The 57,671-nt window shown below is 61.0% G+C and carries 48 protein-coding genes, 1 tRNA gene, 1 pseudogene and 1 riboswitch (2 of these 51 only partly in view); of the genes and pseudogenes, 13 read left to right on the forward strand and 37 right to left on the reverse strand.

The genetic code is table 11. From position 1 onward, the window contains the following. Positions 1-1,129 carry the 5' portion of a bifunctional 23S rRNA (guanine(2069)-N(7))-methyltransferase RlmK/23S rRNA (guanine(2445)-N(2))-methyltransferase RlmL gene (rlmKL, locus tag BLU26_RS04065; protein ID WP_092284104.1) on the reverse strand. 1,061 nt of this gene lie to the left of the window's left edge, so 1,129 of the gene's 2,190 nt are visible here — the first part of the coding sequence; its start codon is at positions 1,127-1,129; its stop codon lies beyond the left edge, outside the window. Positions 1,130-1,393: 264 nt separating this feature from the next. Here rlmKL and rmf point away from each other — a divergent pair, with 264 nt between their 5' ends. Then, the gene (rmf, locus tag BLU26_RS04070) at positions 1,394-1,609 is read left to right on the forward strand and encodes a ribosome modulation factor (protein ID WP_092284106.1); all 216 of its coding nucleotides are present in this window, start codon (positions 1,394-1,396) and stop codon (positions 1,607-1,609) included. Between the two features lie 112 nt (positions 1,610-1,721). On the opposite strand, the gene BLU26_RS04075 is transcribed toward rmf, so the two are convergent. The 3 genes from BLU26_RS04075 to BLU26_RS04085 form a co-directional block, all read right to left on the reverse strand. After that, positions 1,722-2,750 carry a quinone-dependent dihydroorotate dehydrogenase gene (locus tag BLU26_RS04075; protein ID WP_092284108.1) on the reverse strand — a complete coding sequence of 343 codons (1,029 nt, stop codon included), beginning with the start codon at positions 2,748-2,750 and terminating at the stop codon, positions 1,722-1,724. A 90-nt stretch (positions 2,751-2,840) separates the two neighbouring features. Continuing rightward, entirely contained in the window at positions 2,841-3,059 is a 219-nt protein-coding gene (locus BLU26_RS04080; protein ID WP_092284110.1) for a DUF2835 domain-containing protein, read from the reverse strand. Beyond that, positions 3,047-7,918 carry an NAD-glutamate dehydrogenase gene (locus tag BLU26_RS04085; protein WP_092284112.1) on the reverse strand — a complete coding sequence of 1,624 codons (4,872 nt, stop codon included), beginning with the start codon at positions 7,916-7,918 and terminating at the stop codon, positions 3,047-3,049. The genes BLU26_RS04080 and BLU26_RS04085 overlap by 13 nt, the downstream gene beginning before the upstream one ends. 187 nt (positions 7,919-8,105) lie before the next feature. On the opposite strand from BLU26_RS04085, the gene BLU26_RS04090 reads away from it, so the two are divergent. The 6 genes from BLU26_RS04090 to BLU26_RS04115 are packed head-to-tail and all read left to right on the forward strand — an operon-like array spanning position 8,106 to position 14,933. Further along, a complete protein-coding gene (locus tag BLU26_RS04090; protein ID WP_092284114.1) occupies positions 8,106-9,065 on the forward strand; it encodes an AAA family ATPase in 960 nt (319 codons plus the stop codon). Between the two features lie 3 nt (positions 9,066-9,068). Continuing rightward, positions 9,069-10,019 carry a DUF58 domain-containing protein gene (locus tag BLU26_RS04095; RefSeq protein ID WP_092284116.1) on the forward strand — a complete coding sequence of 317 codons (951 nt, stop codon included), beginning with the start codon at positions 9,069-9,071 and terminating at the stop codon, positions 10,017-10,019. Continuing rightward, positions 10,016-10,477: a DUF4381 domain-containing protein gene (locus tag BLU26_RS04100; RefSeq protein WP_092284118.1), complete on the forward strand. Its 462-nt coding sequence runs from the start codon at positions 10,016-10,018 to the stop codon at positions 10,475-10,477. Before BLU26_RS04095 ends, BLU26_RS04100 begins: the two co-directional genes overlap by 4 nt. After that, entirely contained in the window at positions 10,470-11,465 is a 996-nt protein-coding gene (locus BLU26_RS04105) for a VWA domain-containing protein (protein WP_092284120.1), read from the forward strand. The genes BLU26_RS04100 and BLU26_RS04105 overlap by 8 nt, the downstream gene beginning before the upstream one ends. Further along, a complete protein-coding gene (locus tag BLU26_RS04110) occupies positions 11,455-13,269 on the forward strand; it encodes a VWA domain-containing protein (protein WP_092284122.1) in 1,815 nt (604 codons plus the stop codon). Before BLU26_RS04105 ends, BLU26_RS04110 begins: the two co-directional genes overlap by 11 nt. Beyond that, positions 13,266-14,933, forward strand: coding sequence for a BatD family protein (locus BLU26_RS04115; RefSeq protein WP_092284124.1), 1,668 nt, complete (start codon positions 13,266-13,268; stop codon positions 14,931-14,933). The genes BLU26_RS04110 and BLU26_RS04115 overlap by 4 nt, the downstream gene beginning before the upstream one ends. A gap of 355 nt (positions 14,934-15,288) precedes the next feature. Here the strand turns inward: BLU26_RS04115 and BLU26_RS04120 are convergent, their stop codons facing one another. The 10 genes from BLU26_RS04120 to BLU26_RS04165 form a co-directional block, all read right to left on the reverse strand. Continuing rightward, positions 15,289-17,640 carry an efflux RND transporter permease subunit gene (locus BLU26_RS04120; RefSeq protein ID WP_092284126.1) on the reverse strand — a complete coding sequence of 784 codons (2,352 nt, stop codon included), beginning with the start codon at positions 17,638-17,640 and terminating at the stop codon, positions 15,289-15,291. A 21-nt stretch (positions 17,641-17,661) separates the two neighbouring features. Then, a complete protein-coding gene (locus BLU26_RS04125) occupies positions 17,662-18,792 on the reverse strand; it encodes a WD40/YVTN/BNR-like repeat-containing protein (RefSeq protein ID WP_092284128.1) in 1,131 nt (376 codons plus the stop codon). A 230-nt stretch (positions 18,793-19,022) separates the two neighbouring features. Continuing rightward, complete coding sequence (locus BLU26_RS04130; protein WP_092284130.1) at positions 19,023-21,398, reverse strand: efflux RND transporter permease subunit; 2,376 nt, start codon at positions 21,396-21,398, stop codon at positions 19,023-19,025. A gap of 27 nt (positions 21,399-21,425) precedes the next feature. Then, on the reverse strand, positions 21,426-22,529 hold the full coding sequence (locus BLU26_RS04135; protein WP_407920337.1) for a YCF48-related protein: 1,104 nt from the start codon (positions 22,527-22,529) through the stop codon (positions 21,426-21,428). Between the two features lie 269 nt (positions 22,530-22,798). Beyond that, a complete protein-coding gene (gene pepN / locus BLU26_RS04140; protein WP_092284132.1) occupies positions 22,799-25,447 on the reverse strand; it encodes an aminopeptidase N in 2,649 nt (882 codons plus the stop codon). Between the two features lie 80 nt (positions 25,448-25,527). Further along, a complete protein-coding gene (locus BLU26_RS04145) occupies positions 25,528-26,370 on the reverse strand; it encodes a DUF2797 domain-containing protein (protein WP_092284134.1) in 843 nt (280 codons plus the stop codon). Beyond that, the gene (locus BLU26_RS04150; protein ID WP_092284137.1) at positions 26,370-26,636 is read right to left on the reverse strand and encodes a YeaC family protein; all 267 of its coding nucleotides are present in this window, start codon (positions 26,634-26,636) and stop codon (positions 26,370-26,372) included. The genes BLU26_RS04145 and BLU26_RS04150 overlap by 1 nt, the downstream gene beginning before the upstream one ends. Before the next feature lie 43 nt (positions 26,637-26,679). Next, positions 26,680-27,519: a rhomboid family intramembrane serine protease gene (locus BLU26_RS04155; RefSeq protein ID WP_092284139.1), complete on the reverse strand. Its 840-nt coding sequence runs from the start codon at positions 27,517-27,519 to the stop codon at positions 26,680-26,682. A 7-nt stretch (positions 27,520-27,526) separates the two neighbouring features. Next, positions 27,527-28,489, reverse strand: a complete 963-nt coding sequence (locus BLU26_RS04160) for a metallophosphoesterase (RefSeq protein WP_092288355.1) — start codon at positions 28,487-28,489, stop codon at positions 27,527-27,529. Positions 28,490-28,495: 6 nt separating this feature from the next. Further along, a complete protein-coding gene (locus tag BLU26_RS04165) occupies positions 28,496-29,380 on the reverse strand; it encodes an NAD(+) kinase (RefSeq protein ID WP_092284141.1) in 885 nt (294 codons plus the stop codon). Between the two features lie 126 nt (positions 29,381-29,506). On the opposite strand from BLU26_RS04165, the gene BLU26_RS04170 reads away from it, so the two are divergent. Next, the gene (locus tag BLU26_RS04170) at positions 29,507-30,418 is read left to right on the forward strand and encodes a DUF1853 family protein (protein WP_157719297.1); all 912 of its coding nucleotides are present in this window, start codon (positions 29,507-29,509) and stop codon (positions 30,416-30,418) included. Here the strand turns inward: BLU26_RS04170 and BLU26_RS04175 are convergent, their stop codons facing one another. Together BLU26_RS04175 and BLU26_RS04180 are read right to left on the reverse strand one after the other, a co-directional pair. Next, a complete protein-coding gene (locus BLU26_RS04175) occupies positions 30,419-31,273 on the reverse strand; it encodes a hypothetical protein (protein WP_157719298.1) in 855 nt (284 codons plus the stop codon). It lies immediately after the preceding gene. Positions 31,274-31,512: 239 nt separating this feature from the next. Next, positions 31,513-33,549, reverse strand: a complete 2,037-nt coding sequence (locus tag BLU26_RS04180) for an NADPH-dependent 2,4-dienoyl-CoA reductase (RefSeq protein ID WP_092284147.1) — start codon at positions 33,547-33,549, stop codon at positions 31,513-31,515. Between the two features lie 188 nt (positions 33,550-33,737). Between BLU26_RS04180 and BLU26_RS04185 the strand changes: the two genes are divergently transcribed. After that, positions 33,738-34,757, forward strand: a complete 1,020-nt coding sequence (locus BLU26_RS04185) for an AraC family transcriptional regulator (protein WP_092284149.1) — start codon at positions 33,738-33,740, stop codon at positions 34,755-34,757. Positions 34,758-35,005: 248 nt separating this feature from the next. Here BLU26_RS04185 and BLU26_RS04190 read toward each other — a convergent pair whose 3' ends face one another. From BLU26_RS04190 to BLU26_RS04255, 14 genes and pseudogenes are all read right to left on the reverse strand, one after another. Next, entirely contained in the window at positions 35,006-35,740 is a 735-nt protein-coding gene (locus tag BLU26_RS04190) for an adenosylcobinamide-GDP ribazoletransferase (protein WP_092284151.1), read from the reverse strand. Beyond that, entirely contained in the window at positions 35,737-36,315 is a 579-nt protein-coding gene (gene cobC / locus BLU26_RS04195) for an alpha-ribazole phosphatase family protein (protein WP_092284153.1), read from the reverse strand. The genes BLU26_RS04190 and cobC overlap by 4 nt, the downstream gene beginning before the upstream one ends. Then, entirely contained in the window at positions 36,312-37,367 is a 1,056-nt protein-coding gene (cobT, locus tag BLU26_RS04200) for a nicotinate-nucleotide--dimethylbenzimidazole phosphoribosyltransferase (protein WP_092284155.1), read from the reverse strand. The genes cobC and cobT overlap by 4 nt, the downstream gene beginning before the upstream one ends. Next, a complete protein-coding gene (gene cobU / locus BLU26_RS04205; protein ID WP_092284157.1) occupies positions 37,364-37,885 on the reverse strand; it encodes a bifunctional adenosylcobinamide kinase/adenosylcobinamide-phosphate guanylyltransferase in 522 nt (173 codons plus the stop codon). The genes cobT and cobU overlap by 4 nt, the downstream gene beginning before the upstream one ends. Further along, positions 37,878-39,338: a cobyric acid synthase gene (locus tag BLU26_RS04210; RefSeq protein ID WP_092284159.1), complete on the reverse strand. Its 1,461-nt coding sequence runs from the start codon at positions 39,336-39,338 to the stop codon at positions 37,878-37,880. Before BLU26_RS04210 ends, cobU begins: the two co-directional genes overlap by 8 nt. After that, positions 39,335-40,332, reverse strand: a pseudogene (cobD, locus tag BLU26_RS04215) (threonine-phosphate decarboxylase CobD). The gene BLU26_RS04210 and the pseudogene cobD overlap by 4 nt, the downstream one beginning before the upstream one ends. Next, positions 40,325-41,233 (reverse strand): adenosylcobinamide-phosphate synthase CbiB, encoded by a 909-nt coding sequence (cbiB, locus tag BLU26_RS04220; RefSeq protein ID WP_092284161.1) that lies wholly within the window; start codon positions 41,231-41,233, stop codon positions 40,325-40,327. The pseudogene cobD and the gene cbiB overlap by 8 nt, the downstream one beginning before the upstream one ends. Continuing rightward, positions 41,230-42,024: a cobalamin-binding protein gene (locus BLU26_RS04225; protein ID WP_092288356.1), complete on the reverse strand. Its 795-nt coding sequence runs from the start codon at positions 42,022-42,024 to the stop codon at positions 41,230-41,232. Before BLU26_RS04225 ends, cbiB begins: the two co-directional genes overlap by 4 nt. A gap of 11 nt (positions 42,025-42,035) precedes the next feature. Continuing rightward, positions 42,036-42,689 (reverse strand): 5,6-dimethylbenzimidazole synthase, encoded by a 654-nt coding sequence (gene bluB / locus BLU26_RS04230; RefSeq protein WP_092284163.1) that lies wholly within the window; start codon positions 42,687-42,689, stop codon positions 42,036-42,038. Beyond that, entirely contained in the window at positions 42,686-43,978 is a 1,293-nt protein-coding gene (locus BLU26_RS04235; protein WP_092284165.1) for a cobyrinate a,c-diamide synthase, read from the reverse strand. Before BLU26_RS04235 ends, bluB begins: the two co-directional genes overlap by 4 nt. Further along, positions 43,975-44,589, reverse strand: coding sequence for a cob(I)yrinic acid a,c-diamide adenosyltransferase (cobO, locus tag BLU26_RS04240; RefSeq protein WP_092284167.1), 615 nt, complete (start codon positions 44,587-44,589; stop codon positions 43,975-43,977). Before cobO ends, BLU26_RS04235 begins: the two co-directional genes overlap by 4 nt. Further along, complete coding sequence (locus BLU26_RS04245; protein WP_092284169.1) at positions 44,586-45,161, reverse strand: hypothetical protein; 576 nt, start codon at positions 45,159-45,161, stop codon at positions 44,586-44,588. Before BLU26_RS04245 ends, cobO begins: the two co-directional genes overlap by 4 nt. Positions 45,162-45,263: 102 nt before the next feature. Continuing rightward, positions 45,264-47,075: a TonB-dependent vitamin B12 receptor gene (btuB, locus tag BLU26_RS04250; RefSeq protein ID WP_092284171.1), complete on the reverse strand. Its 1,812-nt coding sequence runs from the start codon at positions 47,073-47,075 to the stop codon at positions 45,264-45,266. 121 nt (positions 47,076-47,196) lie between these two features. Beyond that, positions 47,197-47,423, reverse strand: a riboswitch (cobalamin riboswitch). Between the two features lie 88 nt (positions 47,424-47,511). Further along, entirely contained in the window at positions 47,512-48,801 is a 1,290-nt protein-coding gene (locus BLU26_RS04255) for a nitrate regulatory protein (protein ID WP_092284173.1), read from the reverse strand. Positions 48,802-48,959: 158 nt separating this feature from the next. Here BLU26_RS04255 and BLU26_RS04260 point away from each other — a divergent pair, with 158 nt between their 5' ends. Continuing rightward, complete coding sequence (locus tag BLU26_RS04260) at positions 48,960-49,307, forward strand: DUF5064 family protein (protein ID WP_092284175.1); 348 nt, start codon at positions 48,960-48,962, stop codon at positions 49,305-49,307. Between the two features lie 91 nt (positions 49,308-49,398). Here the strand turns inward: BLU26_RS04260 and BLU26_RS04265 are convergent. After that, positions 49,399-49,475, reverse strand: a tRNA-Asp gene (locus BLU26_RS04265). Positions 49,476-49,789: 314 nt separating this feature from the next. On the opposite strand from BLU26_RS04265, the gene BLU26_RS04270 reads away from it, so the two are divergent. Further along, positions 49,790-49,963, forward strand: a complete 174-nt coding sequence (locus tag BLU26_RS04270) for a DUF2897 family protein (RefSeq protein WP_092284176.1) — start codon at positions 49,790-49,792, stop codon at positions 49,961-49,963. Between the two features lie 87 nt (positions 49,964-50,050). Next, on the forward strand, positions 50,051-50,575 hold the full coding sequence (locus BLU26_RS04275) for a DUF2058 domain-containing protein (protein WP_092284178.1): 525 nt from the start codon (positions 50,051-50,053) through the stop codon (positions 50,573-50,575). 46 nt (positions 50,576-50,621) lie between these two features. Here the strand turns inward: BLU26_RS04275 and rloA3 are convergent, their stop codons facing one another. Beyond that, a complete protein-coding gene (rloA3, locus tag BLU26_RS04280; protein WP_197674530.1) occupies positions 50,622-51,287 on the reverse strand; it encodes a retropepsin-like aspartic peptidase RloA3 in 666 nt (221 codons plus the stop codon). 338 nt (positions 51,288-51,625) lie between these two features. On the opposite strand from rloA3, the gene BLU26_RS04285 reads away from it, so the two are divergent. Further along, positions 51,626-53,260 carry a methyl-accepting chemotaxis protein gene (locus tag BLU26_RS04285; protein ID WP_092284180.1) on the forward strand — a complete coding sequence of 545 codons (1,635 nt, stop codon included), beginning with the start codon at positions 51,626-51,628 and terminating at the stop codon, positions 53,258-53,260. A 73-nt stretch (positions 53,261-53,333) separates the two neighbouring features. Here the strand turns inward: BLU26_RS04285 and BLU26_RS04290 are convergent, their stop codons facing one another. The 5 genes from BLU26_RS04290 to BLU26_RS04310 all read right to left on the reverse strand — a co-directional run. Then, positions 53,334-54,653: a Na+/H+ antiporter family protein gene (locus BLU26_RS04290; RefSeq protein WP_092284182.1), complete on the reverse strand. Its 1,320-nt coding sequence runs from the start codon at positions 54,651-54,653 to the stop codon at positions 53,334-53,336. A 186-nt stretch (positions 54,654-54,839) separates the two neighbouring features. Then, positions 54,840-55,268 carry an ion channel gene (locus BLU26_RS04295; RefSeq protein WP_092284184.1) on the reverse strand — a complete coding sequence of 143 codons (429 nt, stop codon included), beginning with the start codon at positions 55,266-55,268 and terminating at the stop codon, positions 54,840-54,842. Beyond that, complete coding sequence (locus BLU26_RS04300; protein ID WP_092284186.1) at positions 55,268-56,302, reverse strand: DUF2955 domain-containing protein; 1,035 nt, start codon at positions 56,300-56,302, stop codon at positions 55,268-55,270. Before BLU26_RS04300 ends, BLU26_RS04295 begins: the two co-directional genes overlap by 1 nt. A gap of 17 nt (positions 56,303-56,319) precedes the next feature. Continuing rightward, on the reverse strand, positions 56,320-57,480 hold the full coding sequence (locus BLU26_RS04305) for an HlyD family secretion protein (protein ID WP_092284188.1): 1,161 nt from the start codon (positions 57,478-57,480) through the stop codon (positions 56,320-56,322). Next, positions 57,477-57,671 carry the final stretch of an efflux transporter outer membrane subunit gene (locus BLU26_RS04310; RefSeq protein WP_197674531.1) on the reverse strand. It continues 1,335 nt past the right edge of the window, so 195 of the gene's 1,530 nt are visible here — the last part of the coding sequence; its start codon lies off the right edge, out of view; the stop codon is at positions 57,477-57,479. The genes BLU26_RS04305 and BLU26_RS04310 overlap by 4 nt, the downstream gene beginning before the upstream one ends.

Below are 57,671 nucleotides of genomic sequence, written 5' to 3' on the forward strand. Positions count from 1 at the left end.
AGGCGCCATTGAACAGGTTGTACTGTTTGTGGCTGCGAATGCCCATGCGCTTGCCCAGGTCCTGGTTGCCGGTAAAAATCGCCGCCTGCCAACCAACGCACTGCTCGCGCAGCACCTCACCCAACTTCTGATACAGATAAACCAGGCTGGCGGTATCGCCGAGCCGTTCGCCGTAGGGCGGATTGCACACGATCAGCCCCTGCTGCCCGCGATCCGGGCTGGGCGCAAAGGTCGCCAGCTCGCCCTGATAGACCTTCACCCACTCGGTCACGCCAGCGCGTTGAATGTTGTTGCGCACTGGCTGCAGTAGACGCGGGTCAGCTTCATAGCCGCGAATCCAGGCTGGCGGTTTGGCCAGGCCTTTTTCCGCGCGATAGCGCGCCTCATTGAGCAAGCGCTCCCACATGCTGGGTATGTGTTGTAGCCAGCGACTGAAGCCCCAGCGCTCGCGCTGCAGATTGGGCGCGACATCGGCGGCCATCAGCGCCGCCTCCACCAGAAAGGTGCCGGAGCCGCACATGGGGTCGGCCAGCGCTGCGCCCTCTTCCGCCAGTTTCGGCCAGCCGCTGCGGATCAGAATGGCCGCTGCCAAATTTTCTTTCAGGGGCGCCGCGCCCTGCTGCAAACGGTAGCCGCGCTGATGCAGGCTGACACCGGACAGATCCAGCGCCACCTGCACCTCGCTGCGACGGCAATGCACGTTGATGCGCAGATCAGGCTGCACCTTCTCAACGCTGGGCCGCGTACCATCGGCCTGGCGTAGCTGATCAACAATCGCATCCTTGACCTTGAGTGCGCCAAAGTGGGTGTTGTCGATGCCCGGCAGGCTGCCGGTAAAGTCGATGGCAAGACTGCCATCGGCGCGCAGGTGCGCAGCCCAATCGATTTGCTGGATACCGTCATACATCTGCTGCGCGCTTTCCGCCGGAAAACGGCTGAGCACCATCAGCACCCGGTTGGCCAGCCGCGACCACAAACAGATACGGTAAGCCAGCTCCCTGTCGCCCTGCACTTCGATGCCGGTAACGGTTTCACGGGCAGAATCAGCGCCCAGCGCGAGCACTTCGTCACGCAGCAGACCCTCCACGCCTTTCGGACAGGTAACAAAAAATTCAAGGGTCTCGCGCATGTCGTTGATTTCCGGCAGATGATGACGTTTATATTTCAAGGGCGGCTAAATATAAGCCGCGGTATGCCAATTCGTTCTTTGGAGGAGGCACCTCCGGTAGGGTACAACAAGCTATGACTTGATCAGCAACACGGATTCGGCGGCCAGCCTTTTACTACATGTTAGCTGGCTTCCCTCTGGTGCAACCAGTCAGTTACTGGTTCGCACACCTTCCCGCACGGCATGTGCCGTCTGGTATGTCATACCCAACGAGGACTCAACCCTATGAGAAGACTCAAGCGTGATCCGATGGAACGAGCGTTTTTGCGCGGTTACCAAAATGGAGTACATGGCAAATCTCAAGACAGTTGCCCTTTCAACAGTGCCAGTGCCAGACAGAATTGGATCAATGGTTGGCGTGAAGGACGCGCGGATCATTGGGCCGGTTACACCGGCATCTCCGGTGTACACCGTTTAAACGAAATGCACGCGGTAGGTTAAGCTTTCTCTCTTTTTCAATTTTCCCCAAGGCGCTCACCCAGAGCGCCGGGCCTCGCGAAGGCCCACCCGGCCCCCGCTTGCGGGGGCTGCCTATTTCAGCCCCCCGACGACGTCACTCAACGCGTGGCAAGGTCGCAATCGCCTCGGCACATTCCCGAATCAAACCCGGGCCGCGATAGATAAAGCCACTATAGAGCTGTACCAGACTGGCGCCTGCCGCGATCTTGTCGGCAGCATCGGCGCCGCTGAAAATACCGCCTACGCCGATGATCGGCATACGCCCCTTGAGCTCCTGCGCCAGCAGACGTACCACCTGGGTGGAAACGTCGGTCAGCGGCGCGCCAGAAAGACCGCCGGCCTCTTCGGCAAAGGTTGAGTCCGCCACCGCGCTGCGATCCAGCGTGGTATTGGTCGCTATCACCGCGTCCATGCCCTGCTCCAGCAGGGTAACAGCCACCAGGCTCACCTCTTCCGCGGTCATGTCGGGGGCAATCTTGATCGCAATCGGCACATAGCGGCCGTGCCGCTCGCTCAACTGCAGCTGGCAGGTCTTGATCTGCGCCAGCAGCTGCTTCAGCGAATCACCGTATTGCAGGGTGCGCAGGCCGGGGGTATTGGGTGAGGACAGGTTGACCGTGACATAGCTGGCGCGGCTGTAGACCTTGCGCAGGCAGTAGAGGTAATCATCTACCGCGTTCTCGACCGGGGTAGCTGCATTCTTGCCAATGTTGATACCCAACACGCCCTGATATTTCACCGCCGCCAGACGTTCGAGCATGGCGTCTACGCCCTGGTTGTTGAAACCGAAGCGGTTGATGATGGCCTCGTGCTCGGCCAGGCGAAACAGGCGTGGCTTGGGGTTACCCGGTTGCGGCTTAGGTGTGACGGTACCTACCTCGATGGAGCCGAAGCCCATGGCCGCCAGGCCATCAACCGCCACGGCGTTCTTGTCCAGCCCGGCGGCCAGGCCGACCGGATTGTCGAAGGTCAGCCCCATAACTTCGACCGGCTGGGGCGGCACCGGGCGCACCAGTTTGTCGGCCAGCCGCAACCGCCCGGCAGCGCCAATCAGATCCAGAGCCAGATCGTGGGAGGTTTCAGCGGGCAGTTTGAACATCAGGGAGCGAAGCAGGTCGTACATGGGCGCGGGCCTGGGCAGTGAAATCAGGCTGCAGAGTATAAAGGGTTATGCCCGAGGATTCAGCAGCCAGCGGTAATCGGGCGAGCAGCGCTACAGGCGCTCCAGCTTGAGCAGCTTGCCCTCATCGGTGAAGCTCAGGCGGAAGCTGCCGTGTACCCCGGCATGGGTCAGGAAAGGCCGCAGATGATGCGCCGGCAAACTGACCCGGCGCCCATCCCGACTGTACATCAGCACCCGCTCGGCGCGTCCCTGGTACCAGGCCAGGTAGCGCTCGGCGGGCAATGCCAGATCGATGATCAACTGCTGCATGGCTCTCCCTGCACGTTCAAACGCGCCGCCTGAGCCAGATCCAGCAATTCTCGCATGGCCACCGCCACCATCGGATAGTCCCCTGCCCCGGCGTTTTTCAGCTCGGTGAGCATGGCTTGCCAACGCAGTACCATTTGCTGATTCTGCGCCATCCAGCGGTTAACCAGATCTGCTACCGGCATGGCTGCGTCTGCGCTTTGCAGGGCCGCAATGGTCATGGTTCGGGCCTGCCAGTCCAGATCGTCGCGGTAGCTTTCACGGGCCAGCGCCTGCCAGTGGTTGTCGACCACCAGGTTGGATACCTGCTGGTTGAACCAGGGCAACTGCAGCTGACTGCCAATGGCAAAGAATACCTGCGCCACCCGCTCCGGACTTTGGCCAGTGGTATCGGCCGCCTCGACAATACCCAGCAGCGTGTAGGCATGGCCGGTGCCGGCCACCACGCGGGCAATGCCCTCTGGCACGCTGGCATCGGCGTAGTGCTGATAGCGTTCGTCCCACAGGCGGCGAATATCGCCATCCAGCAGTTGATCAAAGCGCTCCGACAGCGCCTGCACGCAAGGCGCAAAATGCTCGACCTCGCGCTGTGGCAGCAACTCGGTGCGGCGGTTGCGGATAAACCAGCGTGTCGCCCGCCGGCCCAGCCGCATCAGCTCTTCCATCAACTCCAGCTGCACCTCGGCGGGAATCTGATAATCCAACTGCTCGATGCCGGCAAAGTGCTCCTGCAGATGGAATACGTCACGTGCCACGACATACGCGCGCGCGATGTCGCTGGCGGTTGCACCGGTGGATTGCTCAAGGCGGCGCAGGAAGGTAATCCCCATGTGGTTGACCAGGTTGTTGGCCAACTGCGTGGAGATGATTTCACGGCGCAAACGGTGACTGGCCAGTGCCGACTGGTACTTCTTCAACAGCACCTCGGGGAAGGCCGTTTCCAGCTCAGTCGCCAGATAGGCGTCTTCGGGTACGTCGGAGGCGGCCAGGGCTTCCTTCAAATCCGCCTTGGAATAGGAAATCAGCACCGACAGCTCGGCGCGCGTCAGCCCCTTACCGGCGGCCTTGCGCTCTGCCATCTGCTCGTCATCGGGGATGAACTCCAGCGCCCGGTTGAGTTTGCCGCTGCTTTCCATGGCACTGATAAAGCGCTGATATTCGCCCATGGTCTGCCCGGCAAGACGCTGCGCCAGACTGATTGCCTGGGTCTGCTTGTAGTTGTTGCCCAGCACCAGGCCGGCGACCGCATCGGTCATGCTGGCCAGCAGTTTGTTGCGCTGCTTGGCAGTCATGTCCTGGCTGGCGACCACTTCATTGAGCAGGATCTTGATATTGACCTCGTGGTCGGAGCAGTCGACGCCGCCAGCGTTATCAATAAAGTCGGTATTCACCGCCCCGCCGTTAAGGCAGAACTCGATACGCCCGAGCTGCGTCAGCCCCAGGTTGCCGCCCTCGCCTACCACGCGGCAACGCAGGTCGCGGCCGTTGACCCGCAACGCATCGTTGGCCTTGTCGCCCACATCAGCATGGGTTTCACCGCTGCCCTTGACGTAAGTGCCGATGCCGCCGTTCCAGATCAGGTCAACCGGCGCCTTGAGCAATTGGTGAATCAGCTCGGTGGGCGTGAGTTTATCGGCCTTGATATCGAACAGTTCGCGCATCTGCGGCGTCAGGGTGATCTGCTTCAGGCTGCGCTCGAAAATACCGCCGCCCTTGGAAATCAGGCTGGCGTCGTAATCCGCCCAGCTGGAGCGCGGCAGATCAAACAAGCGTTGGCGCTCGACGAAGCTGCTTTGCGGGTCAGGCGTTGGATCGATGAAGATGTGCTGATGGTTGAACGCCGCCACCAACTTCAGCTGGCGCGACAACAGCATGCCGTTGCCGAACACGTCGCCGGCCATGTCGCCAATGCCGATCACCGTGATCGGGTCGTTCTGCACGTCCAGCCCCAGCTCGCGGAAATGCCGCTGCACGGAGACCCAGGCGCCCTTCGCGGTGATGCCCATTTTCTTGTGGTCATATCCGGCCGAGCCGCCGGAAGCAAAGGCGTCACCCAGCCAGAAGCCGTACCCGGCAGCGATGCCGTTGGCGATGTCGGAGAAGGTCGCGGTGCCCTTGTCGGCCGCGACCACCAGATAAGGATCATCGGCGTCATGGCGCACCACATTGACCGGCGGCACCACCTGCCCTTCAACCAGATTATCGGTCAAATCCAGCAGCCCCTGGATGAACAGCTTGTAGCAGGCAATTGCCTCCTGCTGCACCTCATCACGGTTGCCGCCTACCGGCAGCCGCCGAGGTACGAACCCACCCTTGGCGCCCACCGGCACGATGACCGCGTTCTTCACCTGTTGCGCCTTGACCAGCCCCAATACCTCGGTGCGGTAATCTTCCTCGCGGTCGGACCAGCGCAGGCCACCACGCGCAACCTTTCCACCCCGCAGATGCACACCCTCGACCCGTGGCGAATAGACGAATATCTCGAACATCGGGCGCGGCAACGGCAGCTCGGGTATCCCCGAGGGATCGAATTTCAGGCTGAGGTAGTCCTTGGCCTCGCCCTCGGCATCCGGCTGATAGAAGTTGGTGCGCAGGGTCGCCTTGATCAGATCCAGGTAGCGTCGCAGGATGCGGTCTTCGTTAAGCACGGCCACGTTATCCAGCGCATTGAGGATCGCCTGCTCCAGCTTTTGCTGCATGTCTTCCAGATCGCCAGCCGACAGCTTGCGGGCCAGGTAGAAGCGCGTGCGGAACAGCCGCACCAGCTCGCGCGCAATATCCGCGTGGGCAATCAGCGTGTTGGCAATGTAGGGCAGTTCAAAGCCGAGGCGAATCTGCTTGAGGTAACGCGCATAGGCACGCAGCAGCGACACATCACGCCACGGCAAGCTGGCCAGCAGCACCAGGCGGTTGAACGCATCGTTCTCAGCCTGCCCGGCCCAGATCGCCGCGAAAGCTTCACGGAACAGGTCGTTGGCTTCCTGTATGTCGAGGCTGGCATTGGCGGCAAAGGTAAATTCAAAATCGTGAATCCAGAAACCAGTGCCGTCCTGCTGCGCGATATGGAACGGAAACTCACCGAGCACGCGCAGCCCCAGGTTCTCCAGAATCGGGATGACATCCGACAGCGGCAAGGGATCATTCAGGTGATATAGCTTGCAGTGCAGCACGCCCGGCTTCTGCTCCAGCGGCTGGTAAAAGCTCATCGCCAGCGGCTTGTCGGCCGTCAGTCCCAGCATGGTTTGCAGATCGACCACGCCAGTGGCCGGCGGGAAGCGGTCGCTGTAGCCGGCTGGGAAGCCTTCACCCAAGTGCGCCAGCACATCGGTGGCCCGCGCCTCGCCCATGCTCTCCAGCAGCCGGTCACGAAATTCATCCTTCCAGTCGCGGCAGGCGCGTATGACTTCCTGTTCTATTTTCACGGGGTCGATATCCAGCGTCTTGGTGGGGTCAACCCGCATAATGAACTGGGTGCGGGCCAGAATGGATTCGGAGAAGTAGGTCCAGAACTCGCTTTCGCTGGCCTGCAGCCGCTCCATCAATACCGACTGAATGGTCAGCCGAATATCGGTGGAGTACACATCGCGGGGCACGAAGGCCAGGCAGTAATAGAATCGCCCGTAGTTGCCAGAGCGCAAAAATACGCGGATCTGATTGCGCTCCTGCATCTGCACTATGCTGAGCGCCGTATCGGCCAACTCCTCTACCGACATCTGAAACAGGTCGTCGCGCGGCAACACCTGCAACACCTGCTCCAGCTCCTTGGCCAGATGGCTACGCGGAATAAAGCCCGACACCTCGCGCACGTGCGCTACCTTGCGCCTTACGTGCGGGATGTTGTCGACCAGATCGGAGTAAACCCGTGAGGTATAGAGCCCCATGAAACGGTGCTCCAGCACCACCTTACCGTCAGCATCCACCTCGCGGACCGAGACGTAATCAGGATAGGCCGGCCGGTGCACCCGGCTCAGGCGCGAGGCCTTGGCGAACGACAACAACAGCGGCGCCTGCAAGTACTCGATTACCTGCGCGGGCAAGCCAGCCAGACTCTCGTCACGCGGCTCCATGGCCAGGGCGCCGAGGCTCTTGTCGGCAAACAACCCCAGGCGCTGCTTGGGCAATCCCTCATTGACGGCAAAGCACTCGTACCCGAGAAAGGTGAAGTGATCTTCCAGCAGCCATTCAAGAAAGGCTACGGTTTCGCTGCGCTCGGAGGCAGAGAAATAGTGCTTGCCGCGCTTTTTCAGGTTGGCAATCAGCGTAGCGACCTGGCTGCACATGGCCGGAAAGTCGCGTACGGTCACTCGCACGTTGCTCAACGCCTCCTGCAGCCCCTCTTGCAGGGCCCGCAAATCGGCGCTGGTGGTGCAACGGTCGATTTCGATATACATCAGTGATTCAGCGCGCACCTGATCACCCGTGCTGCCGGCTTCCAGCAATGACAGCAGGTTGCCCTGCTCGTCGCGCTGCGTGGTCATGATGCTGTTTTGCAAGGTGTGGATGGCATAGCCGGAACGCGTCAGCTCCATGCGAACCGAGTCGACTAGGAACGGCAGGTCACGGTGCAGGACTTCGACCACGGTGTGCGTGCTCTGCCAACCGTGCTGCTGGGTGTCGGGGTTGAATACCCGCAGTTTGACCTCGCCCCCGTCGAACTGCTGCAGGAAGCGCCAGCTGGACAGTGTGCAGCCGAGCAAGTCGTTATCCTGGCGCAGACTTAGCTCGTCCAGCGTGGCGATACCATAGAAGTAGCGGCAGAACAGCCGAATGGCATCTTGATCCTTTGTCTGCACCAGCGCCTGAAGCCGCTCCTGCAGTGTCTCGATAAAGCCCTGCTTAGTGCTGGCCATGATCAATGCCATGCTGCCTACCTCCTGTTGCGTCTTGGGTGTGGACTGCGAACCTGCTTTGGTCTGGCTCTGCGCCCTTGTGGGGCATCCGGCCGGCGCCTGAATTATTCTTGTCTCAGGCATAGTCTAGACCAAAGGCATTTCGGTAAAGTGACGTACACTGACGCCGGCCCCAACGAACAGGACACGAAAAATTCCAATGACCCATCGGGACTCACTGCTGCAGCTCAAAGCCTTCCTCGGGCAACACATCTTTGGTCAGGAACATTTGATTGATCGCATGCTGATCAGCCTGCTGGCCGGCGGTCATGTATTGGTTGAAGGTGCGCCCGGTCTGGCCAAGACCAAGGCCATCAAGGCGCTGTCTGAAGGCATCGAAGCCGATTTCCATCGCATCCAGTTCACCCCCGATCTGCTGCCCGCCGACATTACCGGCACCGAAGTCTACCGGCCGGAAACCGCTACGTTCAGCTTCCAGCAGGGGCCGATCTTCCACCATCTGGTACTGGCTGACGAAATCAACCGCGCACCGGCCAAGGTGCAATCAGCCTTGCTCGAAGCCATGGCCGAGCGACAGGTCAGTATTGGCCGCGAGACCTATCCGCTGCCGGAGCTGTTCATGGTCATGGCGACCCAGAACCCGATTGAGCAGGAAGGCACCTACCCGCTGCCCGAGGCGCAACTCGACCGCTTCCTGATGCACGTACGCATCGGCTTCCCGGATGCCGCGCTGGAGCGCCAGATTCTGCAACTGGCGCGTGGCGAAGCGCGTGGCGAAGAGCCCGCCATCAGCCGCAAGATCAGCCAGGCCAGCATTCTGGGCGCGCGCCAGGAGGTGCTCGAAATGTTCATGGCCGAGGCGGTCGAGGAGTATCTCATCCAGTTGATCATGGCGACTCGCCGCGCCGAACAGTACAACCCGCAGCTGGCCGAGTGGTTGTCGATGGGCGCCAGCCCACGCGGCACCATCGCCCTGGACCGCTGCGCTCGTGCGCATGCCTGGCTGGCGGGCCGCGATTTTGTCAGCCCCGAGGATGTGCAGGCCATCGTTCACGATGTGCTGCGCCACCGCATCATGCTGAGCTTTGAAGCCGAAGCCGCTGGCATCGATACCGATCAGGCCATCAACCTGTTGATCGACTCGGTTCCGGTGGTCTGATCCGTGGCTGCCAGTCTGGACCCGGCTGTTTATACCAGTCTGGAAGCATTGCTCGGCGCGCGCCGCCACTGCCATGAGCTGCCGCTGTTCAGTCGGCCAGTGCGTAGCGGTCGGCAAAGCGGCCAGCAAAGCTCACGTTTGCGTGGTCGCGGGGTCGACTTTGATCAGGTACGTGCCTATCAGCCCGGCGACGACATCCGCAATATCGACTGGCGCGTGACCGCCCGCACCCAGAAGGTCCATACCAAGGTATTCAACGAGGAGCGTGAACGCCCGGTGTTCGTCATCGGCGAGCAAAGCCCGCGGCTGTTTTTCGGCAGCCAGCGCTGCTTCAAATCGGTGCTCGCCGCGGAAACCTGCGCCCTGATTGCCTGGACCGCGTTGTCGCACCACGACCGTGTGGGCGGCATGGTCTACAGCCCCGGCGTGTGCCACGAGGTACGCCCGCGGCGCGACCGCAAGGCGCTGTTGCAACTACTGCAACTGCTGCTCAAGGCCAACCACGCGCTGCAGGCCGGCCAGCAGGCCGAGCCCGAGGACGAGAGCGAAGCGCTGAATCTGGCCCTGCGGCACAGCCGCGAGATCATCCGCCCGGGCAGCATTCTGTATATCATCTGCGACCATGCCGCCATCGACGGTCTGAACCAGAGTCTGCTGGTACCCCTGGCCGGCCACAACGATCTGGTGCTGCTACCGGTATTCGATCCGCTGGATACCAGCCTACCGCTGTTTGGCCCGCTCGACTTTGTCCAGGGCGAGCAACGACTGACGATTGACACCCTGCAGAGCGGCGTACGCCAGACCTACGCCGCGCAGTTCGAGCAACAGCAACAGAACTGGCTGCGTCTGGCCCGCCGCCTGCGCTGCAGCCTGATCCCACTGGACACCCGCTTCGCCGCACATCAACAACTGCACGACACCCTTACCGGCCATCCGCGCGGAGGGCCACGATGAGCAGCCCGCTACAGGATGCCCTGCTGCAACCCGCCGCCCCGCCACCGGTAACCTGGTGGCCGCCGGCACCGGGCTGGATAGCGCTGGCCGTGGTCCTGACCCTGTTGCTATTGGCCGTCCCGGTGCTCTGGCTGACCCTGCGCCGACGCCAGCGACGGCGTATGCGGGCGCAGCGCATCATCTGGGAAATACCCGATCAGCTGTCCGATCAGGCCTGGCTCGCGGCGCTCAACACGCAATTGAAGCGCCAACTGAAAAGCCGTGGTGACGAGGACGCCACCCGGCTGTACGGTGCTGCCTGGGTCGATTACCTGTGCCAGCGCTATCCACAGCCGCGCGCGGATATTCTGCAGCCGCTGGGCGGGGGTCTGTATCAACCTGGGGTTGCCATGAGTTCTACCGACCGCCTGGCGCTGCAGCGCGAACTGCTGCGCTGGATAAGGTACAACCATGTTTGAGTTGCACTGGCCTGTAGCCTTCGCCCTGCTACCCCTGCCCTGGCTGCTGCGCTGGCTGCTGCCGAGCGCCGACCGGCCGGCAAGCGCCCTGCAGGTCAGTTTCCTGCGCCGGTTGCAGCACCTGGAGCAGAGCAGCTCGCGCCCCGTCAGTAACCGCAGGCACGCGCCGGCCATCTTGATCTGGTGCTTGCTTGTGTTCGCCTGCGCCCGGCCAGAGCTGCTCGGCGCGCCATTGGCGCCGAGTATCAGCGGCCGCGACATGATGATTGCCGTGGACCTGTCAGCCAGTATGGAAATACGCGACATGCAGCTGGAAGACCAGCCAGTGGACCGGCTGACACTGGTCAAACACTGGCTCGGCGCTTTTGTTGAGCGCCGGCATGGCGATCGTCTGGGGCTGATCCTGTTTGGCAGCAAAGCTTACGTGCAAGCGCCGCTGACCTACGACCTGGACAGCATCGCCCTGTGGCTGAATGAGGCCTTTGTCGGCCTGACCGGCCGCGACACCGCCATCGGTGACGCCATTGGCCTGAGCATCAAGCGGCTGATGCAGCAGCCCGCGTCGAGCCGCGTCATGCTGTTGATCACCGACGGGGCCAACACCGCCGGTGAAATTGCCCCCTTGCAGGCTGCCCAATTGGCCGCCGACCAGGGCATCCGCATCTTTACCATTGGCGTGGGTGCCGACAGTGCCCGTGAGGATGGCCTGCAGGGGCTCTTGAATGGCGATGTGGATCCATCCATTGACCTGGATGAAACCACCCTGCGCGAACTGGCCGAGCTGACCGGCGGCGAATACTTTCGGGCCCGCGACAGTGCCAGCCTGGAAGCCATCTATCAGCAGTTGGATACACTTGAACCCAGCCTGCGCGCCGGCCGCCCCAGCCGCGAGAGTATTCCGCTCTACCCCTGGCCGCTGGCCGCCGCCTGGCTGATCAGCCTGGGGATGGGCCTACAACAAGTGCGGAGGCAGCGCCGTGTGGTCTGACCTGCTGCCCTTCAGCTTTTTGCGTCCCTGGTGGCTGCTCGCGTTACCGCCAACGCTGCTGCTGTGCGGCTACCTGTACCGGCACATGAAGAAGTATTCTGGTTGGGAAGCCCTGTTACCGGTCAACCTGCGCGGGGCCCTGCTGCAGCAACAACAAGGCCGCCGCTACGCCGGGCGCTACCTGCTGCTGGCCCTGTGCTGGACACTCGCATTATTCGCCCTGGCCGGCCCCGCCTGGGAGTCGGATGAAGGCGTTGAGCGCAGCGACCAGGCGGCCCTGGTGCTGGTACTGCAGGTATCGCGTAGCATGCTCTCCACCGACCTTACGCCCAACCGTCTCGAGCAGGCACGCCACAAGGTCGAGGACATCCTGCGCGCCTTCCCGGAACGCCGCATCGGGCTGATTGCCTACGCGGGCAGCGCCCATCTGGTGGCACCACTGACTCGCGACCACGCCACGCTGAAGAACCTGCTCGGCGTGCTGCACCCCGACATCATGCCGGCCCGCGGACAACAGGCCGACCAGGCGCTGGTGCTGGCAGCACAACTCCTCAGCAGCTTGCCCCCCGACAGCGCCCAGGTGCTGCTGTTGACCAATGGCTTGAGCGAGGCAGAACAGTCAGTCGCTGACAATACCGCCGAGCAGCTCGGCGAGCGCCTGCGCGTACTGGGTATAGGCACCGCCGATGGCGCCCCGGTGCCGCTCGCAGAGGGCGGCTTCATGCGCGATGAGCAGGGTCGCATACTGTTGCCGCAACTGGATGAAAGTGTGCTCAGCCATTTTGCCCGCCGTCATGGCGGCGAGTATGCACGGCTGAGCGTCGACGACAGCGACATTCAATACCTGCTGGCCACGGCGTCAGGGAGCGATGAACTGTTGCAGACCGAGCAGCGACAATGGCTGGATCAGGGTCATTGGCTGCTGTTGCTACTGGTGCCGATAGCTGCTCTCGGCGCGCGCCGCGGCTGGCTCGGCTTGTTGCTGATCGCGCTTTGGCTGCCGCCGCCGGTGTCGGCGATGAGTTGGCAAGACCTCTGGCAGCGGCCTGACCAGCAGGGCGCCGAACTGCTCCAGCAGGGGCAGCCGGCGGCGGCGGCGTCACACTTTGAAGACCCGCAGTGGCGCGCCTGGGCACTATTGCAGGCCGGCGATTACGCCGCCGCCAGCCAGGCCTACGGCGCACTCGCCGATAGCGAACCCGAGAACGCGGAGTTCCACTTTGCCGAAGGTACCGCACTCGCCCTCAAGGGTGATTACCCCGACGCGCTGGACGCCTTCGAACAGACCCTGATTCGCGCCCCGGAGCACACCGCCGCGCGGCACAACCGGCAACGCGTGGAGGCGTATCTGGCAGAACTCGCCGAGCAGGAAAAGGAGCAGGACGCCGACAGCGAGACGGCAACCAAGGAGGCCGATAACGGCAGCGGCGCCACGGCCGATCAGGCGAGCGAAGGAGACACCGGCCATGACGACGAATCCGCAGCCAACAGCGAGGAAACGCCGACCAGCGGTGACCAGACCGCAAACGGCGCTGATAGTAACGCGCCCCAGACCAGCGACAGCAGCAGCGAAGCCACTGCCGGGCTGAACGAACAGCGTGCCAGCGACGAGCTGGAAGATGAGCTGCCGGGCACCAGCACGGCAGACAGCACTGGCGCTCCCCTCCCCGCCAGAGGCTACAATGTCGAGCAGCAACAGGCGTTGCAGCAATGGCTGCGCGACATCCCGGATAATCCCGCTGAACTGCTGCGCCGCAAGTTTCTTTATCAACACCTGCAACAACCTGATGGACGTCCCCGATGATGCGTTTGCTGTGCACCCTCGTTCTGTTGCTGTTGGCCGGCCTTAGCCAGGCCACCATGCAGGCCAGTGTGGATCGCACCCAACTGGTCGAGGGCGAGAGTCTTGAGCTGACACTGGAAAGCAACGCCGGCAGTAAATACGGCCCACCCGACCTGACCCCCCTGCAGGAGCACTTTACCGTTACGCAGAGCCACCAGTTGAGCCTGCTCAGCGAGCTGGAAGGCCGCAAACAGTGGGTCAATCGCTGGGTGGTAGGCCTGCAGCCCAAGCGCACCGGCTTTGTGGTGATCCCGCCGTTGTTTCTCGGGCCCGACAGCAGCGAGCCAATCACCCTGCGCGTACTGACCGAGGCCCAGGCCCGCGATGACGCCGCGGGCAAACTGGCGCCGATCTTTATCGACAGCGAAGTCGATACCGAAACGCCCTACGTCCAGGCGCAGGTATTGCTGACCTTGCGTATCTATCACTCGGTTTCGCTGTACGACGACTCCGACCTCAGCGGCCTGGATATCGCCAACGCCCGCATCGAGCGCCTCGGCGCGCCGCGAAACTATGAACGCACCATCAACGGCGTGTTGCACGGCGTGATCGAGGTGCGCTATGCCATCTATCCGCAGCAGAGCGGCACCCTGGATATTCCCTCGCAGCTGTTCAGTGCCACAGTGCAGTTGCCGCGCGACCCCGCCAACCCGGCCGGTGCACACAGTGCGCGTATGGTGCAGCTGCGCTCGCCCAGCCTGCAGCTGAAGGTACAACCCATCCCGGAAAGCTACCCTGCTGACACACTCTGGCTACCGGCCAAGCAGGTGCGTCTGAGCCAGAACTGGCAGCCGGACCCTGGTCAGGATCTGCTGCGCGGCGAACCGCTGACCCGCACCCTGTCGATTCAGGCCGATGGCTTGACCGCCAGCCAGTTACCCGAACTCGGGCACCTCAGCGAAGAGCAATCCGAAGACCTGCGCCAATACAACGATCAGCCGCAACTGGAGAACCAGTTGTCGGCCAACGGCATTCTCGGCTTGCGCCAGGAAAGCGCTGCCATCGTGGCGCGCAGCACCGGTGACCTGCAGATACCCGAAGTACGCGTAACCTGGTGGAATACCACTACCGACAGCCTCGAAGAAGCCAGCCTGGCCGCCGTCAACCTGCATATCTTGAGTAACCAGACCACCAGCACGCCACTCAACAACAACGAGCGTAACCGCAGCAACGCGCCACTCCCCCTGCTCTGGCCCTGGCAACTGGGCTGCGCCCTGTTATTGATGGCGTTGGCCGCTTGTCTGTACCGCTTGCGCCAATTGCGCCAACAGCTGCAGAGCCTGGACGAACTGCATGAGGACACCACTCACCTGGATGCCGATGTCGCCGGCAACCCTCTGGCCGACCTGCAGGTTGCCTGTCGCCAGAACCAGCCGGGGGATGCGCGCAAGGCGCTGGAGCACTGGGCCAAACAACAGACCAGCGACCTTATCGCACTCAGTCAGCAGTACCCGACGCTGGCTGATGCACTGGATGAACTGAACGCCTGTCTGTTCGGCCAGAACGACAGCGCCTGGCGTGGCAAGCCGCTGTGGCGCGCGGTACGGCAAGTTACCCAGTCACGGCAGCGGGAAGCCGCTGAGGCAAGTGATGGCGGTATGCAGCCGCTGTATCCGGATGTTTAGGTGCTGTTGAATCCAGCGAACTCGGATGACCAGCGTCAGCAATAGTATTCCGTGCGCTGCTCACTGGCGCCTTTCGCCTGGCTGACGAGCCAAGGGCACCCAGCTGAACTGCCCTTCGCGTTAGCTACATTGCTCGAGCGCTCGGGGCCCGTCTAGCCGGCCGCTCACAAACTCGCTTCGCTCAGACACCGCGAGAACCTTTTTCCCGGCCGCTCTGCGCTACTCGCCCACTCAGATGGAAAACCAGGTCCGTGCGGCGGCTTATATTTAGTCCCTACTTCAGCAATCAGCTTGCTGCTCAATCGCATAAAACAAAAAGGCGCCCGCAGGCGCCTTTTTGGTTCGGTGGTATTGCTTACTGACGCAGCTTGTCCGGCCGGATCAGGAAGCGTGCCAGGGCAGGCAGCAACCAGAGTGCACCAAACATGTTCCACAGGAACATGAAGGTCAGCAGAATGCCCATATCGGCCTGGAACTTGATGGCCGAGAAAATCCAGGTCGCTACGCCGATGGCCAGCGTGAAACCGGTGAACGTCACCGCCTTACCCGTGGTTTTCAACGTCTCGTAATAGGCTTCCTGCAGCGGCAGCCCCTGACGCAGGTAGGTTTCCAGACGACTATAGATATAGATGCCGTAGTCCACCCCGATCCCCACACCCAAGGCGATCACCGGCAGCGTAGCCACCTTGACGCCAATCCCCAGGAAGGCCATCAAGGCATTGGCCAGGACCGACGTCAGTGCCAGCGGAATGATGATGCACAGTACCGCGCGGATCGAGCGGAAGGTCACCAGACACATGAAGATAACCACCGCGTAAACAGTCAGTAGCATCTTGGTCTGCGACGCTTCGATCACCACGTTGGTGGCTGCCTCGATACCGGCATTGCCGGCCGCCAGCTTGAATTCCAGCGTATCGGTGTTGTACTCCTCGGCAAAGGCCTCAACCGCTGCAGTAGCCTTGCTCAGGGTCGCTGCCTTGTGGTCATCGAGGAAGATCATCACCGGTGCCAAAGAGCACGAGGAGTTGAACATGCCAGACGGCGCGCGGCTGATGGCGTTGTTCAGGTTGTCCTGGTTACGCGACAACCCCTGCCACTTCAGGTTGCCCTCGTTGTTGCCCATGATCACCTGCTTGGCCACGGTCACCAGCGAGACGGCCGACTGCACCCCGTCCAGGTTATTCATCTTCCATTCCAGCTGGTCGATGGCTTCCATGGTGCTGTGCGCCGAACACATCTCTGGCGGCGTCTTGACCATCACCACCAGAATGTCCGAGCTGGTCGAATAGTTGTCGATGATGAACTTGTTATCCAGGTTGTAGCGCGAATCGGCGCGTAGCTCCGGGGCGCCCGGATCTAGGTCACCAATGGCGACGTTCTGGCCGTGATAGATGCCAAAGGCAAAGGCCGCAATGGCCAGCAAAATGGAAATTGGCGCTACTGTCGGATGCGCAAAGCGCGCCACCGCCAGCCAGGTTTTCTGCGGCCGTGCGGCCCGCTCGCGGTTACGCTCGACGGCCCCTTTGCTGATGCCGATGTACGACATCAAAATCGGCAGCAACATCAGGTTGGTAAGAATGATGACACCCACACCGATGGAGGCGGCAATCCCCAGCTCGCGAATCACCTCGATCTCGATCAGCAGCAGGGTGACAAAACCTACCGCATCGGAGATCAGCGCCACGATGCCCGGAATATAGAGTGCACGGAACGCACGACGTGCAGCGTCGTAGCTGCCCTGTGAGGTGGGATACTCAATCGCCATGCCGTTGATGATCTGTACGCCATGGGAGATACCGATGGCAAATACCAGAAATGGCACCAGAATCGAGTAAGGATCCAGCCCGAAGCCCAGGGTACGCAGCAGGCCCAGCTGCCAGACCACCGCGATCACCGAACACACCAGGGTGGTCAGTGAGCTCTTCAAACAGCGGGTAAACATCAGCAGCAGTACAAAGGTAATCAGCAGCGCGGCGCCAAAGAACATGACGACCTTGATGATGCCCTCAATCAGGTCACCGACCTTCTTGGCAAAGCCCACGATGTGGACCTTGATGTTGGGATTGTCTGCCTCGAAGTGCTGGCGAATCTTCTCTTCCAGCTGCCGCGAGAAATCACCGTAATCCAGTTGAATCAACTCGCTCTGATTCTCCGGATTGGGATAGGCCTCCTGCAACGGCACATCAATGATGGTCGACTTGAAGTTATTGGCCACCAGGCGACCGATTTCACCCGACTTGAGCACGTTGGCACGTAGCTCTTCAAGGTCCTCTTCGCTGGTATAGGCCGGCCGATTGGCTACCGGACCACCATCAAACCCGTACTCGGTTACCTCGGTCCAGCGCACGTTGGGCGTCCACAGTGAACGCAGGTTTGAGCGGTCAACGCCCGGCAGGAAAAACACCTCGTCGTTGATGCGTTTCAACGTCTCCATGTATTCGGTGGAAAAGATGTCACCATCCTCGATCTCCACCGCAATACGAATCGAGTTGCCTAGGTTCGGCAGATCGTTTTCGTGCTCGATCATGTTGACGATATAGGGGTGCTTGAGCGGAATCATCTTCTCAAAGCTGGTATCAGGCTTCACCTGCGCGGCCTGATAGGCAAAAAACACCGTGAGTAACGCAAAGATCAGCAGTACTGCAATCCGATTATTGAAAATCAGCCGCTCCACAAAGGGTGCGGTCTCCTGATGGTGCTTGGACATCCAGTATCTCCCGGCAGAAACTTATTGTTGTGAGTCTTTAAGACCGTTGGCTGATGCCCTGACCACGCCGTGCTGACCTACCAGCAACAGGTGCCCATCCGGCAGTCGTTTGGCCGTCGCCAGCGCAACCCGATCAGCGCGGGTGTGCGCTTCGAAAGTTTTGCCGTAATCGTCGCTGGTCAGTACCACGCCACCAGCGCCGACAATGGCCAGCTTGCCATCAGCCGACAGGTTGCCGCCGAGCAGGGTCGCATGCGGCGCCTTGTTGCTGAACTCGACTGGCTCCCAAGTGAAACCGAAGTTTTCCGAACGGTACAGGTTACCGCGCAACCCCCAGACCACTACCTGCCCTGTTTTGCCGGTACCGGACACACCAAACCAGGTCCCGTCGTAGGGCGAGGTGTCGAGGGTCTCCCAGGTATCGCCGTAGTCGGAGGAGCGATACAGACTGCCCATTTCACCGACCATCATCAGACCCGCGTTGTGCACCGGGGCGATGGCGTTGTAATGCATGCCGTATTCGTTATCGATACTGTCGCTGCAATCTTCCCAGGTGGTGCCGCCATCGTCGGTGCGCAGAAAGAGCCCATAGGCCCCCACGGCAAAGCCGGTCTGGCCATCACGGAACCAGACGTCCATGAGCGGTCGTTCAAGCAGGCCTGGGCCGTCCGGGTCGGCTGGCTGGTCCAGTGCCGGGTCACGGTACTGCAGTGCCCAGTTCTGCCCGCCATCGCTGCTGTGCAGGATCATCGAGTCATGCCCCACCGCCCAGCCATTCTGCTCATCGACAAAATAGACCGCTGTCAGCACCTGGCGCGCGGGTACTTCAGCCTGCGTCCAGCTTTCGCCCTGGTCATCGGAATAGAGAATGTGGCCGCGGCTGCCAACCGCCACCAGGCGCTCCCCGGCGCTGACGGCATCAAGCAGCAACGTTTTGCTCGCCAGCTCAGACATGATGGCCGGCTCCGGCGCAGCGGCCAGCGGTTGTGCATCCTGGGCCAGGGCGGCGCCAGCCGGTGCCAGGAGTGCTGTGGTGATACCCAATGCACGCAGCACCGAGCGGCCGAGTAGTTGTTTGCGGTATTTCAGACCTGGATTCGGGCTAACTGCCTGGACTGTAGATTGAGTGCGCCCTTCGCTGCGCTCACGCATACGCCATTCCCCCTTATTGTTGTCAGAACCCGCCAGCTAGACGGAATCAACAATACTAACGAGGACGCACCCACCCCGCCAACCGCTCGCGGTTATCTTTGGTTAATCAGCATATTGATAACAGTTCGCGTATTTTAGCCGCAATATCAGGTAACAACTTTTGCGCAGGCATTTATCGCGCGCATAAAAAAACCCGCCTATCAAGACGGGTTTTTTAACTACTCAGGCGATCAGTGAGTCATCTTGCTCGCCTTGGAACGACGCACCTTCTCAGGATTGATCAGGAAGCGCGCCAGTGCCGGCAGCAGCAGCATGGCACCGATCATGTTAACCAGGAACATGAAGGTCAGCATCAGACCCATATCCGCCTGGAACTTGATGGCGGAGAAGATCCAGGTAGCCACACCAATGGCCAGACACAGACCGGTAAAGAGTACCGCCTTACCAGTCGAGCGCAGCGTCTCGTAGTAGGCTTCCTGCAGCGGCATGCCGGCACGCAGGAAACTTTCCAGTCGGCTGTAGATGTAGATACCGTAGTCCACTCCCACGCCCACGCCCAGTGCGATTACCGGCAGTGTCGCGACCTTCATGCCAATGCCCAGGAAGGCCATCAGCGCGTTACCCATGACCGAGGTCAGTACCAGCGGCAGTACGATACAGATGGTTGCTGGCAAGGAACGGAAGGTCATCAGGCACATCAGGCCAACCCAGACGTATACCAGCGCCAGAATCAGCAGCTCGGAGCTGGAGATAACGTCGTTGGTAGCCGCTTCAATACCGGCGTTACCCGCAGCCAGTTTGAACTCGAGGGTGTCGGTGTTGTACTCGGCAGCAAATTCCTTCACCGCATCGGTAGCCCGGGTCAGGGTATCGGCCTTGTGGTCATCCAGGAAGATCATCACCGGAGCCAGCGAACAGGCTGCGTTGAACATGCCGGACGGCGCACGGCTGATCGCGTTGTTCAGGTTGTCCTGGTTACGCGACAGACCCTGCCACTTGAGGTTGCCCTCGTTGTTACCCATCAGCACCTGTTTGGCCACGGTTACCAGCGAGACTGCCGACTGCACACCTTCGAGGTTGTTCATCTTCCACTGCAGCTGGTCGATGGCTTCCATGGTTTCGTAGGCAGAGCACTTCTCTGGCGGCGTCTTGACCATCACCACCAGAATGTCCGAGCTGGTGGAATAGTTCTGGATGATGAAGTCGTTATCCAGGTTGTAACGCGAGTCCGGGCGCAGTTCAGGGGCACCGGCATCCAGGTCACCGACCTTGATGTTGTGTTCCTGGTAGATAAAGCAGGCTACACCACCGACCAGCGCAACAATCACCATCCAGGGCGCCACGTTCGGGTGGGCCACGTAGGAGATGGAGCGCCAGAACGGGTGCTCACGCACCGCATCGCGCTTGCTGCGCTCAATGGCTTTCTTACTGATGCCCAGGTAAGAGATGGTGACCGGCAGCATGATCAGGTTGGTAAACACGATTACCGCCACACCGATGGAAGCACCGATGGCCAGTTCGTGAATCACGCCAATATCCATGACCAGCAGCGTGATAAAGCCCACGGCGTCGGCCAGAATCGCGATCATGCCGGGCAGGAACAGCTGCCGGAAAGTGCGACGCGCCGCAGTCAGTGCGTTATCAGCTTCACCCGATTGCAAGGCAATACCGTTGATCTTCTGCACGCCGTGGGAAATACCGATGGCGAAGATCAGGAAGGGTACCAGCATCGAATAGGGATCAAGCCCGAAGCCGACCAGATTGATCAGACCCAACTGCCAGATAACCGCGATAACCGTGGTAACCAATACCGATACGGTACTGCGAATACACCAGGTAAACAGATACAGCAGTACGAAGGTGATCAGGAAGGCAATACCGAAGAAAGCCACAACGCCCATCAAGCCATCAATCAGGTCACCTACTTTCTTGGCGAAACCGACGATGTGGATCTTGATGTTGGGGTTCTCGGACTGAAAGCGGTCACGCACCTTCTCTTCCAGCTGGTGAGAAAACTCCTTGTAGTCCAGACGCAGCAGCTCGCTTTGGTTCTCCGGGTTCGGATAGAACTCCTGCAGCGGCACATCAATGATGCTCGACTTGAAGTTGTTCGCGACCAGACGACCGATTTCACCAGACTTCAGCACGTTGGCGCGCAGCTCGTCCAGATCTTCTTCGTTGGTATACGACGGGTGATTGGTGACCGGGCCACCATCAAAGCCGTACTCGGTTACCTCAGTCCAGCGCACGTTCGGCGTCCACAGCGAACGCAGGTTGGAGCGATCAACACCGGGCAGGAAGAAAACTTCGTCGTTGATCTGCTTGAGCGTTTCCATGTATTCGGTGCTGAAGATGTCGCCATCTTCGATCGCCACCGCAATACGAATGGAGTTGCCGAGGTTGGCCAGATCATTCTGGTGCTCAAGCATGTTGACGATATAGGGGTGTTCCAGCGGAATCATCTTGCCGAAACTGGTATCAGGGCGAACCTGCAGCGCCTGATAGCCGAGAAACACAGTAATAAGAGAGAACAGCAATACAACGATCAAGCGGTTGTTGAATACCAACCGTTCCATGAAAGTCGCGTTTTCCTGGTCGCGAGACATCCAGATTCTCCTGGCTTGTAGTTATTATCAGTTGGCTTTGAGACCGTTAGCCCCGGCAGTCGAAACACCGTGCTGGCCTACAAGCAAGATTTTACCGTTATCCAGCACAGTGGCCGACGCCAGCGCAATACGATCAGGACGGGTTACCACGTCGAAGGTCTGGCCGCCGTCGTGGCTGACCACCACCACGCCGCCTGCGCCAACGACCGCCAACTCCCCGCTGGCGGAGAGGTTACCGCCCAACAGAGTAGCCCCGGTAGGCAGATCAACTTCCTGCCAGCTGTCACCAAAGTCGGTGGAGCGGTACATGTTGCCACGCAGCCCCCAAACCAGTACGACGTTGCTTTGCTTGGTACCGCTAACGCCAAACCAGGAACCGTCATAGGGCATGTCGGTCAAGGTTTCCCAGGTATCGCCGTAGTCAGCCGAGCGGTACATGGTGCCCATCTCGCCGGCCAGGAACAGACCTGCGCCCTTGATTTCAGCGATCGCGTTGTAATGGAAGCCATCCGGGTTATCCACCACATCGCTGAGGTCTTCCCAGTTTTTGCCACCGTCGTCGGTACGCAGGAAAATGCCATAGGCACCCACGGCAAAACCGGTATTGGCATCGCGAAACCAAACGTCCATCAACGGCCGCTCCAGCAGGCTGGGGCCATTGGGGTCCATTGGCTCATCCAGCTCGGGGTCGCGGTACTGCATCGCCCAGGTCTGACCGCCGTCGGTGGTATTGAGGATCAATGAGTCGTGTCCGACCGCCCAGCCGTTCTTGTCATCGACAAAATAGACCGCGGTCAGCAACTGACGTACCGGCACGGCCGCCTGGGTCCAGCTACCACCCTGGTCATCGGAATAAACGATGTGACCACGCGCGCCCACCGCTACCAGGCGGTCACCGGCCTTGGCTGCATCGAGCAGCAGGTCAGAGGCAGCCAGCTTGGATTCAACGGCGGGTTTGATGTCTTCCTTGGCTTCCGCCAGGCTTACGCCAGGCACAGCAAAACCGGCAACGACGGCGGATAGAGCCAGCGTTGACAAGACTGAACGAATGGGAAAATTTTGCTTGCTGGTCGGTTGAAACGTATTCGCCCGGACCATGAATGGAGCGCGCCAATTGACAGGCTTACGCATACACCACCCCTCTTTGTTTTTATAAGGTGCCCTGCTCCGCAAGGGAACGATGAACAGATGTCGCCATGCTTGGAGAGCTGAACAGACGTTATGAAATCAGCTACCGCTCCAGCGGACAAGGCATATTAGAGGCCTACAACTTGCTGCACAAATACCTCTTGGTAATTTTTTATTAAAATGTTGGCCTTGCGCTGACAAAGTAACTCATTTATCAGCGCTTAACTCAAGCCCTGCGCCCCTCACGAAGAGCATTTGGCCAGCATCGCGCTTCACGCCAGCGATTTACTCACCACCTCATACACGTCCGGTGACAGCTTCTCGGTGGCCAGAATACGCGCAAGCTCCTGCTGCATCAGTTGCTGACGGTCGCTGGCGAACTTGCGCCAGCGGCTGAGCGGCGTCACCAGCCGCGCCGCGATTTGCGGGTTCAAGCGATCCAGCTCGATGATGCGGTCCGCCAGGAAGCGGTAGCCGGCGCCATCGGCACGGTGGAAGTTGACCAGGTTCTGGTTGGCAAAAGCGCCGATCAGGGCACGCACCTTGTTCGGGTTGCGCAGGGTAAACAGCGGGTGCTGCATCAGCGCCTCTACCCGCTCCAGACCGCCCGGCTGGGTGCTACCAGCCTGAATGCTGAACCATTGATCCATCACCAGCGGGTAGGCTGCCCAGCGTTCGGCAAAGTGCTCAAGTGCAGCCTGGCGCGGCTGCTCGAAGGGCGAGTTGACCAGCGCCACCAAGGCAGCCTGCCGGTCTGTCATGTTATCGGCCTCAACAAACTGGCGCACACATTGCTGCACCACGGCCTGGTCATCGGTCAGCATCAGGTAGCCCAGCAGGGTGTTTTTCAGGCTGCGCATGGCCATGGCGTCGGCGTCCGCGCTGTAGTGCGCGCTGACCTGCAGACTGTCGAAACGCTGCTGCAACTCGCTCTTCAGGCTGCGCGCCAACTCGGCACGCAACCATTCACGGGCAAAGTGGATAGCGTCCACGTGAGCCGTATCAGCCAGCTCGACCAGATAGGCCTCGGATGGCAAGCGAATGATCTCGGCCACCATCGCAGCGTCCAGCGCGGTGTCGGCCAACACCGTGCGGTAGATGTCTGCCAGACGTTGATCCAGGTGCAACGGGCGGCCGGCACGATGGATCTCGACCAGGCCCTGCAGAACGTCTACCGCCAGACCCTGTGCGGCCTCCCAACGATTGAAACCATCGGGATCATGCTTGGCCAGAAACACCCGATCGTCGCGGCTGTAGGGATAGCTCAGCTTGACCGGTGCCGAGAAACCACGCAGCAGTGAGGGTAACGGCTCCTGGTCAATGTTGGCGAACACGAACTCCTGCTCGGCTTCGGTCACCGACAATACCGTCTCATTGCCGAGGCTCTGCTGCTCACCCGCCATTTGCAGCGGCAATTCCTGGCCTGCAGAGTCGAGCAGCGCCATGCGCACCGGAATCACCTGCGGCAGCTTCTCGCTCTGCCCCGGCGTGGCCGGGCAATGCTGACGGAAGCTCAGGCGGTACTCGCGCCGCGCCGCATCGTAATGGCTTGCCACGTCCAGACGCGGCGTACCGGCCTGACTGTACCAGCGCTTGAACTGACTGAAATCGGCGCCGTTGGCGTCTTCCAGCGCCTTGATGAAGTCATCGCAGGTCACCGCCTGACCGTCGTGCCGTTCAAAATACAGGTCGGTGCCCTTGCGAAAGCCCTCCGCGCCCAGCAGCGTATGCAGCATGCGCACGACTTCGGCGCCCTTCTCGTACACGGTCAGGGTGTAAAAGTTGGAGATCTCTATAAAGGAGTCCGGACGCACCGGGTGCGCCATCGGGCCGGCATCCTCGGCAAACTGGTTGGCGCGCAGAAAGGTCACGTCCTCTATGCGTTTGACCGTGCGCGAGTTCATGTCGGCGGAAAACTCGGAATCGCGGAATACCGTGAAGCCTTCCTTCAGCGACAGCTGGAACCAGTCGCGGCAGGTCACCCGGTTGCCTGACCAGTTATGGAAGTACTCGTGGGCGACCACCGCCTCGACGCGCTGAAACGCCATATCGGTGGCGGTATCCTGCTGCGCCAGCACACAGCTGGAATTGAAGATGTTCAGGCCCTTGTTTTCCATCGCGCCCATGTTGAAATCATTCACCGCGACGATCATGAAGATATCCAGATCGTATTCGCGGCCGTAGACCTCTTCATCCCAGCGCATGGAACGCTTGAGACTGTCCATGGCGTGGTCGCATTGCTCGCGGTTTTCCGGCTCAACATAGATACGCAGATCGATTTCTCGGCCGGTCATGGTAGTGAAGCTGTCCTGCAGCAGGCAGAGATCGCCTGCCACCAGGGCAAACAGATAAGCGGGTTTGGGGAACGGGTCTTCCCAACTGATCCAGTGACGGCCGCCGGCGTGCTCGCCGGAGGCAATGGGATTGCCGTTGGACAGCAACACGGGATAGCTGCCGCGATCGGCCACCACCGTGGTGGTAAAGCGGCTCATCACGTCCGGGCGATCAAGGTAATAGGTGATCTTGCGGAAGCCTTCAGCCTCGCACTGGGTGCAGAACATGCCGCCAGACTTGTACAGACCTTCGAGCGCGGTATTGTTCTGCGGCTCGATGCGCGTGGTGATTGCCAGGGCAAAACTGGCCGCCTGCGGTTGCAGGGTCAGACTGTCGTCATCAACCTGATAATTGCTCAGCGGTTGATCGTCGAGTTCGACCGACACCAACTCCAGCAACTGGCCGTCGAGTACCAGCGGCGGCTGAGCCTGGCCCTGCGGCTTGGCGTCATTCAGACGAATACTCAGACGGCTGTGAACCAGCGCATGATCTTCGAACAGCTCGAAGGTCAGCTGGGTTTCATCAATCCAGTAATCGGGCTGCTGATAGTCCTTGAGGTAGATCGTCTTCGGTTGTTCAGTACGCATGGTGAGCCTCTTGCCGGCGCAGGCCGGCCAGTGAAAGTTCGGCCCGCTGCAATCCGCGGCAGCGGGCTGGAGTTGCGTTGTCAGCTGACGCTGAAAGCCAGTTGATAAGCAGTATATTTGCGAATATTGATGACCGCGGTATCCAGCAGCAAATATTGACCCTTGATACCCAGCAGCGTGCCTTCGAGCAGCGGCTCTTTATCGAGATTGGCCGACTGCGGCTTGGCCACGTACTGCTCTACCGGATAACGAATCTCCAGGGGCGCGATGTCGGTGATCGGCTGAATAGCCTGCAGGCCGAACTGCGCCTGCAGGGCCTGAATGCCCTCGCCGGCCAGCTCCAGCAAACGCTCGCGCTCGGCGAGCAAGTCCAGTGGCTCAGGCTCGCCACGCAGCAGCGCACGCCAGTTGGTCTTGTCGGCCACGTGCTGGCGGATCAGGTCTTCCACCAGCCCGGACTGTTGCCGCGTCGCCACGCGCAGAATCGGCAAGGCCTGACTGGCGCCCTGGTCGATCCAGCGGGTAGGAATCTGGGTTGCGCGGGTAATACCGACCTTGAGTCCCGACGAGTTGGCCAGGTACACAATATGATCAGTCATGCAGAACTGCTCGCCCCAGGCCGGCTCTCGGCAAGTCCCCAGATGATAGTGGCACTTTTCCGGACTCATGATGCAGCTGTCACACTGCGCCAGCTTGGTAAAACAGGGGTAACAGTAGCCCTGATTGAAGCTCTTCTTGGTCTTGCGTCCGCAATGCACGCAGTTGATCTGACCGAGCGCCTGCAGGCGAATCTGCTTGCCAATGGCATCGTTCAGGGCAATGCGCTGCTCGCCCAGCGGCAGATGATAGGCAACTGGCGTCGTCGCATCAGCCAGCTCTCCGAGCATCTTGCGCACACTACCCTGGGTCTCCAGCTGCGCCATCAGTGCACCGTGCCGGAGCCGGTGGAAAACAGAATATTGGGGATGTCCTTCTGTTCGGACTTGCAGGCCTGCGGCCCCATGTAACCGGTGCGCTCTTCCTCCGGCAGATTGTCCTGCTCCCAGGCGATCATCGCCTGCAGACAGAGTTCTTTCTGCTCCTGCGTCAGTTTGCGGCCATCAGACCACTTGCCGATTTCCACGGCGAGTTTGAGGGCGGCATACACCTCTGGGGTGATATTGCGCAGCATGTCGATGAAAGTGGTCATCAGAACTCCGGCGAGAATGGAAAACGGCGATTATTGTAACGCGTCACAGGCGCCGCTGCAGCGCCCCGGCGATACTGCCAAACAGACAACCGACCAGCAGCCCACTGACGTGTGCCGCATTGGCTATGGCGCCAAACCCGAGCACGGTAATCAAACCCGACATGCACAGCGCCAGCCAGACCAGCATCATGATCACTACTCCCTTGGGCAGTGCGAAATACACGTTGGGGGCAATCAACTGATACAGCCAGCAATAGCCCAGCATGCCATACAACACACCAGAGAGACCGCCAAACAGGCCATCGGTGCCGGTCCACCACCACTGCGCGGTGTTGGAAATAACCCCGATCAGCAACGTCAGACCCAGTAACCACAACGCCCCGGAGCGCATCTCGATGCGCCGCCCCAGCTCCCAGAACCAGAGCGCATTGAAGGCCAGGTGCATCAAGCCAAAGTGAATAAAGATCGGTGTGATAAGCCGCCACCACTGCTGCATATCGGGTTGCGGTGCGAGGTAACCACTGGCCTCCAGCGGGGTGAAGGTCAGCAACACTACATTCTCAACATTACTGCCCAAGCCGGTAAACACGGCCACCAAGGCCGTTACCAGCAGCACCAGCAAGGTCGCCGGAATCAGCCGGTAAGACTGGCGCCAGTATGCTCTGGCCGGGGTTTCAGGCAAATCGCGCGGCGGTGCGCTGGGCAGCTCGGCCAACCCGCCCTGGTACAGCGCCTGCACGATATCTGCGGTAGCCTGATCAACCACCCAGACCACCTGCATACCGCGCTCTTCGCTGACGCGATGTACTACCCCGCGGCTGCGCAAAAAGCGCACCAGCGGGCGCAGGTCTTCTTCCAGCGAACAGGTAAAAGCACGTTGCATGACATCCTCAAGCGTAATGGGGTACGTCGACCCAAACGAAGTGATCCTGGTTCAGCTGTAGTTCGCCGTCCCAGCGGTAGGCAACGAGCTTGCCGTATTTGACCGCGCTGTAATCCAGGCACGCCAGATTGGGGCGTATCGAATGCGGTTGGCCTTGTTGCCAGTAATGCCCGACAAACAGAATCGGGTCGCCTGGACGATAGATCTGCAATGCCTGCTTTTGTTCAGCGCTGAGGGGGAGCGCGGCGATGTCTTCGGGCAGGGCATCGGGCTGGAATACCACGTCACCGTAGGTCTGTGGTGCTTCTTCCCAGAATTTGGTGCGAAAGGCGCCGCGGGTAAAGCCGTCCTTGCCGGTCATGGTCATCCCGTCCGGCAGGCGCATATCAGTGCCGCGCAGCAAGCGATCAAGGGTTTTCGATTCAAGGCTGCCCCACTGCGCGGCGGCGCGCAGATATTCGGCATCGATGCAGCCGTCGGGGTGCCGGGCGCGAAAGGGCTCGATCAGACGGTCATCCCAGCAGGCGTGCACCAGGCGTATTTCGTTGCAGTCTAGAAACAGCGGCAACTGGTAAAACCAGTCCAGAAAGCCTTGCCACTCGTCCGGCCAGGCGGCGAATTGCTGCAGGGTATCGCCAATCAGACGCAGGTGGCGCTCGTTGTGCTCACGCATGAATTCGCGGCCTGACTCCGGCGGCGCCGGGGTAGCCCAACACAGCGCATTGAACTCGTGATTGCCCATGATGCAGCGCGCGCTACCGGCCTCCACCATGTCACGCACCAAATGCAATGCCTCGCGAATGCGTGGCCCACGGTCGATGATGTCACCCAGAAACAACGCCTGCCGGCGTGGATGCCGCCATACACCCGCTTGCTTGCGATAGCCCATGTGCTCGAGCAGGCGCTCTACGGTCAGGGCGCAGCCATGCACATCGCCGATGATGTCATAGCCGCGCTCGCTCTCCAGCACACTCATTTACTGGTCCGTGAGACGGCTGGACCATCCCAGTTTGCTGCGGCAGATGGCGTAGAAGTTATGATCCAGCGGATGCAGCAGACGCAGCTTCTGCGGTTTCTTGCGGATAGTGATGCTGTCGCCGGGCGCACAGGATATATGCACCTGACCATCGCAGCTGACCTGCGGGTAAATGCCATTCTGATTGGAAATGATGATCTTCAATTCGCTGTTGCCGTCGACCACGATCGGTCGGCTCGACAGCGTATGCGGAAACATCGGCACCAGCACCACGGCGTCCAGCTTGGGATGCATGATTGGCCCGCCAGCGGATAGAGAGTAGGCGGTAGAACCGGTAGGCGTGGCCACAATGAGGCCATCGGACTTCTGACTGTAAACGAACTGGCCGTCGACATAGAGTTCAAACTCGATCATCCGCGCCGACTTGCCCGGATGCAATACCACATCATTCAACGCTTCACTGGTGCCCAGTTGCTCCTCGCCGCGGCGCACAAAAGCGTCCAGCAAAAAGCGCGTTTCAACCATGTATTGCCCGGCCAGCACCTCGCCAACGCGGTGCTCAAGCTCATCGGGCGGAATGTCGGTCAGAAAGCCGAGGCCGCCGCGGTTTACCCCCAGCACCGGGATGTTGTAACGACACAAGGCGCGAGCGGCCCCCAGCAGGCTACCGTCACCGCCAACCACGATGACCAGATCGCAAATCTCGCCCATCATTTTGCGCGAGCATACCTGCTGCTGGTGGCCCGGAAACAGATCGGCCACCGCATCTTCGAGAATCACGGTGTAACCGCTGTCGAGCAGAAAGCGCTTCAAGCGTTTGAGGGTATCCACCACTCGTCCGCTGCCGAGTCGACCGATTAGCCCGATATTGCGGAACTGATCCATACCACCTCTTTGCCCTGTTCGCTTGAGAGATGTGCGGACATGTCGGAGACTGCCCGGACAACAACGCTCTTCTGGAGCGCCGATTATTCCGCAGCCAGCCCCCGCTGGCAAATCAGGAACCGCGCCATGCTCACCCAATTCCGCCACGACGTAGTGCGCGACCTGGCCTGGGTAGCCTTCAGCCCGCCACTACTCGACGGCAGCACGCTGCCCCAGCGAGACCCGCTGCAGGACAGTCTCTGGCGCGCCGATCCGAATGCACTATGGCAGCGCCTGCAACAGCTGGACAGCACGCCGCAGGAGCTTGCCGCGCTCTTCCCCGCCGCCCGCGACCGCCGTCTCGGCAACTATTACGAACGGCTGTGGCACGCCCTGCTCATGCTCGCCCCCGATGTATCCATAGTGGCGCACAATATCGCCTTGCGCGAGCAGGGCCGAACCCTCGGTGAGCTGGATCTGATCATCCAGGCAGCCAATGGCGACTTGGTACACCTGGAGCTGGCCATCAAATTCTATCTGGGCCGACCTGAACTACGGACCACCGCCGGCAGCTGCAGCGACCCGGCGCTCTGGTGGGGGCCAGATCCAAGCGACCAACTTGCACGCAAGGTCGATCGCCTGCGTGATCATCAGCTACCCCTGGTCAGCCAGCTTGCCGCGCACTGTGCCGAGCCCGTACCACAGCCCAACTGCTCGGCGGCCTGGCTGCAAGGCTTTCTGTTTCAATCTGCGGCGCAGCGCATGCCGCCCGCCTGTGGGCAGCAGCCAAGGCCGGGGCAGCAGATGTGGTGTCAACGCCATCAGGTGACGCAGTTGCTGCCCGCCGACAGCCAGTGGCTGGCGATACCGCACAAGGAATGGTTGATGCCGCCGCGCGCCGAGCCCGGCTTGCTGTTGCGGCCAGATCAGATGGGAGGGGTGTTCGACAAGGCCAGGGCGCGCCAGGCGGTGATGTTCGCGCGGGTAGACTCAATGGCGGCGTACCAACCGCTGCACGCAGACCGCCTGATCTGCGTCGCGGATGACTGGCCTGCCTGATCAGTCGATATCGGTAGAGGTACGGCTCTGCAGTTTTACCAGGTCGCGTTTGAGGGCCACATTCAGCTTCTGCTGCTGGGCCAGCTCCTGCTTGATATCCAGCAGTTCACCCTGAACGATCTCAAGATGATCGGCGTGCGTGCCCTTGAGTTCGGCCAGCGCCTGATCCTTCTCCAGCGTCAGCGCCTTCAGGCGGTTGTTCAGCAGTTCGATCTGGCGTTGATATTCGCGGGTTTCCAGCGCGTGCTGTTCCAGCACCTCGTCCAGATCATCGCTGTGCGGGGCACTCGACTCAATCGGCGTCAGCGTAGTGTTATCAGGATCGATGATGACTCCACTGCCATACCAGCTGTCTTCCGCCGCCACCTGCAGCCGCTCGGGCGAAATGATGCCAATGGCTTCTTCATCCTCACCCAGAATACCGAGCGTGTTGCGCGTCACCGCCTCCTTGATCAGGGCAAGATCATTGGTACCGGCACGCTGGCCCGGCTTCCACAGCAACGGACGATAGTTGGGCTGCTTGTTATAGCCCAGGCAGACCAGGCGAATTGGTCCGCCACCCATGTCAGGGCCGCGCTCGGCTTTCTCGGCCAGCTGCCGCAGCGGCATGTTCCATAGCCGGTTGACGTAGCCGTCCAGGTCGAAGTCGAGTGTGAAGAACACCGCTGCACGAACCTGCAGCCGCGAGTTGATCTGCACGAAAGCGGCTTCCACCGTTTCGTCAGCGAATTCGGGTGACGCCACGAGGCCGTCCAGCAATGCTTCAAACTCGGGGAACAGCATTTCCTTGCATATGCCGCGTTCCGAGAAAAACATCACCGCCTCTGTGAGCATTGGCTTTGTTGCGGTGCTCATCATCTATCTCCTTGCCCTGCTCAATACTCTGCGCCTTTTTTGCGGCAAATGCATCCCGCATGCCGTTTAAGGCAGCCAGTGTAAGGAAAAGGTTCAAACGGGTATGTGACCGACTTGGCAAGCAGCCAATCAGACCCCGCAGACAGGGGCGCAGGCACAGGCAGCGCGCGGGCTGAAGAGGCCTGGTCACAGCACCGCCATAGCGCAAGCGAATGCTTCGCTTGCGCTAAGCACGGGTATCAGAGTGCAGCGGCCAGGCGTGAGCCCTGATCAATCGCTCGCTTGGCGTCCAGCTCGGCAGCGACATCCGCCCCCCCGATCAGGTGCACCGGCTTGCCCGCGGACTGCAGCTCAGCATGCAGTTCACGCAGCGGCTCCTGACCGGCGCAGAGAATAATGGTATCGACCGGCAACACCTTGTCTTCGCCGCTCTCACCAATGCGAATGTGCAACCCCGCATCGTCTACCTTGACGTAGTTGACCGAATTGAGCATCTGCACCTGCTTGCTCTTGAGCCCGGCGCGGTGAATCCAGCCAGTGGTCTTGCCCAGGCCGTCGCCGACCTTGCTGGTCTTGCGCTGCAGCAGATAAACCTCGCGGGCCGGCGGGTGCGGCTCAGCCTTGATGCCGGCAATGCCGCCACGGGCCTGGAGTGCGGGGTCAATCCCCCATTCCTTCCAGAACAGATCAATATCCTGACTGGGACTCGTGCCCTGATGGGTGATCATCTCACTGACGTCAAAGCCAATCCCGCCCGCGCCGATCACGGCGACCCGCTGACCCACCGGCTTGCGCTCCAGAATGGCGTCCAGATAACCGATTACCTTCGGATGGTCGATACCCGGAATCGCCGGCGTGCGCGGCACGATACCGGTGGCCAGAATCACCTCGTCAAACTCAGCCAGATCGGCCGCACTGACTCGGCGGTTCAATTGCAGCTGCACCCCGGTCACCTCGATGCGTTTGCCGAAGTAGCGCAAGGTCTCATAGAACTCCTCCTTGCCCGGCACCCGCTTGGCTACGTTGAACTGGCCGCCAATCTCGCTGGCCGAGTCAAACAGGGTGACCTGATGGCCGCGTTCGGCGGCGACCGTGGCGGCCGCCAAACCGGCCGGCCCGGCGCCCACTACCGCCACATTTTTTACCTGAGTGGTAGGAATGTAATTGAGCTCGGTCTCGTAACAGGCCCGCGGATTGACCAGACAGCTGGTCAGCTTGCCGCCAAAGGTGTGATCCAGACAGGCCTGGTTGCAGCCGATGCAGGTATTGATTTCATCCGCGCGGCCAGCCGCGGCCTTGTTGACGAAATCAGGGTCGGCCAGGAACGGGCGGGCCATGGAGATCATGTCTGCGGCGCCTTCGGCCAGCAGCTGGTTAGCCAGCTCGGGCGTGTTGATCCGGTTAGTGGTGACCAGCGGAATGGAAACCTCGCCCTTGAGCTTGGCCGTCACCTTGGCAAATGCGCCGCGCGGCACCTTGGTCGCAATAGTGGGAATTCGCGCTTCGTGCCAACCGATCCCGGTATTGATGATGGTCGCACCGGCTTGCTCGATGGCCTTGGCGAGCAGCACCACTTCATTCCAGGTACTGCCGTTCTCGATCAGATCGAGCATCGACAGGCGATAGATGATGATGAAGTCATCGCCGGCCGCTTCGCGTACGCGGCGAACAATTTCCACCGGCAGGCGCATACGGTTCTCGAAGCTGCCGCCCCAGCGGTCGGTGCGCTTGTTTACGTGGGCGACCAGAAACTGATTGATGAAGTAACCTTCCGAGCCCATTACTTCCACACCGTCGTAACCGGCCTCCTTGGCCAGCACAGCGCAGCGCGCGAAGTCGGCGATCTGCTTCTCGATGCCCTCTTCGTCCAGCTCTTTTGGAGTGAAAGGATTGATCGGGGCCTGCACCGCACTGGCCGAGACCTGCTTGGGGCTGTAGGCGTAACGGCCGGCGTGCAGAATCTGCATGCAGATCTTGCCGCCTTCGGCGTGTACCGCCTGGGTAATCACCTTGTGCTGGGCAGCTTCTTCCGGGGTGGTCATCTTGGCTGCGCCGTGGGCCACGCAGCCCTCTTCGTTCGGGCCGATGCCGCCGGTAACGATCAGACCAACACCGCCGCGCGCGCGCTCGGCAAAGTAGGCCGCCATGCGATTGAAGCCATTGGGGCGCTCTTCCAGTCCGGTGTGCATGGAGCCCATCAAGGTGCGGTTGCGCAGCGTGGTAAAGCCCAGATCCAGCGGGGCCAGCAATTCGGGATAAAGCGTTTGTGCGGTCATGGTTATCTCATCGCCTCGTCAGCGTCATCAGGACGGCTCTCGATTACCTGCGCGGAGCCTGTTGTGGGCAAAACAATAGGCCCAGCCAAGTGCCCACTCAATCACCCAAAGTGACACATTCATAACCCTGAATTACACTGCCGTCTCCCGCTCGACGCCTCCACCTCATAGACGACGGCCAATCCACGATGAAACTCGGCGACATTTCCGTCAGCTATCTGCTTAGCCTGCGCTCCGCGATTCGCCAGCAGCAGCTGGATCCAGCGCCGCTGCTGGAACGCTTTGGCATCACTGAAGCGCTGCTGGCCGAGCCGCACGCGCGCATCAGCATCCCGCGTTTCATGCGCCTGGGCAACGCGGCCATACGCTACACCAAGAACCCGGCCATTGGCCTGGCGATGGGCAATCACAGCCAGCTCAGCCACCTGGGGCTGGCCGGCATGACGGCGCAGTGCGCACCCGATCTGGCAACCGCCTTTGAGGTACTGGTGCGCTACGAGCGGCTAACCAGCCAGAACTACCGCGGCCATTCCAGCTTCGAGGCTCCGGCGCTGCGCTTCTACTCGATTGCGCCTTACAACATGTTCAATCTGTTCGTGGTCGATTCCGCCCTCTCGGCCCGCGCCCTGACGGGCAAGCAGCTGACTGGTGGCTTGGCGCAGCTGCGTGAGGTGCATATCGAGTTCCCGCCGCCAACCTACGCCGCCCGGTACGAAGAGCTGTTTCAATGCCCGGTGCTGTTTTCCCAGCCGCACAATCAATTGATGTGGGAACCGCGTAGCCTGCAGCTACCGCTGACGCAAAGCGCGCCCGGGCATTACCAGCACCTGCTGACGCTGTGCGACCAACGGCTGCATGAACTCACGCGGCATCGCGGACTGCGCGAGCGGGTGGAGAGCATAGTAGCGCCGCAACTGCACCAAAGGCTGCCCAGCCTGATGCAGGTCGCGCGCGAGCTTGGTCTGCCATCCTGGACCCTGCGCAGACGCCTGCAACAGGAAGACCACACCCGTTTTCAGGACATCATTGACGACATGCGCCGCGAGCTAGCCGTCAGCTATATTCGAGATACCGAACTGGCACTGGGCGAGATTGCATTTCTGCTGGGATTTTCATCACCGGAGGCATTTCAGCGCGCGTTCAAGCGCTGGACGGGATCGGCGCCAGGAGGCTACCGCCGGGGAATACTTGAGAAAGGAAAGACTTGAATAAAACAATTTAAAACAGGGATTTACCGCCTATTTCCAGAAAACGCATAAAGAGAATTACATCTCTTCAGCGTCTTCTACATCTTCATCACGTTGCTGCATCTGTTGTTCGATCAACTCTTCAATATAGTCACTCATTATCCATCTCCCTTTTCTTCTTTGACGATCATGACGTACTGCTAACGGGTTTTACGTTAGCCACGCCAGATGACATTCAGATGAACCAGAGAGTGGAAAGTTCCCGCACCTCAGACCAGCAATATCGCCACGACCACCAGCGCCAGGCACTCGAAGCCTTCAAGCAAGGCCCCGGCAGTATCGCCAGTGGTCCCGCCCAGGCGCACCAACAGCAGCTTGCGACAATACAGTAGCAGCGCCACGGCGACCAACAACGCTAACAGACCGGGCCAGCCAAAGCAGATCAAGGCCAGAGCATTCCCCGCCAACACCCATTGCAGGCGCAAACGCGGCATCGCCTGAGTAAGGCTGCTACCAAGGCCACCCGCGCGCACGTAGGCAGTACTCAGCAGCAGCGCCGGCAACAGGCAGCGCCCGAGCCAGGGCGCGATCAGCAACAGCTGCCACTGGTTATCAGCCAGCAAAACCAGTAGCGCGCAGTACTTCAACAGCAGACACAGCACCAGGGCCATCACGCCCATAGGGCCGCAGGCCGGGTCTTTCATGATCGCCAGGGTACGCTCGCGGTCGCCAAAGCCCCCAACCCAGGCATCAACGGTGTCGGCCAGGCCATCGAGATGCAGGCCGCCGGTGAGCCAGACCCAGGCCGCCAGCAACACCGCTGCACGCAGTATTACATCCACACCACCCAGCAGCGCATTTGCTGCGAGCAGTAATGCTCCCAGCAGCAAACCCACCAGCGGATACCAGAGCAAGGATTCCGCGCTTTCACTGGCAGTCGGCGAACGCCGCAGGCGAACCGGTAAGCGCGTCAGAAACTGCAATGCCACGGCGAAGGGCATCATGCGATGAGCTCTCGCAGGCCGTCTTGCCGATCAAACTGCAGCGACACCAGCTCGGCATAGCCTACCGTTACCTGCAACAACGCAGCGGGCGCCAACCCGCGGGCGCGCGCCAGCAGTAGCCGCATAACCCCGGCGTGGCACACCACCAGCAAGCGTTGCCCGGCATAGCACGCGTACAGGTGCTGCAGGGCGCTATCGATGCGCGCTGCAAAGGCTTGCAGCGACTCCGCGCCGGGCGGTGTATAGGCATAGGGGTCGGCCCAGAAGCGGCCAAGTTCGTCGGCCTGGGTCTGCATCAGCTCACTGGGATGCTTGCCTTCCCAGACGCCAAAGTGCAGTTCGCGCAGATCGTTGCTGTATTCCAGGGGCAAATTTCGCTGCACTGCCAGTTGCTCGGCAAAAAGCGCGCAGCGACGCAGCGGCGAACTGACAATACGCTGCCACCCGGACAGCGGCGCAACGGCCGTATTCAGTTGCTGCCAGCCGGTTTCCGTTAGCAGATCATCCAGGCTGCCGCGCAAGCCGCCTCCCTGCTCTGTTTCACCGTGGCGCAGAAAGTCCAGACGCAGGCTCATCGCAGGCTGACCGATACCGCAGCCTCCTGAAAGGTCGCCATTTCGTTGTGCAGACGGCAGGCCGACTGCAACAACGGCACTGCAACAGCGGCGCCACTGGCCTCGCCAAGGCGCATTTCCATGGCCAGCAGCGGCTCGGCGTCAAGGGCGTCGAGCAATTCCTGATGACAGGGCTCGGCACTGCGATGGCTGTACAGCAACCAGGGCGCCACACCGGGGTTCATGCGCTGAGCACAGAGCGCCGCCGCCGAACAGATATAGCCATCGACCAAGGCCGCAATACCCTCTTGCGCAGCGGCAATATAGGCGCCCGCCAGCGCCGCAATTTCCAGCCCACCCACGCGGGTCAGCGCTTCCAGCGGTGAATCAATGTGCGGCCGGTGCAGCTTCAGCGCCGCCTCGATCACTCGCGTCTTGTGCTGCAAACCGCCCCCCTTCATACCGGTGCCGGCCCCCACCAACCGGGCTACCGGCTGGTCGAGCAGCAGACAGGCCAGAGCGCAGGCGCTGCTGGTATTGCCGATGCCCATATCTCCGCCAATAAACAGATCAGCGCGTTTCTCGATGCTACGCTGCACTGCCTCCCGCCCTGCCAGCAGCGCGTGCGCACACTGCACGCTGGTCATCGCCCGCTGCTGGCGAAAATTGGCCGTGCCGGGGGCGATTTTCAATTGGCGTACCCCGGGCAACGGGCCCACTTCGTGCACCAGCCCCAGCTCCAGCAGCTCCAGTTCAGCGCCCAGGTGGCGAGCCAGCACGCTGATGGCCGCGCCACCTTGAGCAAAATTGGCGAGCATCTGACCGGTAACTTCCTGCGGGTACGCCGAAACACCTTCCTCAGCAATGCCGTGATCGGCGGCGAAAATGGAGATCCAGATGCGCTCAACAGCGGGCTGGCTGCGCCCTTGCAGCCCCGCCAGCGTGACGGCGAGCTGCTCCAGGCGACCGAGTGCTCCCAGCGGTTTGGTGAGTTGCGTCTGTCGCGCTAGCGCCTGCGCCCGCCTACCCCCGTCAAGACTTCGCGCCGCTGCCTGCCACCAAGCTCCTTTCACACGCTCTCTCCCTTCAAGGTCTGCGGAAGTCCCGCAATACAGACCACCACCCGTTCGCAGTGTGCTGCCAGTTCCTGATGCAACCAGCCTGCTTCGTCGACAAACCGCCGGCTCAACTCACCCATGGGCACCACGCCCAAGCCGGTCTCGTTACTGACCATGATCAAGCGCCCTGGCAACTGCTGAAGGCTGTCGAACAGCCGCTGACGCTCATGCGCCCAGCGTGTTGTGTCCGTGTCGAGCAACAGGTTGCTCAACCACAATGTCAGGCAGTCTACCAGCAGACAGCGCTCCTGCGAGGCGTGTTGTTGCAGCACCTGCGCCAGCGCCAATGGCTCCTCTACCAGCGCCCAGTCTGCGGGGCGGCGAGCACGATGATGCGCTACCCGCGCGGCCATCTCCGCATCGCGTGGCTGACAGGTGGCAATATAGGTGACCGACAGCCCGGATTCCAGCGCCAGCCGCTCTGCCATGCGGCTTTTGCCCGAGCGCGCGCCACCCAGAATCAGTTCATGCATGGGGCACCCCACAAAGCACGCGCAGTTTTTCCGTATCCAGATGCTGCGCCACTAAATCGGCTAGACGATCCAGATCGCGCTCGCGCAACGCAGCATAGTCCAGCCCCTGGGCGTTGCTTAGGCCAGCCCAGGCCAGAATCGCCCGCTGGGTCGCGGGCTGTTCGAAGAAGCCGTGCAAATAGGTGCCCGCCACCTGGCCGTCTGCGCTCAGCGCACCCTCGGTTTTGCCACCGTGCAGCTGTACCAGCGGCCGGCCCAACGCCGGCCCCATACTCACGCCGGCGTGAATTTCGTACCCACTGACGGCGGCCTGCGCCAGGCTCAGCGTGCCCGTCACGTTGGTGAGCTGTTTCGCCGCGCGCAATTCGGTGTGCATGTCGAGCAAGCCCAGCCCCTGAACATCACCCGGCGCACCCTCCAGCCCCAGCGGGTCAGCCAGCCGCGTGCCCAGCATCTGAAAGCCACCACAGATACCCAACAGCTTACCGCCGTAACGTAAATGCCGTTGCAGAGCCTGATCCCAACCCTGGCTACGCAAATAGGCAAGATCGGCTGCGACGCTTTTCGAGCCTGGCAGAATCATCAGATCGGCCGGCGGGATCGGCTGGCCCGGCCCAACGAATGTCAGCTTGACCTGCGGATGCAGGCGCAACGGATCAAAGTCGGTATGGTTACTGATGCGCGGCAGCACTGGCACTACCACCCGAATAGCGTTCTGCTGTTTGGCCACCTGCCGGGTGTCTACCGCGTCCTCGGCTTCGAGGTGCAAGTCATGCAAGTACGGCAGCACGCCAAGCACAGGTTTGCCGGTACGCTGCTCCAGCCAGCGCAGGCCCGGCTCCAGTAGTGCAATATCGCCACGAAACCGGTTGATGACAAAACCCTGCACCCGCGCCTGCTCGCTCGGCGACAACAGCTCAAGCGTGCCCACCAGGTGAGCGAACACGCCGCCCTTGTCGATATCGGCAATAATGATCACCGGACAATCCACTGCCTCGGCAAAGCCCATATTGGCAATATCGCCTTCGCGCAGATTGATTTCAGCCGGCGATCCGGCACCCTCCACCAGAATGACCGGGTAGCGGCTGCGCAAGCGTTCATGCGCCGCCAGCACGGATTGCATGGCGATTGGCTTATAGGCGTGGTAGGCCACCGCATCCATATTGCCGACGGGCTGGCCCTGAATGATGACCTGCGCCCCCACATCGCTGTTGGGCTTGAGCAGAATCGGGTTCATGTCGGTATGCGGGCTGAGGCGCGCGGCCTGCGCCTGCACCGCCTGAGCGCGGCCGATCTCGCCGCCATCCTCGGTCACCGCTGCATTGAGCGCCATGTTCTGTGGCTTGAACGGCGCCACCGCCACGCCCTCGCGCACCAGCCAGCGGCACAAAGCGCTGACCAAGGTACTCTTGCCCGCATCCGAGGTCGTGCCCTGCACCATCAAACTGCTCATGCCAACTCCTTCAGACAGTCCTGCAGCGCCAGCTGCAACCGCTGCCATTGTGATTCTGAGCGCGGCAAACCGAAACGCACGCCAGCCAACTCGGGAAACAACCTGACCAGCACACCGCGCCGCGCCAAGCTGCGGTAAAGCGCCGGCGCCTGCGCGGCACCTGGCTGGCGCCATTGAAACAAACCGCAACCGCCGCCGCCCTGCAGACCCGATGCGTTCAGCAACGAGTCCAGGCGATCACTGTCCTGCAACAGGCGGCTACGCCACAACTGCTGAGTACGGCGGTCCCCGAGGATTGCTTGCCCCACTGCGCGCGCCGGTCCGCTGACCGTCCAGGGGCCCAGTTGCTCTTCAAGCGCGGCCAGTGTGTGCTCGGCGGCCAGCACAAAGCCCAAGCGTAGGCCCGCCAGACCGAAGAACTTGCCCACCGAGCGCAGCACGATCAAGCCTGGCAAATGACTGTGGGGTGCCAGACTGCAGCCTGGCGTCACATCCATAAAAGCCTCGTCCACTACCAGCCAGCCCCCTGCGCAACAAGCGTCTGATGCCACTGCAACAAGCGTTCAGCCGATATCAGTTGGCCTGTAGGGTTGTTCGGGTTGACCACCACCAGCACATCCAGCTGCCCCAGCTGCTGTGCAGACACACCAGGGCTGAGGCTGACGACCTCATGCCCGGCGCGCACCCAGGCCTGACGGTGCTCGGCATAGGTCGGCTCGACAATGCCTACGCGGCAGGGGCGGCGCAGCATCGGCAAGGCCTGGATCGCGGCCTGCGACCCTGCTACCGGCAGCGCCCGGGGCGCAGCGTAATAGTCGGCAGCCATCTCGCCGAGTCCATCGTCCGGCTCGGGCAGACGGCTCCAGACCGAATGTGGCAATGGGGGAATCGGCCAATGGTAAGGCGCCAATCCGGTGGACAGGTCCAGCCATTGCTCAAGCGGCAGGCCAAATTCGCTGGCCGCACGGCGCAGGCGCCCGCCGTGCTCAAGCATGGCTAAGAATCCACACCAGCAGGATCAGCAGTAGCCATACCAGCAGACTGCGGCGCACCAGCTGCAGCGCACGCAGAATATCCTGCGCGCGCGGCGCGGCGCCCAGCCCCAACGTTGGCCGGGTAACGGATTCACCGTGGTACACCGCCGCGCCGCCCAGTTGCAGTTGCAGCGCGCCAGCGCCCGCCGCCATCACCGGACCGGCGTTGGGGCTGTCCCAGGCGGCGGCCTGAGTACGCCAGCTGCGCCAGCCGCTGCCAGCATCACCACATAGGCAGTAGCTCAGCGCCACCAGCCGAGCGGGCAGATAATTGAGCACATCATCCATGCGCGCGGCGACCCGGCCAAAGAGTAGAAAACGCGGGGTGCGGTAACCCCACATGGCATCCAGAGTGTTACTCAGGCGATACAACACCACACCAGGCGCGCCCAGCAGCAGAAACCAGAACAAGGCGGCAAAGAGTGCATCACTGCCGTTCTCCAGCACCGACTCAACCGTAGCTCTGGCAATGCCCTCCTCGCTCAGCTGCCGGGTGTCGCGACTGACAATGCGGCCTACCAACTCGCGCGCCAAGGGTAAATCCTTGCGTTGCAGTGCTTCGGCAATGGGCCGTGCGTGCGCTGTCAGGCTCTGGCCACCAAGACATACATACAGGCAGAGCACGGCAAACACCCAGCCCAGCACCGGCCAACTGGCCAGCCAGTAAGCCAGCACGGTAAAGGGGAGTACCGCCAGCGCCCAGGCAAGAGCGCCGCGCAGAATGCTGTTGTGCCGATTCAACCGCTGCTCCAGGTACTGGGCCCAGCGGCCAAAGCCAACCAGCGGGTGCCAACGTGAAGGTTCACCCAGCAAGCGATCCAATAGCGCAGCCAGCAGGGCCGCAGGCAGCAGGCCGGTCACCTGGCACGCCAGCCGGCAATAATGCCGACCAATTGTTGCAGCCCGTCGGTCAGCGCGCCCACACCCGGCTGCAGGATATCCGCCGATTTGATCTCGTGTAGCTGCCCGTTCCGTACCGCAGGTATTGCCTGCCAACCGTCACGGGCACTGACTTGCTCAGGGCGAAAGCGCTTGCCGCACCAGGAGCCAATAATGATATCCGGCGCGCGGCGTACCACCTCCTGCGGGTCGGCGATAATGCGCTGGCGCGCACCGGGCGCAGAGGCCAGCTCGGCAAAGCAGTCCTGGCCACCGGCCAGTTCAATCAACTCGCTGACCCAGCCAATGCCGGAAATCAGCGGCTCGTTCCATTCCTCAAAATAAACCCGGGGCCTTGCGGCACCCTGCGGCGCGGCATTGCGCACCTGCAGCAGCCCATCTTCCAGTTCGGCCACCAGTTCAGCGGCGCGCTCAGCCGCACCGACCAGGGCGCCCAGCGTTGAGATCATGCGCAAGATGCCGGCAATGCTGCGCTGATTGAACAGATGCACCTCTAACCCGGCGCGCGCCAGATCAGCCAGCAAACCGGCCTGCAGATCGCAATAACCCAGCACCAGATCCGGCTCTAGCGCGATGATCTCGTCTATTTTGGCGCTGGTGAAGGCGGCGATTTTCGGCTTTTCCTTGCGCGCCTGCGGCGGCCGCACGGTAAAACCGGAGATGCCGACGATACGCTGCTGCTCACCCAGGCAATACAGCACCTCACAAGTTTCGGTCGACAGGCAGACGATGCGCTGCGGTCCGCTACCGATGTCATCTGCGCTCACTCGTGTGCCCCCCATTGATCAACAAACAGCAGCTCATCCAGACTACGCGGCCGCGCCCACTGCTCCTGTACCAGCATGGGCTCTGGGTAAAACTCGGCTACTGGCCCCAGGCACAATACCGCGATGGGTTTGGCGCCGGGCGGCAACTGCAACAGGCTGGCCAGCGCCTGCGGCTCGAACAGCGACACCCAGCCCATCCCCAGCCCCTCTGCCCTGGCTGCGAGCCAGAGATTCTGGATCGCACAGGCCAACGAGGCCAGATCCATCTCCGGCAGCGTGCGGCGGCCAAACACATGAGCCTCGCGGCCCTCGGGCAAGGCGGCCACCAGCAGTTCGGCGCAGTCGCGCACGCCCTGCACTTTCAAGCGCATGAACTCATCACGACGCTCACCCAGAGCCTCTGCCGTGGCCTGACGCTCCTGCTCCACCAACTGATGAATTTGCTCGCGTAAGACGCCGCTGCGGATGCGGATAAAGCGCCAGGGCTGCATCAAGCCAACACTGGGCGCCTGGTGCGCGGCCTGCAGCAGGCGCTGTAGTAACTCGTCTGCCACCTCGCCGCCGATAAAGTGCCGCATGTCCCGGCGCTCGCGAATGGCGCGGTACAGCGCGTCCCGCTCGGCAGCGGAGTAGGCATGCGGCAGGTTCATGGCCGGAACAGTGCCGCCGCTGCCGAGGGGTTACTGGGCAGGTAAAAGTGGATGTAAGACGCTGTCATACGCTCCTGCCGGTAAACCGCCTCGGCGGTGCGCCGATAGTTGGGGCACTCGCCGCGCACCAGTGGCTGCAGTTCGCAGGTCAGCTGCGAATGATGGAAGGTGTGGCCATGCAATCTGCCCTCTGGCAACTCAACTGCCTGCAAAGCAAGGGCGCTGAGGCGCTGCTGCATGGCCGCATCACCACTCAGTAACCCGCACATCTCGAAGCGCTCGCCCTGCAGGTCGGTCAGACTGTCGAGCAGGTAGAGCATGCCACCGCACTCGGCGACGATCGGCTTACCCATCAGGTGGTGCTCGGCTATCTCCGCCTGCATCGCCTTGTTGCCCGCCAGTTGCGCGGCGTGCAATTCGGGATAACCGCCGGGCAGATAAAGGCTATCCACATCGGGTAGATGGGCATCCTGCAGCGGCGAAAAGTAAAGCAGATCGGCGCCCAGCGCCTGCAACAGCTGTAGATTGGCCTGATAGACAAAAGCAAACGCCGCGTCGCGTGCCACGCCAATGCTGACGCCGGCGAGCAGCGGCTCAAGGTGCTGCGCTGCCGGCGCGGCAAAGCTCACCGGCGCCGGCAGCGCATCGCTCACGCTGGCAGCCAGTGCGCTGGCGGCGGCATCAAGCCGAACCTCCAGATCAGCCAACTCGCCTGCCTGAACCAGCCCCAAGTGGCGGCTGGGCAAGGCGATATCGGCCGAGCGTGGCAAGGCGCCAAACCAGCGGATGTCGGCCGGCAGGCTGTCGCGCAGAATCTCGCCATGCCGCGCGCTACCCAGCTTGTTGCCCAGCACGCCGGCAAAGGGCAGATCAGCCTGAAAATTCGCCAGTCCGTACGCCATGGCGGCGAAGGTCTGCGCCATGCCGGAACCGTCGATAACCCCCAGCACCGGCACACCAAACTGGCGCGCGAGATCCGCCGCCGAGGGCGTACCGTCAAACAGCCCCATAACGCCTTCAATCAGAATCAGGTCGGCCTCACCTGCGGCTTCCCACAACAGCCGCTGGGACTGCTCCAGCCCCACCATCCACAGATCCAGCTGATGTACCGGCGCGCCGCTGGCGACCTCCAGGATCATCGGATCAAGAAAGTCCGGCCCACATTTGAACACCCGCACCTTGCGACCCGCGAGCCGATGCATGCGCGCCAACGCGGCAGTAACCGTGGTTTTGCCCTGCCCTGAGGCCGGGGCGGCAATCAATACCGCCGGGCAGTGTCTGCTAGTCAAAACTCGATCCCCTTCTGCGCCTTGATACCGGCTTTGAATGCATGCTTGACCATGCCCATCTCAGTCACCGTATCGGCGACCTCAAGCAGCGCCGTGGGTGCGCCACGACCGGTGATCACCACATGCTGCGCGGGGGGCCGGGCCTGAATATCCGCGATGACCTGTTCAAGCTGCAAATAGCCGTATTTGAGCGCTATGTTCAGCTCATCCAGCAGCACCAGAGCCACATCTGGGTCGCGCATCAGCTCTACCGCCACCGCCCAGGCCGCTTGCGCCTTGGCCATATCATCCTGACGATCCTGGGTTTCCCAAGTGAAGCCGGCACCCATCACGTGATAACGCACCTCATCGGGAAAGCGGCGAAAGAAGCTTTCCTCACCGGTGCTTTTTGCGCCCTTGATGAACTGCACGATACCAATGCGCAAGCCATGCCCCAGCGCCCGCGCGGCCATGCCGAAACCCGAACTGCTCTTGCCCTTGCCGTTACCGGTCAGCACCAACAGCACACCACGTTCCTGCTGTGCGACGGCGATTTTTTCGTCCACCACCGTCTTCTTGCGCAGCATGCGCTGGCGATGGCGCTCATCGCGTTCCGGGTCCTGCTCACTCATGCCTGATGGCTCTGTTTGCCGAGCAAGGTCTGCGCGCTGCGTGCGCCTATGTAGAGCACCACGGCGATGCCCACATACAGCGCCAAAGTGCTCAGGTACTGAGGGTAGTAATGCGCGATACGCTCAACCATGCCCATCAAGGTCGGGGCGTCATAACGGCCTGACAAAAAGTAGAAACCGCCGCTGGAGAACAGCTGGCAGACCAGCGCACTCAGCGCCATCACAGGTACCAGAATCGCCAGCGAGCCGGCCGTTTCGCGGTGCCAACCGGCGTACAGACGGCCACCAAACCAGAGTGCGCCGTAGGCTGGAATCAGCATCCAGTAGGCAACGCTCATGCAATGGTGGCCGGCGTTGATCCAGCCGACGCTGGCGACGTCAATCAGCGTCGCTTCAGCAAACAGCAGCGGGAATACCCATTTAGGTCGCAACAGCACGCCCGCCAGAAAGAACACCGCCCAGGAGGCGCTGGGCAGGTTTTGCAGCGGAAAGTGGCTACCACGGGTCATGGCCATCAATGCCACCAGCGCAACGCCGATGTACAGCTGGGTAGATCTGGACAGGTTAAGCACGGTCGTTCTCCTCGTTGAAAACAGCAAAGCGTTTGCGCCCTGGTCAGCGCAAACGCCTTTGGCTACCGTCCCGGTAGAGACGGCTGGGTCCTGCAGCCTGGCCTACATGGCCTGGTAGCGCAGGGTCAGGTACCCCGCGCGACCCGGTTGCTGGTAGGTGGCGGCGGTTTCGTAATCGGTATCGAACAGATTGGTGATCTGCGCCTGTACCCGCCAGGCGTGACTCAGCCAGTAGGTAGCACGCAGATCAAGGGTGTTATACCCGGGCAGGTCCGTACTGTTTGCGGCGTTATCCCAGCGCCGACCTTCGGCGTGCAGGCTGGCGCCAACGCCGATGCGACCAAAGCGGCGATCCACATCCAGATTGAAAACCTGCTCGGCGCGGCGCGGCAGCAGGTCGCCCTGGCCGGCGCGATTGGACGCGTTTTTCGGGTCCTGCAGGGTCAGGTTGCCCTGCCAGCTCCACCCCAACAGCTGGGTAGCGGCTTCCAGCTCCAACCCGTTGATGGTGGCCTTGTCGATGTTCTGCGCCTGTAGCCCAGCGCCGCTGTTGAAATAGGCGATCAGATCGTCGATCTCATTGCGAAACGCGGTGGCCGACCAGTTGCCCCAGTCGTGCCAGCCTTGTAGCCCGGCCTCCAGGCTCTTGGAGCTTTCCGGTTCCAGGTCTGCATTACCAAAGCCGGGGTAATACAGTTGATTGAAGGTCGGTGCCTTGAACGCTGTGCCGTAACTGGCCACCGCACGCAATGCATCGGTGAGTTGCAGGCCATAACCCAAACTGCCGGTGTTGTGCGCACCAAACTGCTCGTTGTCGTCATGGCGCAGGCTGAGCTGCACTTCGTGACGGCCGAACTGCGCCAGGTATTGCGCGTAAACGCCGTGGTTGTCGCGGCCGTCTTCGGCGAAGGTGCCGGTGCCGTTGACCTCGTCGTCCAGCCAGTCGTAGCCCAGGGTCAGCAGTTGCCCTTCTGCTAGGCGCAGGTCGTTTTGCCAGCCGAAGCTATCGCGCCGGGTATCGATGCGGGTGTTGAAGGTGTTGCCGTTGAAGGTGTCGGTCTTGTCTTCACTGCGACCAGCCTGCAGGGTCACATCCCAGGCGCTCAGCGGCGAGAAGCGGGCACGTGCGCCGTACACCTTGGTGACGTTGTCAGCGTTGGCCTTGAAGCCGGAGTCGTAATCGTTGTGCGAGTCGACCTGCAGGATATTGCCATCCAGCGTCAGTCCGTTGGCAAAGCGGTAGCCGCCGCTGAGATTGGCCGATAGCTCGCGGTAACCGTCATGGTCCACTTCGCGCGAAGGGCGCGCATCAATGCCTTCATCTTTCAGGCTGCTGGCACCCAGGTTGTACCAGGCCTTGTCGTCGCCGCCCGACACTCCGGCAGTGCCGGAAAGGTGCTGCGCGCTGCCAACAGTGGTCGAGAAGTACGGCTGCGCCCCGCCATCACCGCCCCGGCGGGTGAAAATTTGAATCACCCCGCCAATCGCCTCTGAACCATACAGGCTGGAGCGCGGCCCACGCACCACCTCAATCCGCTCAATCTGCTCTACCGGCAGGTTTTGCAGCGCGGCGTCGCCGGTGGTAGCTGACCCTATGCGCACGCCATCGATCAACACCAGCACCTGATTGGTACTGGCGCCGCGAATGCTGATCGTGGTGTTCTTGCCGGGGCCACCGGTGTTGACCAGGTTGACACCCGGCACACGGCGCAGCAACTGGTCGACACTGGTGACCTGCAGTCGCTCGATATCGTTACGATCAAACACGCTGGTGGCAGCAATGCTTTGCGCGCCGCTCTGCGCCGTTCGGGTGGCGGTCACCACCTGATCATCAAGGCTCAGGGTATGTGCTAAAGAAAGGGAAGACAGGCCAACGAGGCCAAGCGCCACCGGGGCGCGAAAAAAAGTTTTCATGCTGCGTGATTGCTCCGTCGTACCCACCCGCACGACACTGACTGAGATACACAGTGGCGGAGGCAGGAGAACGGCAGCCAGCAAGCATCGGCGGGCCGTACACCTACAGCGCCCACCGCACTGTTGTGATTCGCATCAGGCCGGTCTCCGGGCTTGCGATTGGATCTGTTGATCCTGCGACCTGAACCTTCCCATGCACAGCACAGTGGTTTTCTCAGGGGCATCGCCGTGAGGCGAACATCGCTTACCGTTGCGGGGGCAGCGCCGGAATTGTCTGCATTGGCAGACGCACCGGCTTCCCAGTTTCACCCTCTCTGAATAGAGGGAACCTGAAGCAGGCGTGAAGAGTAGAGAGTTTGCCGCAGAGCGTCAACCGAGCTTTAACGCCGCCCGCATAACGGGCAAAACCGGCCACGCTGCGCCAGAATCGTGCAGTTCAGCGCGGGCCGGGGCGGGTAACTGGCGTTTTCAGCAGTGCGTCGTAATTGAGAATGGTTTGAGCGACATCGCACAGCTTCTGGCTTCGTTCCATGGCGGCACTCTGCAACGCGCGAAACGCCTCTTCCTCACTCAAACCCTGTTGTGTCATCAGCACGCCCTTGGCGCGCTCGATGGTCTTGCGCTCGCTGAGGCTGCGGCGCGCGTTTTCCAGCTCGTCGTGCAACTGCTGCAGGCGCACGGTCTGCTCGTGCAACACCTCCAGCACCGAGCGCTGCACGTGATTGCCCAGACGCTCACCTGGCAACGGATCAAGCTCCGTAGCCTGTACGTTGTACAGCCGCGCCGCCGGCGTATTGGCCTCGTCATCCAGGCTGTTGAGCCGCTTCAGCAAGCGGCGCTGGCTATCCAGATCCGCCTTGGCCTGGCTGGTACTGTGCTCACACATCAGTTGCAGTTTATCGGCCAGGTCGTCCTCGACCTGCTTCATGCTGTCGATACGCTGCGAGGTGAGTTCAAACCACAACTCGCCCATCGCCGCCTGCACCTGGCTTCGCTCATTGGTACGGGCCGCCACCTGCCGCAGCCGTGCGATCTCACCCACCAGCTCTTCACTGCAGAGGGTCAGCCAATGACGCTTGCTGTCGGGGTCGGCGAACTCGATAAAGGTATCAAAACAGCGACGCTGGGCATCTTCGAGATAAGCCAGCTTGTCGCGCTGGGTTTGGTCGAAGTAACCGGCGATAAAACCGGAAACCCCAATAGCCCGCTCCTGCCCCGCCAGTTCCTTGCCCTGCATGAAGTTGAACATCGCCACCAGGGCGCGTGTTACGCGCGGATCGACTGCGGTGTCCGCCGCTTCAAATACCACAGCCAGCAAGCCGGCGATCAGGCGGGTAAAGCTGCGAGTCGCGTCCTGCGCGCTGATTTGCTGCGCGCGCACTCGCCGCCGCACGGCCGGTAGCGCGTCCAGGCCGTGCAATACAAAGGCGACGCGGGTAAACAGGCGCGCCTTGTCGGCGCCGCAGCCGTGCTCTATATCCATGCGGTTGAAGGCCTTGCGTACTCGCTCAGCGCAAGCGCTGGCAGTCGCAGACAGCTCATCCAGCGGCTGCCGGTAACGTTCCGCCTGGCCTCCCAGATACATGTTGGAAAAGCCGCGTTCACGCTGCAGCGCGTGCACCAGACGGCTGATTTCGCTGACCAGCTGACAGGTCAGCGCCAGTGCCTGCAGCCCCTGCATTTCACTGCGCCGGGCCGCCAGCATGAAATCAAGCGCTGTCGACATATCTCCCCCTCCCCGGTCTGAGATGCCGGTTCAGCAAAGACGCAGCAATACCTGTGCCATCCGGCAGCCGGGCCACCCTGCGCACCGGCCTTTGCAGTGGAAACAATGCCACCTAATGTGAAGACAACAATGACTCTCGTTTCGCAGGAGACACCAACATGTTCGAACCCGGCCAACTGCACCTCGCGCGCATGCGTCTGCTGCCGACCGACAGCGGTTTCAGTATCGACATTCGCTATCAGGTGGAGCAGCAAGGCAAGGCAGTCAGCTTCCATGTCACCGGTGAAGTCAACGGCGAGGCGATTGACGAAGGTTTCACGCTAACGCGCGACAGCGCGTTCAACTTTGCCAGTGATATTGATCACCTGCTGCGCCGCCACCAGGTGTTGTCGCCTGAGTTCATGTCGCTGACGACGCATCACGAATACGACGCCATGTTCGAGGACATCCGCAGCCAGTTGCATGCCTGGCACGGCGAAGCCATCGACCTGGATCAGTTCACCTAGGTAGCGCAGGGAGGTAAAACCAGACGGGAAACAGCCAACTGACGGGCAACAAAAAACCCCAGTTGCGTGAGCAACTGGGGTTTATCTGATATGGCGCAGCGGACGGGACTCGAACCCGCGACCCCCGGCGTGACAGGCCGGTATTCTAACCAACTGAACTACCGCTGCGCATCAGCTCAAAACCCTGCAAAAACGTCGCTGCAGAGCGTCTGAACTGGCGCGCATTGTAAACATTCCATCAAGGGAGTCAAGCACTTGCGTGAGATTTATTATCCACGCGATAACTGTGGCGAAGCGTGCCTCAGAGCGCCCCGCGCGTGCGCCTTTCAATAGCCGGCTGCGCCCATTCGCCACCACAGTGCGCAACGGCTGCGCCTCATCATTGCTCCCGATTAACAGATAACACTTTGGCGCATCAGCGTTTGCCTTGCGGGCGCAGAGCGACCATGATGAAGACAAACCCCACACAAAGGATCAAGCCCATGCCGTGGTACGGATGGCTGTTTATCGCACTGGCGCTCGGCAGCATCGTCGGCAGCCTGCTGATGCTGCGCGACAACGCCGGGAGCAACAAGGTCAGCAAGGAAACCATTGCCCGTGTGAAAGCGCGCGAAGCGGAACTCGCAGCAGAGGAAGCGCGCGAAGAAAAGCGGTAGACTAGCGGCGCAAACGCCACCCCCTGGCTCGGATTCATTTGCGTGCGGGCATTTTTTTGCTCGCCGCCGACAAGACAGTTACAGATCATGGTCAATTCTCTGCAAGCTCAACTCCTCAAAGCCGGCCTGGTTGACGAGAAAAAACTCAAGCAAGCACAGCGCGCCAAGAAGAAGGCCGCCAAAACCGAACCCGCGCAGGACACCGGCAAAGCCATTGCCCAGGCGCGCACGGAAAAGGCCGAGCGTGACCGCCAGCTCAATCAGCAACGCCAGGAAGAGGCCGCGCGCAAGGAGCGTGAGGCGCAGGTCAAGCAGATGGTCGAGAACAGCAAGCTGGATCGCAGTGGCGGCGAAACGCCCTACCAGTTTGTCAGCAAGAACAAGATCAAGAAGATTCACGTCACCAAGGAGCAGTTCGATCTGCTTAGCCGCGGTCGCCTGGGTATCACCCGGCTGTCGGGCAACTTCGTGCTGATCCCGCTGGAAATCGCTGAAAAGGTACGCGAGCGCGCACCACACTGGCCGGTCTACGTCGCCCAAGCCAAGGCCGAAGCACCAGCCGAAGATGATCCTTATGCTGCCTTCCAGGTCCCTGATGACCTGATGTGGTAGCACTGATGTAGCCCGGCGCCTTGCGCGCCGGGCTACTTGGCCGACGCTATTCTTCGGCTTCCAGCTCTTCTTCAGTCTGCTCTGGCTGATCAATCTCGCTGTCGTCTACCAGATTTTCGTCATCCTTCATGCGCTCCTGCTTGTCGCGCTCATCCTCGTGCTCCTGCTCTGAACAACTGGGCTTGAGCAGGAAGGTGTCAGACACATCGATCAGGCCGATGTGCTCGATGGTCCGACGGCCGATCAGCACCGGGTAAGTCATGTCGCCGCGGTCACGCAGGGAAAACTGCTCCTCGTAAACCTGGTCACCCATGCAGATCGACATTTTCACTACCGGACGACGATCGGAGCCACCCGCGCCGCGCACCAGAATGCGGCGAAACACCGGACGCTCGAATTTCATGGTGACCAGCTCGCCGGAGTCGGCATCCTTCACCGGAACGTCGTAGCGGACCCAGGGCTTGCCCTTGTGCTCGAAGGTCTCCAGATTGACCGCATGCATCGACGAGGTCAGTGCCCCCGAATCGACCTTGATCTTCACGGCCGTATGCTCAGGCATGATCAGACCCTTCTCGATCCAGCCCACTACCTGCTTCTCGTGGCGCTCGCCCGCCTCGTCCACGCGATCATCGCTACCGGCCTGAGCCATGCCCGCGACGGACGCCAGCAGTACACACGCTGATAACGACATCACCTTGAAAACTGACTGCATGAGAAATCCTTATTGCAAACATCAGAATAGACTGGACCACGCCCGGAAAGTGCCCTCCGCCCTGCGGCAGAACACCGGTTTCGGCGCTTTATATACCAGTTAAGACGATAAGAACACCTGTCTATCTTATATCGACCAATCACAGAAACCGATTAGCACTTGAAAGCCGGCGCCACATGACGTCAAATTGACATCATGCATGCCAATAAAATATCACTCAGGTTATGCAGCTCACTGCCGATATGCTCGGTACCGGGATCTGACTAGTCAGCTTCCGCTACCAATGCAGAACAATTAAAACAAAATGCCGTATGCCATTCAGTGCGTGGAGGTTGTAGATGAAGCTGTTGCGCAGCATTCGAATCAGTCAACGGATCTGGCTGATCCTGATTATTGCACTGGCCAGTACCCTGATCATGGAGGGTGTATCCCTCTCCCATCTGCACAAGGAAATCCGCGACGCCGAGATCACCAAGGCAACCCACCTGGTGGAGGTAGCGCACGACCTGATGAACTTCTACCACCAGAAGGAACTCAGTGGCGAGCTCACCGGTGAGCAGGCGCGGCAGGAGGCAATGGCAGCGCTGGGCAGCCTGCGTTATGACGGTAATGAGTACTACTGGGTCAATGACATGAACAACATCATGGTCATGCACCCGCTGGCGCCGCAAACCGTCGGGGTCGACCTGACCACGATGCAGAACACCGAAGGCGTCAATGTCATCAGCGAGATGGTCGCGCTCGCCCGCTCCAAGGGCACCGCCAGCTTCGAGTACAACTGGCCCAAGCCGGGCGAAGAGGAAGGCACCCCCAAGATTGCCGCCTTCAAGCACTTTGCACCATGGGATTACATGGTTGGCACCGGTATCTACATAGATGACATGCAGGCCAAGTTCCGCAGCGCCATCACCAGCTCCGTCATCATCATGACCCTGGTTACCCTCGCCATGGTTGCCCTCCTCTACGTGATCGGCCGTAGCATTACCCAGCCGCTCAATAGCGTCGTCGATGCCATGCGTGGCGTAGCAAGCGGCGAAGCCGATCTGAGCCGCCGGCTGGACGACGGTGCCCGCGATGAGGTCTCGCAGATCGCCCACTACTTCAATCAGTTCAACCGCAACCTGGCCGACATCATCCAGCAACTCGGCGACAGCGCTCGTCAGTTGATCAGCTCGAGCCATCAGCTGGATCAGATCAGCGGCAACAGCCTGCGCGATATGAACACCCAGTCAGAGCGCATGGAGTTGATGGCCACGGCGATCAACGAGATCACCTATGGCGTACAGGATGTAGCGCAGAACGCCAACGCCGCCGCGCAGGAGGTAGAGAACGCCAATGAAGGCGCCAACAACGGTCGCTATCAGGTCGACAAGACCATTCAGGAGATCAAGCTGCTGTCCGGCAGCGTGCAGACCGCCGTCGAGCACATGGAAACCCTGTCCAGCGATGCGCAGGAAATCACTTCCGTACTGGACGTGATCCGCAACATCGCAGAGCAGACCAACCTGTTGGCGCTCAACGCCGCGATTGAAGCCGCTCGTGCCGGTGAGATGGGCCGCGGCTTTGCCGTGGTGGCCGATGAGGTGCGCAATCTGGCGCAACGCACGCAGAAGTCGACCGAAGAGATTCACAACATGATCACCAAGCTGCAGACCAATACGCAGACGGTGGTCGGGGTGATCAACGACAGCAGCCGCCATTCGCAGCAAAGCGTCGAGCAGGTCAATGAAGCCGGCAAGGCGCTGGAGCTGATCGCCCACTCGATGGAGCAACTGGTGGCCCTGAACGCCTCCATCGCCAGCGCCACGACCCAGCAGTCCACCGTGGTCGAGGATGTCAATCGCAACGTAACCGAAGCCGCCGAGCTGGCCCGCGAGACCACCGACGGCGCGCGGGAAACCGCGCAGGCAGGCCAGCATCTGGCCAGTCTGGGTCGCCAGATCGACGAGTTGCTCAAGCGCTTCCGCGTTTAATCATAGCCACAAAAAAGCGCGCAACCGGATGGCCGGTTGCGCGCTTTTTACTGTCTGCTTGCTGCCTTCGGGGTCAGAGCACCATGACCGCCAACCAGCCGAAAGCAATCAACGGTAGGTTGTAATGCAGGAAGGTGGGTACCACGGTATCCCAGATGTGGTTGTGCTGGCCGTCTACATTGAGACCAGCAGTTGGACCCAGCGTGGAGTCGGAGGCCGGTGAACCGGCATCACCCAACGCCGCCGCCGTGCCGACCAGAGCAACAATCGCCATCGGGCTGAAACCCAGCTGCATCGCCAGTGGCACGTAAATGGCGGCAATGATCGGGATAGTCGAGAACGACGAGCCGATCCCCATGGTGATGAGCAGGCCCACCAGCAGCATCAGCAAGGCAGCCAGCGCGCGATTGTTGCCAATCAACTCAGCCGAGCTGTCGACCAGCGTCTGGATCGCGCCCGTGGCCCGCATCACTTCGGCAAACCCGGCTGCCGCAATCATGATGAAGCCAATCATCGCCATCATTTTCATGCCCTCGGTGAAGACGCCATCGGCGTCTTTCCAGCGCACTACCCCAGACACCGAGAAAATCACGAAACCGGCCAAGGCACCCATGATCATCGAGTCCAGCCACAGCTGAATAACGAAAGCGGCCACCACCGCTGCCAGCGCCACCAGTAGCGACATCGGGCTGTAGCCGCCTTCCATCCGCTCGACCTGACGAATACGCGCGACATCGTATTCACGTGGCTTGCGGTAACTGATGAAGATCGCCACCAGCAGACCCAGCAGCATCCCCAGCGCCGGCAACGCCATGGCGTGCATCACATTGATGTCTGCCACTTCGGCGCCGCTTTCTGCCACATTGGCGAGCAGAATATCGTTGAGGAAAATGCCACCAAAACCGACCGGCAAAAACATGTACGGGGTAATCAGACCAAAGGTCAGCACGCAGGCCACCGCCCGGCGATCCAGGTTCAATCGCGCCATAACGTACAACAGCGGCGGCACCAGCAGGGGAATAAAGGCAATATGAATCGGCAGTATGTTCTGTGAAGCAATCGCCACACTGCCAAGCAACAACACCAGAATGAGCTTCAGCAGCCCTGCCCCGCCCTGCTGCTGGCGGTCAACCAACTGCAGCGCCCGGTCCGCCAGCGCATGTGCCAAACCAGATTTGGCAATGGCCACTGCAAAGGCGCCGAGCAAGGCATAGCTCAGCGCGATGTTCGCCCCTTTGCCCAGACCGCTCTGAAAGGTTTCCAGCGTGGCCTGCAGCCCCAAGCCACCCAGCAGACCCCCCGTGAGCGCGCCCAGAATCAACGCCACTACCACGTGTACCCGACACAGGCTCAACACCAACATGACGGCAACTGCCGCAACTACCGCGTTCATTCAGTCTCTCCAGCAAAGTAGGCCCGGTTACCGGCCGCGCTGGCCAGACAACCCTCAAAGGTCGCGTACTCTGCCGAACACCGCTGCCGCTGTCAAAAGCCCCGCGACCGAAGGCCGTCCCGGCCTGCAGCAACATTGCGCAACAGATGCAGGTAACGCCCGCTTCGCCGGCTGTCTGAGGCCAACTCAGCTGCTGACAAAAGGCCGATCCTTTACCGCCTCGGCAAAGGCGCGTGACAACGCTGCCGTGGTCACGCCGATCATCAACGCGCCGTTGAGCGCCTCCAGCGGTCCGAGCAGCTGATGTTTGGCTGACATGACAATATCGCCATAACCCAAGGTCGCGAAATTGACCGCCGAGTGATAGATCGCCAGCCCCAGGGTGTCGAACTCGCCCAACCCGTAGAAAAGCATTGCCCAGGCGATCAATTGGCAGACGTTGCCGATAATCAGAATAAACATTAAACCGACGGTTACCCGCATGGCAGATAGAAACGCCGAGTGAACCTGATCCTGGCGGCGGGCGAAATAGCGCAATGCCGCGATCACCAGAACGCCCTGCAACAACAGACAGACGGCCATCATGGATAGGCCCATCACAAAGTTCATCAACATTAGCCAACTCCCGATAGATCAGTCTTGCGGCGCTTGAACAACTGCCCGGAGCGCCAGGTTTCCAATAGGGCAACCGCGAGACTGGCGTAAAGCGCCACCGCCATAAACAACGCCATGCGCACGGCAAATGCCTGATAAACATCCTTGCCGTTGGCGCTGTCCTGCACCGCAGCGCCCAGCAGGATGATCATGGTGGTCAATGTGCCGATCCAGAACGATGCCTTGAAGCGCGTGCGCACGACGCCGTAGGCACCGCTCGCCAACCCAAGGCAGAACAGCAACATCCACGCGGCAAAAAACCAAAGCTCGACTGCCAGGCTCAGACACACCCAGACGGCTATAGCCAGTATGCCGCCCAGCAGCGTCGAGCCAATGATTTCACTGTTGGCATCACGCAGATTAAGCTGAGTAGCTTCCCGCCCGAGCAGGATGCTCTTCACGGTCAGTGGCAAATAGGCTGCGGGGTTGGTCAGCGTCAGCAGGAAAGCCGGTAGCACGATCAAGGTGGCGCGTAACGAGAGCCAGCCGCTCTCTGTCGGCGTCGGCCCGGCAGCCACGGGAGCGCGAGCATCGTCCTCAGGAAAGAACGGATACACCAGCCACTGGCAGAGCACCGCCAATACAACCCCCAGCACCAGCGAAGCAATCAGGGCACTGGCCAGTGCCTGACTGACGCTGCTCGCAGCAGGTATGACGGTGAACCCGAAGGCCAGCAGCGTCGCCGGCGCCACCTTGCCGCCAGCAATCGCCAGCCGGTTGCTGAAAAACAGCCCGCAGGCAATGATAAGCAGCGCCGGTACCGGAGCGCTCTGCAGCAATGGACCCAATAAAATACCTATACCCAGGCTGAACATCACCGCGACCACCAGCACCAACAACTTCTTGGGTCCTGGGGGTGGGGCGGGAGCGGCGCTGAGTATCACGGCCAGCAGCGGTACGATAAACGGAATCGCCAAGCCCATACCGTAACCTAGCGCCACTGCAAGACTGGTGGTAAAGGCCAACCGAAAGGTACGGCGGGCAGCTAATGGCATAGGCGCGCGCGAAACCATCAGAAAGCGTACGTCAGGTAGCTCAGCAGACGCAGGTAGGCCTTGCCGAGCAGGCTCAGCACAGCATGCCCCTCGACATAGGCCATGACCGACGCCTGGCCACCCACCCGCAACTGGCGCAACAATGCCGGCGTGATGGGCTGATCAAACTCTACCTGGACCGGAAACCGCTGCGCCTGGCGCAGCCAGTCGCGGTTGTTCTGCACACTGGGCAAGGCGCCCGGAGGCGGTGCAGAACCCGCACTGATACCCACCCCGATGTTGCGGATACGCCCTGAAAAAACCTGCCCTGGCAGCGAGTCCAAGACAATTTCAACCGCCGTACCGGGCGTCAGGTGCCCGAGGTTATTCTCGGTAAACTCGGCATTGATCCAGACATCCTGAACCGCCACCAGTGTCATGACCGGGTTACCGGCCGCGGCAAACTGACCAATATCCGCGCGCATGTCGGTGATCACCCCATCGCTTTGCGCTAGAACCGTGGTGTTATCCAGATCCAGTTGCGCCTTGTCGACACCGGCCTGGGCCGTGAGCAGCAGTGCGTTGTCATCCTCGGACACACCGCCCTTCTGCTCAATCGCCCGCTCTATATCAGCCTTGGCAGCCGCAACCTGCGCACGCGCCTGCGCCAGGGTGGCTTGTGATACCTCAAGCCGGCGCTGCGAAATGGTACCCGGGTCATCCTCGCGCAGACGCTTGAGCCGCGTGTAGTCCTGCTCGGCCTTCAATTGCCCGGCTTGGGCAGCTTGCAGATTGGCCCTGGCCACGGTCACTCCGGCGTCACCGGCGCCGACCTGGTTGCGGGTACTGCTGAGATCGGCGTTGGCGCGCCCCAGAGCAATCTCATACTGCGACCGGTCGACGGCAAACAGCTTCTGGCCTTCGCTAACGCGCTCGTTGTTAGCCACCCAGACATCCGTCAACACACCACTGACCTTGGGCGCCACGCCCACTACGTAACCCTGCACTCGCGCCTGGGAGGTATAGGGCGTGAAGCGATCTGCCAGTAAATGCCAGACCAGCATTACAACAATCAGCAGCAAGATACCCACGCCTCCCCGCGCCACGGATTTCTGTGCCGAGGGCAACTCACTAGCGGTCGCTACTGGCGTGGCATCCGCGCTGGTCGGCTGGCTTTCATTCTGTTCTGCTGTACTCATTGCACGCTTCCTGGCTCTGGTGGGGGCGCCAATGGCGCGTCAAGCAGATCCCCCCAATCGGTGCGCTCGCGCATCTGTTCGCGCAGGGTATCGGGGATCACACTGTTGATATCGGCCTGTTGCCAACCACCGCCCAGCGCCTGATACAGACTGATGATGGCAGCGATATGATCGCCCCGGTTAACGATGGC

Source organism: Halopseudomonas sabulinigri (genome assembly GCF_900105255.1).
GTDB classification, from domain to species: Bacteria; Pseudomonadota; Gammaproteobacteria; order Pseudomonadales; family Pseudomonadaceae; genus Halopseudomonas; species Halopseudomonas sabulinigri.

Coding starts and splice junctions, on each gene's coding strand:
- rmf (WP_092284106.1), top strand. CDS start 1,394: ATGAGAAGACTCAAGCGTGATCCGATGGAACGAGCGTTTTTGCGCGGT.
- BLU26_RS04075 (WP_092284108.1), bottom strand. CDS start 2,750: ATGTACGACCTGCTTCGCTCCCTGATGTTCAAACTGCCCGCTGAAACC.
- BLU26_RS04080 (WP_092284110.1), bottom strand. CDS start 3,059: ATGCAGCAGTTGATCATCGATCTGGCATTGCCCGCCGAGCGCTACCTG.
- BLU26_RS04085 (WP_092284112.1), bottom strand. CDS start 7,918: ATGGCATTGATCATGGCCAGCACTAAGCAGGGCTTTATCGAGACACTG.
- BLU26_RS04090 (WP_092284114.1), top strand. CDS start 8,106: ATGACCCATCGGGACTCACTGCTGCAGCTCAAAGCCTTCCTCGGGCAA.
- BLU26_RS04100 (WP_092284118.1), top strand. CDS start 10,016: ATGAGCAGCCCGCTACAGGATGCCCTGCTGCAACCCGCCGCCCCGCCA.
- BLU26_RS04105 (WP_092284120.1), top strand. CDS start 10,470: ATGTTTGAGTTGCACTGGCCTGTAGCCTTCGCCCTGCTACCCCTGCCC.
- BLU26_RS04115 (WP_092284124.1), top strand. CDS start 13,266: ATGATGCGTTTGCTGTGCACCCTCGTTCTGTTGCTGTTGGCCGGCCTT.
- BLU26_RS04120 (WP_092284126.1), bottom strand. CDS start 17,640: ATGTCCAAGCACCATCAGGAGACCGCACCCTTTGTGGAGCGGCTGATT.
- BLU26_RS04125 (WP_092284128.1), bottom strand. CDS start 18,792: ATGCGTGAGCGCAGCGAAGGGCGCACTCAATCTACAGTCCAGGCAGTT.
- BLU26_RS04130 (WP_092284130.1), bottom strand. CDS start 21,398: ATGTCTCGCGACCAGGAAAACGCGACTTTCATGGAACGGTTGGTATTC.
- BLU26_RS04135 (WP_407920337.1), bottom strand. CDS start 22,529: ATGCGTAAGCCTGTCAATTGGCGCGCTCCATTCATGGTCCGGGCGAAT.
- pepN (WP_092284132.1), bottom strand. CDS start 25,447: ATGCGTACTGAACAACCGAAGACGATCTACCTCAAGGACTATCAGCAG.
- BLU26_RS04145 (WP_092284134.1), bottom strand. CDS start 26,370: ATGGCGCAGCTGGAGACCCAGGGTAGTGTGCGCAAGATGCTCGGAGAG.
- BLU26_RS04150 (WP_092284137.1), bottom strand. CDS start 26,636: ATGACCACTTTCATCGACATGCTGCGCAATATCACCCCAGAGGTGTAT.
- BLU26_RS04155 (WP_092284139.1), bottom strand. CDS start 27,519: ATGCAACGTGCTTTTACCTGTTCGCTGGAAGAAGACCTGCGCCCGCTG.
- BLU26_RS04165 (WP_092284141.1), bottom strand. CDS start 29,380: ATGGATCAGTTCCGCAATATCGGGCTAATCGGTCGACTCGGCAGCGGA.
- BLU26_RS04170 (WP_157719297.1), top strand. CDS start 29,507: ATGCTCACCCAATTCCGCCACGACGTAGTGCGCGACCTGGCCTGGGTA.
- BLU26_RS04175 (WP_157719298.1), bottom strand. CDS start 31,273: ATGAGCACCGCAACAAAGCCAATGCTCACAGAGGCGGTGATGTTTTTC.
- BLU26_RS04180 (WP_092284147.1), bottom strand. CDS start 33,549: ATGACCGCACAAACGCTTTATCCCGAATTGCTGGCCCCGCTGGATCTG.
- BLU26_RS04185 (WP_092284149.1), top strand. CDS start 33,738: ATGAAACTCGGCGACATTTCCGTCAGCTATCTGCTTAGCCTGCGCTCC.
- BLU26_RS04190 (WP_092284151.1), bottom strand. CDS start 35,740: ATGATGCCCTTCGCCGTGGCATTGCAGTTTCTGACGCGCTTACCGGTT.
- cobC (WP_092284153.1), bottom strand. CDS start 36,315: ATGAGCCTGCGTCTGGACTTTCTGCGCCACGGTGAAACAGAGCAGGGA.
- cobU (WP_092284157.1), bottom strand. CDS start 37,885: ATGCATGAACTGATTCTGGGTGGCGCGCGCTCGGGCAAAAGCCGCATG.
- BLU26_RS04210 (WP_092284159.1), bottom strand. CDS start 39,338: ATGAGCAGTTTGATGGTGCAGGGCACGACCTCGGATGCGGGCAAGAGT.
- bluB (WP_092284163.1), bottom strand. CDS start 42,689: ATGAACCTGCCGCATGCCTACTCCGCTGCCGAGCGGGACGCGCTGTAC.
- cobO (WP_092284167.1), bottom strand. CDS start 44,589: ATGAGTGAGCAGGACCCGGAACGCGATGAGCGCCATCGCCAGCGCATG.
- btuB (WP_092284171.1), bottom strand. CDS start 47,075: ATGAAAACTTTTTTTCGCGCCCCGGTGGCGCTTGGCCTCGTTGGCCTG.
- BLU26_RS04255 (WP_092284173.1), bottom strand. CDS start 48,801: ATGTCGACAGCGCTTGATTTCATGCTGGCGGCCCGGCGCAGTGAAATG.
- BLU26_RS04260 (WP_092284175.1), top strand. CDS start 48,960: ATGTTCGAACCCGGCCAACTGCACCTCGCGCGCATGCGTCTGCTGCCG.
- BLU26_RS04270 (WP_092284176.1), top strand. CDS start 49,790: ATGCCGTGGTACGGATGGCTGTTTATCGCACTGGCGCTCGGCAGCATC.
- BLU26_RS04275 (WP_092284178.1), top strand. CDS start 50,051: ATGGTCAATTCTCTGCAAGCTCAACTCCTCAAAGCCGGCCTGGTTGAC.
- rloA3 (WP_197674530.1), bottom strand. CDS start 51,287: ATGCAGTCAGTTTTCAAGGTGATGTCGTTATCAGCGTGTGTACTGCTG.
- BLU26_RS04285 (WP_092284180.1), top strand. CDS start 51,626: ATGAAGCTGTTGCGCAGCATTCGAATCAGTCAACGGATCTGGCTGATC.
- BLU26_RS04290 (WP_092284182.1), bottom strand. CDS start 54,653: ATGAACGCGGTAGTTGCGGCAGTTGCCGTCATGTTGGTGTTGAGCCTG.
- BLU26_RS04295 (WP_092284184.1), bottom strand. CDS start 55,268: ATGTTGATGAACTTTGTGATGGGCCTATCCATGATGGCCGTCTGTCTG.
- BLU26_RS04300 (WP_092284186.1), bottom strand. CDS start 56,302: ATGCCATTAGCTGCCCGCCGTACCTTTCGGTTGGCCTTTACCACCAGT.
- BLU26_RS04305 (WP_092284188.1), bottom strand. CDS start 57,480: ATGAGTACAGCAGAACAGAATGAAAGCCAGCCGACCAGCGCGGATGCC.